Annotated in this window: 52 protein-coding genes and 1 pseudogene (1 of these 53 running past the window's edge); 32 read left to right on the plus strand and 21 right to left on the minus strand. The window is 41.7% G+C overall.

The features are described 5' to 3' along the window. Both AB5Z01_RS05670 and AB5Z01_RS05675 read left to right on the plus strand, forming a co-directional pair. A partial coding sequence (locus AB5Z01_RS05670; RefSeq protein ID WP_368365370.1) for a hypothetical protein occupies positions 1-807 on the plus strand: 807 nt, incomplete at its 5' end. A 17-nt stretch (positions 808-824) separates the two neighbouring features. Then, positions 825-1,463: an ABC transporter ATP-binding protein gene (locus tag AB5Z01_RS05675; RefSeq protein WP_368365371.1), complete on the plus strand. Its 639-nt coding sequence runs from the start codon at positions 825-827 to the stop codon at positions 1,461-1,463. A gap of 172 nt (positions 1,464-1,635) precedes the next feature. Here AB5Z01_RS05675 and AB5Z01_RS05680 read toward each other — a convergent pair whose 3' ends face one another. Both AB5Z01_RS05680 and AB5Z01_RS05685 read right to left on the minus strand, forming a co-directional pair. Continuing rightward, positions 1,636-1,845 (minus strand): hypothetical protein, encoded by a 210-nt coding sequence (locus AB5Z01_RS05680; protein WP_117863712.1) that lies wholly within the window; start codon positions 1,843-1,845, stop codon positions 1,636-1,638. A gap of 592 nt (positions 1,846-2,437) precedes the next feature. Then, positions 2,438-2,695, minus strand: a complete 258-nt coding sequence (locus AB5Z01_RS05685; protein WP_368365372.1) for an AAA family ATPase — start codon at positions 2,693-2,695, stop codon at positions 2,438-2,440. 196 nt (positions 2,696-2,891) lie between these two features. On the opposite strand from AB5Z01_RS05685, the pseudogene AB5Z01_RS05690 reads away from it, so the two are divergent. The 3 genes and pseudogenes from AB5Z01_RS05690 to AB5Z01_RS05700 all read left to right on the plus strand — a co-directional run. Beyond that, positions 2,892-3,305 (plus strand): annotated as a pseudogene (locus AB5Z01_RS05690) (DUF4143 domain-containing protein); the annotation flags it as partial. Between the two features lie 290 nt (positions 3,306-3,595). Beyond that, positions 3,596-4,762 (plus strand): ATP/GTP-binding protein, encoded by a 1,167-nt coding sequence (locus tag AB5Z01_RS05695; RefSeq protein ID WP_117863714.1) that lies wholly within the window; start codon positions 3,596-3,598, stop codon positions 4,760-4,762. Continuing rightward, complete coding sequence (locus AB5Z01_RS05700) at positions 4,759-4,881, plus strand: hypothetical protein (RefSeq protein ID WP_287214627.1); 123 nt, start codon at positions 4,759-4,761, stop codon at positions 4,879-4,881. Before AB5Z01_RS05695 ends, AB5Z01_RS05700 begins: the two co-directional genes overlap by 4 nt. A gap of 25 nt (positions 4,882-4,906) precedes the next feature. Here the strand turns inward: AB5Z01_RS05700 and AB5Z01_RS05705 are convergent, their stop codons facing one another. The 11 genes from AB5Z01_RS05705 to AB5Z01_RS05755 form a co-directional block, all read right to left on the minus strand. Continuing rightward, a complete protein-coding gene (locus tag AB5Z01_RS05705; protein WP_117863715.1) occupies positions 4,907-5,149 on the minus strand; it encodes a hypothetical protein in 243 nt (80 codons plus the stop codon). Positions 5,150-5,477: 328 nt separating this feature from the next. Then, complete coding sequence (locus AB5Z01_RS05710) at positions 5,478-5,747, minus strand: hypothetical protein (RefSeq protein WP_147338979.1); 270 nt, start codon at positions 5,745-5,747, stop codon at positions 5,478-5,480. A 4-nt stretch (positions 5,748-5,751) separates the two neighbouring features. Next, entirely contained in the window at positions 5,752-6,270 is a 519-nt protein-coding gene (locus tag AB5Z01_RS05715) for a hypothetical protein (RefSeq protein WP_368365373.1), read from the minus strand. 225 nt (positions 6,271-6,495) lie between these two features. Then, the gene (gene tsf / locus AB5Z01_RS05720; protein WP_117923872.1) at positions 6,496-7,416 is read right to left on the minus strand and encodes a translation elongation factor Ts; all 921 of its coding nucleotides are present in this window, start codon (positions 7,414-7,416) and stop codon (positions 6,496-6,498) included. A 75-nt stretch (positions 7,417-7,491) separates the two neighbouring features. After that, the gene (gene rpsB / locus AB5Z01_RS05725) at positions 7,492-8,235 is read right to left on the minus strand and encodes a 30S ribosomal protein S2 (RefSeq protein WP_117863717.1); all 744 of its coding nucleotides are present in this window, start codon (positions 8,233-8,235) and stop codon (positions 7,492-7,494) included. A gap of 175 nt (positions 8,236-8,410) precedes the next feature. Further along, positions 8,411-8,701 carry a YlmC/YmxH family sporulation protein gene (locus AB5Z01_RS05730; protein ID WP_038671581.1) on the minus strand — a complete coding sequence of 97 codons (291 nt, stop codon included), beginning with the start codon at positions 8,699-8,701 and terminating at the stop codon, positions 8,411-8,413. A gap of 64 nt (positions 8,702-8,765) precedes the next feature. Beyond that, positions 8,766-9,551, minus strand: coding sequence for a sporulation initiation factor Spo0A C-terminal domain-containing protein (locus AB5Z01_RS05735; protein WP_287214622.1), 786 nt, complete (start codon positions 9,549-9,551; stop codon positions 8,766-8,768). Between the two features lie 181 nt (positions 9,552-9,732). Further along, a complete protein-coding gene (gene sigG / locus AB5Z01_RS05740; protein WP_038671585.1) occupies positions 9,733-10,503 on the minus strand; it encodes an RNA polymerase sporulation sigma factor SigG in 771 nt (256 codons plus the stop codon). Between the two features lie 137 nt (positions 10,504-10,640). Beyond that, positions 10,641-10,850, minus strand: a complete 210-nt coding sequence (locus AB5Z01_RS05745; protein ID WP_038671587.1) for a hypothetical protein — start codon at positions 10,848-10,850, stop codon at positions 10,641-10,643. Positions 10,851-10,852: 2 nt separating this feature from the next. Continuing rightward, complete coding sequence (locus tag AB5Z01_RS05750; RefSeq protein ID WP_287214621.1) at positions 10,853-11,965, minus strand: phosphodiester glycosidase family protein; 1,113 nt, start codon at positions 11,963-11,965, stop codon at positions 10,853-10,855. Then, positions 11,955-13,001 (minus strand): bifunctional glycosyltransferase family 2/GtrA family protein, encoded by a 1,047-nt coding sequence (locus AB5Z01_RS05755; protein ID WP_287214619.1) that lies wholly within the window; start codon positions 12,999-13,001, stop codon positions 11,955-11,957. Before AB5Z01_RS05755 ends, AB5Z01_RS05750 begins: the two co-directional genes overlap by 11 nt. Before the next feature lie 217 nt (positions 13,002-13,218). Between AB5Z01_RS05755 and AB5Z01_RS05760 the strand changes: the two genes are divergently transcribed. Further along, entirely contained in the window at positions 13,219-13,995 is a 777-nt protein-coding gene (locus AB5Z01_RS05760; protein WP_117863720.1) for a LytTR family DNA-binding domain-containing protein, read from the plus strand. Positions 13,996-14,033: 38 nt separating this feature from the next. Here AB5Z01_RS05760 and sigE read toward each other — a convergent pair whose 3' ends face one another. The 8 genes from sigE to AB5Z01_RS05800 all read right to left on the minus strand — a co-directional run bounded on the left by sigE (position 14,034) and on the right by AB5Z01_RS05800 (position 20,825). Beyond that, positions 14,034-14,753 (minus strand): RNA polymerase sporulation sigma factor SigE, encoded by a 720-nt coding sequence (gene sigE / locus AB5Z01_RS05765; RefSeq protein WP_046440352.1) that lies wholly within the window; start codon positions 14,751-14,753, stop codon positions 14,034-14,036. A 16-nt stretch (positions 14,754-14,769) separates the two neighbouring features. Further along, on the minus strand, positions 14,770-15,600 hold the full coding sequence (locus tag AB5Z01_RS05770) for a sigma-E processing peptidase SpoIIGA (RefSeq protein WP_256319899.1): 831 nt from the start codon (positions 15,598-15,600) through the stop codon (positions 14,770-14,772). Positions 15,601-15,719: 119 nt separating this feature from the next. Further along, complete coding sequence (locus tag AB5Z01_RS05775; RefSeq protein ID WP_022287288.1) at positions 15,720-17,132, minus strand: aminopeptidase; 1,413 nt, start codon at positions 17,130-17,132, stop codon at positions 15,720-15,722. Positions 17,133-17,214: 82 nt separating this feature from the next. Beyond that, on the minus strand, positions 17,215-17,877 hold the full coding sequence (locus AB5Z01_RS05780) for a lytic transglycosylase domain-containing protein (RefSeq protein ID WP_022287287.1): 663 nt from the start codon (positions 17,875-17,877) through the stop codon (positions 17,215-17,217). Next, positions 17,867-18,469, minus strand: a complete 603-nt coding sequence (gene coaE, locus AB5Z01_RS05785; RefSeq protein WP_267301525.1) for a dephospho-CoA kinase — start codon at positions 18,467-18,469, stop codon at positions 17,867-17,869. Before coaE ends, AB5Z01_RS05780 begins: the two co-directional genes overlap by 11 nt. Next, complete coding sequence (locus AB5Z01_RS05790; protein ID WP_368365374.1) at positions 18,466-19,485, minus strand: L-threonylcarbamoyladenylate synthase; 1,020 nt, start codon at positions 19,483-19,485, stop codon at positions 18,466-18,468. The genes coaE and AB5Z01_RS05790 overlap by 4 nt, the downstream gene beginning before the upstream one ends. A 3-nt stretch (positions 19,486-19,488) precedes the next feature. After that, the gene (gene prfA, locus AB5Z01_RS05795) at positions 19,489-20,568 is read right to left on the minus strand and encodes a peptide chain release factor 1 (protein WP_368365375.1); all 1,080 of its coding nucleotides are present in this window, start codon (positions 20,566-20,568) and stop codon (positions 19,489-19,491) included. 68 nt (positions 20,569-20,636) lie between these two features. After that, positions 20,637-20,825, minus strand: a complete 189-nt coding sequence (locus AB5Z01_RS05800) for a DUF951 domain-containing protein (RefSeq protein ID WP_022287283.1) — start codon at positions 20,823-20,825, stop codon at positions 20,637-20,639. Positions 20,826-21,098: 273 nt separating this feature from the next. Between AB5Z01_RS05800 and AB5Z01_RS05805 the strand changes: the two genes are divergently transcribed. The 26 genes from AB5Z01_RS05805 to AB5Z01_RS05930 form a co-directional block, all read left to right on the plus strand. Next, positions 21,099-21,554, plus strand: a complete 456-nt coding sequence (locus AB5Z01_RS05805) for a MarR family winged helix-turn-helix transcriptional regulator (protein WP_022287282.1) — start codon at positions 21,099-21,101, stop codon at positions 21,552-21,554. 15 nt (positions 21,555-21,569) lie between these two features. Beyond that, the gene (locus AB5Z01_RS05810) at positions 21,570-23,327 is read left to right on the plus strand and encodes an ABC transporter ATP-binding protein (RefSeq protein ID WP_368365376.1); all 1,758 of its coding nucleotides are present in this window, start codon (positions 21,570-21,572) and stop codon (positions 23,325-23,327) included. Positions 23,328-23,343: 16 nt separating this feature from the next. Beyond that, positions 23,344-25,122: an ABC transporter ATP-binding protein gene (locus AB5Z01_RS05815; RefSeq protein WP_287214608.1), complete on the plus strand. Its 1,779-nt coding sequence runs from the start codon at positions 23,344-23,346 to the stop codon at positions 25,120-25,122. Between the two features lie 220 nt (positions 25,123-25,342). Then, entirely contained in the window at positions 25,343-26,617 is a 1,275-nt protein-coding gene (locus AB5Z01_RS05820) for a diaminopimelate decarboxylase (protein ID WP_038671606.1), read from the plus strand. A 197-nt stretch (positions 26,618-26,814) separates the two neighbouring features. Next, the gene (gatC, locus tag AB5Z01_RS05825) at positions 26,815-27,093 is read left to right on the plus strand and encodes an Asp-tRNA(Asn)/Glu-tRNA(Gln) amidotransferase subunit GatC (RefSeq protein ID WP_038671608.1); all 279 of its coding nucleotides are present in this window, start codon (positions 26,815-26,817) and stop codon (positions 27,091-27,093) included. Between the two features lie 40 nt (positions 27,094-27,133). After that, positions 27,134-28,567, plus strand: coding sequence for an Asp-tRNA(Asn)/Glu-tRNA(Gln) amidotransferase subunit GatA (gene gatA / locus AB5Z01_RS05830; RefSeq protein ID WP_117856442.1), 1,434 nt, complete (start codon positions 27,134-27,136; stop codon positions 28,565-28,567). Between the two features lie 14 nt (positions 28,568-28,581). Continuing rightward, on the plus strand, positions 28,582-31,455 hold the full coding sequence (gene gatB / locus AB5Z01_RS05835; RefSeq protein WP_353805444.1) for an Asp-tRNA(Asn)/Glu-tRNA(Gln) amidotransferase subunit GatB: 2,874 nt from the start codon (positions 28,582-28,584) through the stop codon (positions 31,453-31,455). Positions 31,456-31,661: 206 nt separating this feature from the next. Then, positions 31,662-32,909 (plus strand): glycoside hydrolase family 10 protein, encoded by a 1,248-nt coding sequence (locus tag AB5Z01_RS05840; RefSeq protein WP_368365377.1) that lies wholly within the window; start codon positions 31,662-31,664, stop codon positions 32,907-32,909. 204 nt (positions 32,910-33,113) lie between these two features. Continuing rightward, on the plus strand, positions 33,114-33,947 hold the full coding sequence (locus AB5Z01_RS05845; protein ID WP_046440370.1) for a sulfide/dihydroorotate dehydrogenase-like FAD/NAD-binding protein: 834 nt from the start codon (positions 33,114-33,116) through the stop codon (positions 33,945-33,947). Next, on the plus strand, positions 33,947-35,332 hold the full coding sequence (gene gltA / locus AB5Z01_RS05850; protein WP_038671613.1) for an NADPH-dependent glutamate synthase: 1,386 nt from the start codon (positions 33,947-33,949) through the stop codon (positions 35,330-35,332). Before AB5Z01_RS05845 ends, gltA begins: the two co-directional genes overlap by 1 nt. Before the next feature lie 94 nt (positions 35,333-35,426). Continuing rightward, entirely contained in the window at positions 35,427-35,759 is a 333-nt protein-coding gene (yajC, locus tag AB5Z01_RS05855; protein ID WP_022287272.1) for a preprotein translocase subunit YajC, read from the plus strand. A 106-nt stretch (positions 35,760-35,865) separates the two neighbouring features. Continuing rightward, positions 35,866-36,270: a TIGR04086 family membrane protein gene (locus AB5Z01_RS05860; protein ID WP_117897578.1), complete on the plus strand. Its 405-nt coding sequence runs from the start codon at positions 35,866-35,868 to the stop codon at positions 36,268-36,270. 98 nt (positions 36,271-36,368) lie between these two features. Then, a complete protein-coding gene (gene scfA, locus AB5Z01_RS05865; RefSeq protein WP_013498654.1) occupies positions 36,369-36,512 on the plus strand; it encodes a six-cysteine ranthipeptide SCIFF in 144 nt (47 codons plus the stop codon). Positions 36,513-36,630: 118 nt separating this feature from the next. Beyond that, entirely contained in the window at positions 36,631-38,004 is a 1,374-nt protein-coding gene (gene scfB / locus AB5Z01_RS05870) for a thioether cross-link-forming SCIFF peptide maturase (RefSeq protein WP_022287270.1), read from the plus strand. A 395-nt stretch (positions 38,005-38,399) separates the two neighbouring features. Further along, positions 38,400-39,422 carry a hypothetical protein gene (locus AB5Z01_RS05875; RefSeq protein ID WP_287214603.1) on the plus strand — a complete coding sequence of 341 codons (1,023 nt, stop codon included), beginning with the start codon at positions 38,400-38,402 and terminating at the stop codon, positions 39,420-39,422. A 165-nt stretch (positions 39,423-39,587) separates the two neighbouring features. Then, the gene (locus AB5Z01_RS05880; protein WP_117863732.1) at positions 39,588-40,334 is read left to right on the plus strand and encodes an EAL domain-containing protein; all 747 of its coding nucleotides are present in this window, start codon (positions 39,588-39,590) and stop codon (positions 40,332-40,334) included. Positions 40,335-40,352: 18 nt separating this feature from the next. Then, positions 40,353-41,087, plus strand: coding sequence for a hypothetical protein (locus AB5Z01_RS05885; RefSeq protein WP_287214601.1), 735 nt, complete (start codon positions 40,353-40,355; stop codon positions 41,085-41,087). Positions 41,088-41,131: 44 nt separating this feature from the next. Then, positions 41,132-41,791 carry a signal peptidase I gene (locus tag AB5Z01_RS05890; RefSeq protein ID WP_302413865.1) on the plus strand — a complete coding sequence of 220 codons (660 nt, stop codon included), beginning with the start codon at positions 41,132-41,134 and terminating at the stop codon, positions 41,789-41,791. Between the two features lie 21 nt (positions 41,792-41,812). After that, entirely contained in the window at positions 41,813-43,360 is a 1,548-nt protein-coding gene (locus AB5Z01_RS05895; protein WP_267301537.1) for a hypothetical protein, read from the plus strand. Positions 43,361-43,396: 36 nt separating this feature from the next. Further along, positions 43,397-45,511, plus strand: coding sequence for a DUF2357 domain-containing protein (locus tag AB5Z01_RS05900; protein WP_368365378.1), 2,115 nt, complete (start codon positions 43,397-43,399; stop codon positions 45,509-45,511). Positions 45,512-45,565: 54 nt separating this feature from the next. Further along, positions 45,566-46,216 carry a signal peptidase I gene (locus AB5Z01_RS05905; protein WP_288970632.1) on the plus strand — a complete coding sequence of 217 codons (651 nt, stop codon included), beginning with the start codon at positions 45,566-45,568 and terminating at the stop codon, positions 46,214-46,216. Next, positions 46,188-46,640 (plus strand): hypothetical protein, encoded by a 453-nt coding sequence (locus tag AB5Z01_RS05910; protein ID WP_368365379.1) that lies wholly within the window; start codon positions 46,188-46,190, stop codon positions 46,638-46,640. The genes AB5Z01_RS05905 and AB5Z01_RS05910 overlap by 29 nt, the downstream gene beginning before the upstream one ends. Before the next feature lie 18 nt (positions 46,641-46,658). After that, on the plus strand, positions 46,659-46,886 hold the full coding sequence (locus AB5Z01_RS05915) for a hypothetical protein (protein WP_022286677.1): 228 nt from the start codon (positions 46,659-46,661) through the stop codon (positions 46,884-46,886). Between the two features lie 14 nt (positions 46,887-46,900). Further along, positions 46,901-47,851 (plus strand): hypothetical protein, encoded by a 951-nt coding sequence (locus AB5Z01_RS05920; protein WP_368365380.1) that lies wholly within the window; start codon positions 46,901-46,903, stop codon positions 47,849-47,851. Between the two features lie 35 nt (positions 47,852-47,886). After that, on the plus strand, positions 47,887-57,603 hold the full coding sequence (locus AB5Z01_RS05925; RefSeq protein WP_368365381.1) for a hypothetical protein: 9,717 nt from the start codon (positions 47,887-47,889) through the stop codon (positions 57,601-57,603). Between the two features lie 26 nt (positions 57,604-57,629). Next, positions 57,630-57,671, plus strand: partial view of a hypothetical protein gene (locus AB5Z01_RS05930; RefSeq protein WP_287214588.1) — the 5' end (the start) only. 654 nt of this gene lie beyond the right edge of the window; the window shows 42 of its 696 coding nt (coding positions 1-42); the start codon lies at positions 57,630-57,632; the stop codon falls past the right edge of the window.

The following is a 57,671-nucleotide window of genomic DNA, read 5'->3' on the forward strand; positions in this document are numbered from 1 at the left end:
GACGCACGAATGATAATCCTAGGAGTGCTTCTTATCTTCATTTACAGCTTTGCTATCGAGCCTCTTAAATCAAACGCCAAGCTTATGGGCGAACCGCTGAATATCCTTGAGCCTTTTATCGCCATAGCAAATTCGGGTGCGATACTTCTTATCATACCGCTGGTTTTCCTCACACTTATCGCAGATTTTCCCAAGATAGACACCAACACAGTTTTCTACATAATGCGTGTGGGCAGGCTGAACTGGCTGTTCGGACAGCTTTTGAAGCTCATTTTTATGGCTTTATCTTATCTTGCAGTGATATTCTTGGGCGCAGTGCTCCCAATGCTCTCAGACGGCTTTTGGTACAACGGATGGAGCAACGTGGCGACAAAGTTCGCTTCACGCTTTCCTGAACATTCGGGCAATTTCGGCGTGCAGCTTCTCCCTGAAAATCTCTACAATCAGCTCACAGTATTTTCAGCCGCAGTGCAAAGCTACCTGCTCGTGTTCGCATACCTTATGATAATTGGGCTTATCCTGCTGAGCTTTTCACTTGTGAAACACAAAACTGTGGGTTTTGTCCTCTGCGGAGCGGTAATATCTTTAGGCACAGCGTTCTGCTCCATAAAGACCACGCTTATGTGGACAATGCCAATGGCGAACAGCATAATATGGCTGCACTACACAAAATATTTCCGTGAGCCTGTTATGTCAATGAGTTTTTCGGTCAGCTATCTTGCCATATTTATAGCGGTACTGCTGGCGTTCTGCTTTATCGCCATAAGAAAATTCAATTACGACAATGTTGCAGAGATAGCAAGTTAGGAAATTAGGGGGACGAAATGGATATCATCAATGTAAATGACGTATGCCTTACGCTTGGCAAAACGGAGATACTAAAGCACATAAATGTGTCCTTTGAGGAGGGCAAGATACACGGACTTATCGGCAGAAACGGCAGCGGAAAGACAATGCTTATGAAGTGCATATGTGGTTTTATCAAGCCCACGAGCGGTGAGATTATCGTTGACGGCAAGAAGGTCGGAAAGGACGTTGACTTCCCGAAAGATATGGGTATCATTATCGAAACGCCGGGGTTTATACCTTACTATTCGGGCTACAAGAACTTAAAGCTTCTTGCGGGGCTTAACAACAAGATCGGCAAAGATGAGATACGCAACAGCATGAAGCAGGTGGGGCTTGACCCTGACTTAAAGCGACACGTCCGCAAATACAGTCTAGGTATGCGGCAGCGTTTGGGACTTGCACAAGCCATTATGGAAAATCCGAAGATACTCATTCTCGACGAGCCGTTTAACGGTCTTGACAAGGACGGAGTAAAAGAAATGCGTGAGTACCTGCTTTCATACAAGGAGCAGGGCAAGACTATTCTCATATGCTCACACTCTGCGGAGGACATCTCCGTGCTGTGCAATACTGTACATGAAATGGATAAGGGCGTTATTGAGGGGGTAAGATGACATAGACTGAGTAAGTATGGATTCGTACAAACAGATATGATGACATAGACTGAGTAAGTATGGATTCGTACAAACAGTTATCAGGAGCCGATATTGATAGGTTAAAATTAGGACTGTTCTGAATAGAATAAGCTGCCACAGATTTTTCTGTAGCAGCTTATTTTTGTTTATGCTATTCCTTCTTGCGAAGATATCCATCATCATATTTCTTAGCTATATGCTGTGCAGCTTGCCAATCGTCCCATTTGTCTACAGCCTTATCCCAAAGTTTATCTATTTGCTTTGGCGGAACGTATTCCAAATTGCCATATATTATTTCCATTTCTCTTTTGGTATAATGTTGCGACCTGACTATATACCAAAAATCATCAAGATCGATCAAGTTTTACACCCTCTTTTTTTATTTAATGCAATACTATATTATATCATACTTTCTAAAAAAGTTTACATTTATCAACACGGAAGTTGAAACAGCCAAGCAAATCAAAAAAAACAATAAATAACGGAAATAAATAAAAATGATTTTTACATAATTCGACCGATATATAGATTAACTCGTTATAAGGTTTTGTACATCTAGTATGTTTTAGGCCACTGATTTTTGTGCATTTATAACGAATTTTTTTTAAAAACTGTTTTTGTAAGTCTGAAATTTGACTATGTTTTTAACTTACGTTATAATTAATTATAGAAAGAAAACAACAATTAGGTTATGGCCACCGCTATTTTATCTTCTTTGACTATAATGCCTTCATTATCTTTAGAAGAAGAGTATTACTTCAAATATTATCAGCAAGAAACATTATGATCTTTCTCAAAAGTATAGGATCTGAAACAACCTTTTTCTAAAATATCACGTATGACTACAGTTGAATATATTCCGTCAAGCAAGACAAGTGCCTTTTCCTGATCAAGCCCTACATCAGAAATACCGGGCATTCCTCCAAAGCGCAAATATGCTTCAAATACTTCATTTAGGTCGTATAAGACCCCATTTTTATCACGAAACTGCTTCTTTTTTTGTCTAATACACCTGCGATCTCTTCCAATCGCAAATCGTGAAAATACATAAATTCAGAAAATGACAAAGGGAGCATTTTTATTTCTACATATCTTCCTACTAAATAGGTAGCATATTCAGAGGAAAGCAAATAAGCATTAGATCCTGTTATATATATGTTATAATTTAATTCAACCCTAAACGAGTTCACAGCATCTTCCCATTGGGGCACACGTTGGATTTCATCAAAAAAAGATACATCCTTTGATTTGGATCTGGTAAAATTCTCTCTTTGACATATTTATAAAATGAGTCACCAGTCATTTTGCCAAATTCGTATTTTTCAAAGTCCATTTCAATTATTTGTTCATCTTTTATTCCGCTATTTCTTAAATGCTCTTCCATAAGTTTTATATGATAATGATACATTTAAGCTATATTTTGCCGATAGCGGTTTATTGGTAGCGATGCTTGATGGTGAAGCGCAAGATGATCTTCGAGCAAATAAAAACCTTGGAGTATACAAAGGAGCATTGTACGAGAATATTGTTGGAGAAGCATTTGTTAAAGCTGGGTGCGATCTTTTTTATTACAAACGGAAGGATTCGACCCTAGAGCAAGACTTTTTCCTGCGCACTGCTAACAATCTTGTCCCCATTGAAGTAAAATCTCAAAATGGAAAAATGAAATCAATGAGAACACTTATAGCCTCTGATAGGTATGAAGATATAAGTTTTGGTATAAAATTAAACAATGGAAATATAGGGCATGATAGCGATGTATATACCTTTCCATATTTCTGTTCTTTTCTCGTTAAGTCTTTTCTTAAACAAACATTTTGATTTATCACAAACAAAGTATAGACATTTTATGCGAAATGTGATATTCTTATATTATTTCCATTGTTAATATTGCACTTTGACAAATGTTGTCGAAACGAGCAAACATTCTGATTATCCCCAAAGAATGCCTGCTTTGTTTTTTTTGCAATGAGATTGATTTTTCTGTATAATGGGCATACTATAGATAATAAATGTTAAAGTTACACGAATGTAAAAACAAAATATTTGTTTTTACGATTGATTTTTTTAATCGATTGTATTATAATAATATTGAAAGGAGCTGATAATCGGTGATTAAAGTTTTAAAAATATCTGCCGAAGGCCTTCCACTATACGATGGTAAATGTGAAATCAACTTTATTAACACACAAAGAACAACCTCAGGTGATACCGAAGGAATGTTTAAGCTTTCTTCCTCAAACGCCAACAGGCTGTATACAAATAATATAGAAAGTTTTTTTGGAATCAATGCTTCCGGAAAGACCACAATTTTAAGGCTTATTTCTTTTGTTTTTTCTGTTTTAAACAACGAGCAAATAAATAATATAAAATACTGCGGAATACTTGGGGAAGGCAACGAGCAGAATGAGATTGTTTTTAACATTGTATTTGTAAATTGCAATACTGTAAATCTGCTACACACTGTTATTAAATATGCAGATGAACGCTATACAATAATAGAGGAATATATTAAATCCAGGAAGTTGCTCGCATCTGACAACAAAACAAACATTTTTGACTTTTCTTCGGCAACAACGATTATGAAAAGAAAAGATGATGAACAATACCTAGTAGACGATATGAGCATTATCGTAGGATACAAAAAAGCAGAAAAAACAACGATCGTATTTACTGATATGATTGAAATCACGAATATAAACAGACTCAAACTCTTAAAGGAATATCCTCTAAGTGTTCTATCTTATTTTGATCCCAAGATAGAATGTATAAATACCAAGGAAAACAACGGAAAAACGGTTATATATCTTAAGTTTCGAGGCGAAAAAGAGAGAATATTATATGATCTTGCGGAACTCAATACCTATTTATCTTCAGGAACAATAAAAGGAATAAATGTCTTTGGAAGAGCCATATCTCTTTTTGAAACTGGTGGATATCTTATAATCGATGACCTAGAGAATCACTTCAATCAGGAGATCGTATCAACGCTGATAAGATTCTTCACGAACAAAAAAGTAAATCCACATGGAGCAACCCTTATTTTCTCCACACATTACTCCGAACTTCTTGAACACATAAAAAGAAATGACTGCATTTATATTGTGGAAAACAAAGATAAAATCACAATAACTCCATTAAATGAACGAATACAGAGAAATGATGAAAATAAAGTGCAATCGTTTAAAAGTGGGCTCATAGGCAATACTGCTCCTTCATATGAAGCATATATCCAACTCAAAAAAAGTATCATAAATAAGGTGGAGACAAAGCCATGACAGAAGAAGTATATATAGCCTGCATCTGTGAAGGAGCTGCAGAAGATGCTATAATTGATATTTTACTTGATAATGATAAACTTATATTTTCAGGAAAAGCTTACATATGCGATATATGATGTTCCGTCAACGTCTATTACGTCGTTAACGTGGTTCTGAGCACCAAAGCTCGCTGTTAGCACTTGTTCTAACGTGGCATCTTATTCCTGCTGCTTCACATAAGTTGTATACGTTGAGTGCTGCTGTAACGCAGTTCTCGGTTGTGCCGTCCATTTTGGAAGCATAACTCAGAATGCTTTTTGTCTTGGTCAGCGTATCCTGATCTTTTATCTGTTCAATATATGCATTAGCTGCGTCGTCCAGATATTCGCTGTTTGATGCAAACATGGCAAACGTATTATTTGAAGTTATAATAAGAGAGGCAATAATGCCTGCTACTATCTTTTTAACAGATTGGCAAACTCAAAACAGAATACAAATATATTGAGCCCCAACAATATTTTTTCATATATAGACTAACCCTTCTGATGTTGTTCACACAGAAGGGCTTTTTCTTATAACCGTATCTATAGGTACGGTTATAACTCGGATACCTATTTGCTGATATACTTAGAGAAAAGCGGTACCCTCTTTCAGAGGATGCCGCTTCTTATCTTATTTTTCGTTCCAATACATTTTTAGATAGTTTTTCAGTTTCGCTACTAAAAAAGCTACACTACGCAAGATATTTTTTAGTGTGTTCTGTCTGCTTAAATAGAAGTCTGCCATCAGGCAATCTCTTGATATAAAGAACAAGAGGCATAGGTGTTTCGTCAAGCAATCCCAACCCTTTTCTAACGCTTTCACTATCGGGGTCAAAATACTGTAAAAACAGATCGTCTTTACCCCAGCATTGAGAAAGACTCTTTGCTTTTTCAAAGCTATATCCATTTTTGTCGCAAAAGTTTTTTATTTCCTGTGACCAGTCGTCAAATCTCTTACACATAGTATCACCCTTTCTCAAACGTGCGGAAATTTCCTTTGGAATCATAGATAACGCTACTGTTCTGTGAGAAGCATTTCAGTATCTCTTTATCACCTGTTGACGGCATCATAACGTTTATATCTATCCCGGGGTGCGTATGACCACTCCAACGATAGCCATGAGCTGCAAGTTTTTTAGCCTGTTCGATATCAAGATTTACCATTAAGGAATTACCACGAATTATGAGTCTATCCTTGCCCTTTGTGAACAATGCAAACTCATCTCCTGTGTGAGCAGTCAACGCCGAAAGATCAGCCATATTAACGCTTTTCTTATCGACTATTACTTTGCTGTCAAACTCAGAAAGCTTTTCGAGTAGATCCTTTTGGCGATTATTAAGCTCAATACCAAAAACAGCGTTTGGATTGCCCTTACCTGTATGTTTCTGCTCAATAGGCAATTCAATAGTTTTTTCTATTGAATTTATCATTATATTTTCAACTATCTTTCTATCATTATACCTCTTTTCAGAGGCTTCTGTCAAGTCTATTTTTCCTCTGTTGCTGACCTCAACAAAAGAAAAAGGTCAACAAAAAAGAGAGCATCTTATATTTAAGACACTCTCTACTGAAGACATATTAACTTGTACTTATATTATATCGCATAGTCGAATGACGCAGTATAATAAAAGTTGACAAGTTACAATCAAAAGCCCATAAAAAAAGTCCCTCGGCTCACCACCGAGGGACTTTCATTTATGTCAGAAAGATTACTTTGTCATTGCTGCAACTTCGTCAGCGAAGTTCTCTTCCTTCTTCTCTACGCCTTCGCCTCTCTCGAAACGAACGTACTCAACAACGTCGATCTTGCCGCCAAGCTTCTTAGCTACAGACTCAACGTACTTGCCAACAGATACCTTGTCATCCTTAACGAATGCCTGCTCAAGGAGGCAGTTCTCAGAATAGTATTTGCCGATCTTACCGTCGATGATCTTGTGCTTAACCTGCTCAGGCTTGTTAGCCATCTTAGGATCCTCAGCCATCTGAGCCAGCATGATCTCTCTCTCCTTGTCAAGAGCGTCAGCAGGAACAGACTCTCTGTTCAGGTATGCAGGATTCATAGCTGCAACCTGAAGTGCACAGTCCTTACCAGCAGCAAGGAGCTCAGCATTGTCAGCTGCAATGTCAGAATCAAGCTTTACCATAACGCCAATGCTGCCTGCACCGTGAACGTAAGGAACAAGAATGCCTTCCATTCTCTTGAATCTTCTGATTACCATGTTCTCTCTGATCTTGATGAACAGATCCTGAAGTGTCTCTTCAACTGTCTTGTCACCACCGCTGATCTTTGTTGCCTTAAGTGCGTCAACGTCAGCAGGGTTTGTCTCGATTACTGTATCAGCAACTGCTGCAACGAAAGCCTTGAACTCATCATTGTTAGCAGCAAAGTCTGTTTCGATGTTTACTTCAAGAACGCAGCCTACGTTGCCCTTAACTACAGCTGTGCAGATACCCTCTGCTGCAACTCTGCCGCTCTTCTTAGCCTGTGTAGCAAGTCCCTTTTCACGGAGAAGTGTTACTGCCTTTTCCATATCGCCGTCAGCTTCTACAAGAGCCTTCTTGCAGTCCATCATGCCAACGCCTGTTGCTGTCATAAGTTCTTTGATCTCTGCTACGGATACCTTACCCATTATTATTCCTCCTAGTGTTTTATATCGAAATAGGCAGACAAATATATTATAAATGCCTGCCTGAAATTTCAGCTATTATTCAGCAGCCTCGTCAGCCTCTTCAACCTTCTCTGCCTCTTCAGCGGACTCAGCGTCCTCACCCTGTCTGCCTTCGATTATAGCGTTAGCCATGCAACCAGCGATAAGCTTAACTGCTCTGATAGCGTCATCGTTACCTGGGATAACATAATCAACATCGTCAGGATCGCAGTTTGTGTCAACGATAGCTACTACAGGTATGCCAAGCTTCTTAGCCTCTGCTACAGCGATCTTTTCCTTTCTTGGGTCAACAACGAAAAGTGCGCCTGGAAGCTTCTTCATGTTCTTGATACCGCCCATGAACTTTTCAAGCTTTTCTATCTCAAGCTTCAGCTTAACAACTTCCTTCTTAGGGAGAAGGTCGAATGTGCCGTCCTCTTCCATTGTGTGGAGCTGCTCAAGTCTCTTGATTCTCTGCTGGATTGTCTTGTAGTTTGTCATCATACCGCCGAGCCATCTTGCATTTACATAATGTGCATTAGCTCTCAGTGCCTCTTCCTTGATAGAATCTCCAGCCTGCTTCTTTGTACCTACGAAAAGTACCTCTTCGCCATTAGCTGAGATGTCACGGATAAACATATAAGCTTCTTCAAGCTTCTTAACGGTCTTCTGAAGATCGATGATGTAAATTCCGTTTCTTTCTGTGAAAATGTATGGAGCCATTTTAGGGTTCCATCTTCTTGTCTGGTGACCAAAGTGTACACCAGCTTCAAGAAGCTGCTTCATTGATACTACTCCCATTGTAGTAACCTCCTGTTTGGTTTTAGATTTCTGCTTATGCAGATGTTTTTATCCTCCGGACGGCTTTACTTGCTTTCACCTGTCTTACGGCAGGACCAACGGCAAAAACCTGTCCGTGCGAATTGCTTTAATATTATATCATATTTTCTATTTCATTTCAAGAGCTTTCAACAATTTATTTTAACAAATTTTCGATTTTTACAGTTCTGCTCTTTGTGCATACTGCACTATCGTTGAATTTTACAAGTATGGTATCTTCGCCGATAAGCTCGATATCCGAGCATTTTATGATAATATCCTCATCTCTGCCCATGATACCGAAAGCTCTTGGTTTGCCATAGACGATCAGTGAAACTATATTCGCTCCCTGAGTATCCATTTCTATATCATCAACATAGCCTATTTTCAGTCCTGTTCGCATATTGACGACCTCTTTATTTCGTAAGCTTGAAAAACTACATATCATGAAACCTTCCCCTTTCAAAAAAAATGCATACCCTTTATAATAGGTATGCACTTTGGGGATCGTCCTATGTATGATCGTTTTTGTTTTTGTAATACATCTCCAACTGATCATTATACAAATGCTTTATATATAAAGCTATGGTGTTTATGTACATTGCATTTGTAGGCTTTGTTCCGTTAGTAAGGCAACTTTCAAAAAGCATTTGCTTATCCACAGGCTTCATTTTTTCCCAGCCTGAAACTATAGCACTTCTTGTTGAGCGTTCAATAGCCGCAGTATTTTTTCCGTATTGTTTTTCAATGTCCTTATAAAGTTCGCCTATTTGCACTTTATTACCGCTATATTTGAATATAATAAGGAATATCATGTAGTAGATATGGTCATATCCTGAATGCTTGCGGTTTATGCCCGTTGATGTTATGATCCTATGTATCTCCTTTGAAATATTCTGTTTAAGAATATCAGGATCAACAGGTATCCTTTTTAGCTTGTCAAGCATATAGTGGCATACGTTCTTAGCGTCGTATGGCATAAGTATGTGCAGAATATCATCATAATCGAGAAGAATACGGATCGTTTCTGTGTCATCATAGGTGTAGATGTTATATATTATGGGATGAATGTCATTTTCGTGAAGTATCTCACGAAAATGCAGAAGCTTTTTATATCCCAGCTTACAGCAGTCAATAACGATAACGTCAGGAGTATATTTTACAGCACCTATCTCAAGCTCTATTTCAGTATCACCGCATATATGGACCTTTGTACCATTGCGTTTCAGTTCCTCGGTCAACAGTTTATGCTGGCCGTCATATGACTCGGAAATAAGGATCGAATAATCAGTCAGCATACACTTCAACTCCCTTATGACGATTTAACATAATAACTCCTATATTATTATATCAAATTTTTTGACTACAAGCAACTTTAATGGCACATTATTAATCGAATTGTTTCAAAAAAGTGACCTTATTGTAATTGTATATAACAAAAATATTCATAAATGTCGATTTAACGTATTGCGACAGACGTTAGATACTTTTCTTGATGTGTTCCAATGCACCTTTTTCAAGCCGTGATACCTGTGCCTGAGAGATGCCAATATTTTTTGCTACCTCCACCTGAGTTTGTCCTTTGAAAAAGCGCAGGAATAGTATATTACGTTCACGAGGCTGAAGCTCGCTCATGGCTTGCTTCAATGAAAGCTCTTCAAGCCAGCTTTTATCGTCACAGGAGTCGCTCACCTGATCCAATACATAAAGAGCATCGCCGTTATCAGAATACACAGGCTCATAGAGTGAAACCGGGTCGGTTATGGCTTCAAGGGCAATGACCACCTGACTAGGCTTTTCGGTGATAGTGTCTGCTATCTGCTCAACAGTAGGCTCTTTCTGGTTTTCACATATGAGCTGTTCTTTCGCCTGCATTGCTTTATAAGCAAGGTCACGGAGAGAACGGCTCACCCTCATGGGTTGAAAATCACGAAGAAATCTTCTAAGCTCTCCTGCTATCATAGGCACAGCGTAGGTAGAAAACTTCACATCAAGAGAGGTATCGAAATTATCTATCGCCTTGATAAGCCCCACAACACCAACCTGAAAAAGGTCGTCAGGGGAGTCGCTTCGGCTCACAAACTTCTGCAAAACACTCAGCACGAGCCTGAGATTGCCGTTTATAAGCTCCTCACGGGCTTTCTTGTCACCTGAATGTGCTTTTTTCAAAAGCTCCAGCTTTTCCGATTCTTTCAGTGTTTTAAGCTCATTGGTGTTCACTCCGCTTATCTCAACTTTATTGTACTGCATCGCACGCTCCTGTTAAAAAGCAGCATTTTATGCTGCCGTGATAATATAATTATTACCTTTCGATCAGGAACTATACAGATATTTTTCAGGAAAATCTGACCATAAAAAATGCAGAGCCGTGTGACTCTGCATTAGTTCTATTCTTTTCTGTCGCTCTTGCGCTGATAGTAGACCGCTAGTATCGCTGTTATTATGGCTGATATGCAAAATGCCAGCAGAAGCTTGTTGGATATTTTTCTGTTTATGAAATTCATTGTAGGGTTGAGTATATCCAATATCCAGAATACAATGAACATTCCCGCAAGTATTATCGTGATATGTGGGAGAATTTTGCTTAGTCTTTTCATTTTTATCCTCCTATATAGATAATGTCGCTGAGGTCACGTCCACCGCCGTCAGGAGCGTTCACAATGCTTTTGTTGAAGTACATCATAGCGGACTTTCCACCGTCAAGATTGAACGCAGACATACAGCCCTCATCGCTCATGATAGCCGCAAGCTCGCTGAGAGTTGCGCCCTTTGAGTAGCCTTCGTTTCTGCCGTCAACTGTCACGAAAATATAGTGGCCTGCCGACACACAGCCGATAGCTGAACGTGGATTTGCACTGTTGAGATATTTTGTTGTGTTGAACGTTTCAAGAACGTTGCCACTTCCGTCAAGAAGCGCAGGACCAAAGTTCCAAGCCTGCCATGCACCTTTTGCTATAACAGCGTCGCTGTCATATTCAGACGGGGAGTAGGTCTGCATTGTGCCGTCTGTGAACAGTACGCACACGTCTGCGTCGTTGACATCATCACGGTATTTTATACCGTTTCTTATAACGATACTGCGTTCCGAATTACCATAGAAATCACCGTTTATGGCGAAAAGAGCTTTGTTTTCCACCGCCATACTGAATACTGAGTCCTTGATGTTCTTACCGAATTCTCCGTTTGCAAAGGCGGCTTTTATCTCGCTTGCGCTTGTGACATAAACATCAGCCACAAAATAGGTTATCTTGTTGCTGCTCTCGCCGATAGATTTTTTGTATACTGTCACCTGAGCATTGTCAGTTGAAGCCGAGCCAAGCTCCTCAGATGTTATGGCACCGTTTGTTATACTGCTTATAGCGTTCTGGTCTGAACGATAGTCGGCAGTGTCCTGATTGCCCCAGTTTCTGCGGTTCGTCTGCTCAGTACGCAGGGTAGTGGTAGCAGTTTCAGTTTGCGGAGCGGTGGTAACTGCAGGCTCGCTATCGTCCTGTGCTGTGCTTTCTTCCTGCGAGTTGTCAGCCGCATTTGGCAGGGTGAAGCTACCCTCTGCGGAGCTGTCAACTGTTGCGATCACTTCTCCCTTTACTCCTGAACTTTGCGGCATAACGTAGTCAAAAAGCATGAACACGCCTATCGCTGCCGCTGTAAGCACAACGTCCGTTATGATCATTGCCCAGATAGGCATTGGCTTTTTTGTCTTATCCGTCAATTTTTCTTTCCCTCTTTCTGAAAACGAAACTTTTTTGCGCCGCCCAGCTTATAAAGAAAAGCAGCACTTCTATAAGTATTTTGCTGATATATTTGTTGTGTATGAGATATTTCACACATAGCTCTAGCATTATTGTGTTTGCAGCTAGTATTAATGCGGCAAGCAGAAAGTATTTTGCGGCTGTCTTTGCAATGCCTTCCTTATTTTTAAAGACGAATTTTTTGTTCATCGAAAAGTTGAAAATGGAGCTTATCACTCTTGCACATATGTTAGAAAACGCTACGCTCCCGCTTATCATTGCGAAAATGCTGTAGCAAATATAGTCCACGCAGAAGCTAAGAAGTGATGAGCATGAGAATTTCAGTATATCCTTGTATATCCTCCATGAGTCTTTGATAGGATTAAAATGTGATGACTCGTTTTTGCCAAGGTAAACTGTTTCGATAGGCACTTCATAGAATCTTATGCCTTCTCTTGCACATTCAAGTAGCATATTCATCTCAAACTCATATCTGTCACCGTTTACCGACAGCATAAAAGGTATGAGCTTTGAGGAAAAGCCACGCAAGCCCGTCTGCGTGTCGCTTACCTTTACTCCTGCGGCAAATGAGAAAACGAATTTTGTGATGTTGTTGCCGAATTTGCTTCGCAGTGGTATCTTTCCCGAAAATCTGCGACAACCCATAATAAGCTTGTCAGGGGAGCTTTTCAGGGCTTCCGACACCCTTATTATATCCTCCACCTTGTGCTGTCCGTCTGCGTCTGCAATGACGATGCCCACAGTGTCGGCTTCATGTTCTTTTATGTATTCAAGTGCGGTTTTTATGCCACGCCCCTTGCCTTTGTTTACCTCATGGGTGAGAACTATGGCTTTTTTTGCGGCTTCGGCAAAAATCGGCAGCTTATCCTTGCCGCTGCCGTCATTAATGACAATTATATGAAAATCGGTCAATGAAGATATATCGTCAATAACAGCCAGCATTTTTTCATCAGGCTCATAAGCGGGTATCACCGCATAAAATCTATCTATCGCCAAGATATCTTCTCCTTTCATTTATCGTATGGTCTAAGTATATCACATATGCTTTAAAAATACAATAAAACTTCTGAAGAATTTATACATAGTTTATCTGTCGAAATTTTGCGAAAATGAAATTGTGTCAGTATTATTGACAAAATGATAAAAATGTCGTATAATAAAAGAAACAATAAAAAATGTACAAATTAATTCAGCAAACGGAGGATTTGATTTCATGGAATATAGAGTTCTTGAAACACGTTCAGCCGATATTCTCACTAAGTACTACAATAACGAGATAGACAGCTTTCTTAATGCCTGTCATGAAGACATTCTGTGGATAGGTCCTGCTGAGAAGCATGTGATACGCACCAGAAAGGCGCTTGTTGATGCTTTTTCGCAAGAAGAACACGAGCTTGAATTTGTGCTCAGCGACCTAAAGGTGTTTTCCATAGGTCTTACGGAATGTTCCTGCGAGGTCATAATGTTTTTCATTTTGGATACGATTTGGCCTGACAGCAGTGTTGGGAGAGCAGATCAAAGGATACAGTTTTCATGGGTGAGTGAGAACGGCGAGGAAAAAATAAAGCTTTGTCACATTTCCAATGCCATTAAATATGATGAACGTGACAGGATATATCCTGTACATTATGAAGAAATATACAAGAAAAATGTCTGTTCAGGTGAAAGGCGTACAAAGAGAGTGATAGTAAATGGCGTAGACAGGTCGCTTGTTTTTCTGGATAGGTCATGGATAGCTTATGTTGAAAGCAGTGGCAGTCACTGCGTCATATATACCATTGACGGCTCATTTGAATCAGTGCAGAGCCTTAAGGTGTTTGAAAGACGATATAGGGATATGTTTGTGCGCTGTCATGAAAATTATCTTGTAAATCCTGAATATGTAAGCCGTATAAGCCGTTACAGAATAGAGCTTACATATGGCAAGGTGATCCCTATTTCTGAGAAGAATTACACTGCTGTGAAAACAAAATTATCCCATATAACATAAAAACTGGTGAACATTTTGCGTGTTCGCCAGTTTTTTAATCAGCATATTTTTTCTAAATTTCGCCGTATGGATTTTATTATCCGCTTTTCAAGTCTTGATATGTAGGATTGGGATATACCGACTTCATCAGCGACCTGCTTTTGGGTCATTTCTTTTTTGCCTGAAAGCCCGAATCGCATTTTCATTATCTGCTTTTCACGAGGGCAGAGCTTTTCGATCTCCTCCAGAAGAAGCTGTTTCTCAACTTCGCTTTCTATGCCCTTGTTCACGGTGTCGTCATCGGTGCCTAGAATATCGGATAAAAGCAGTTCGTTGCCGTCCCAGTCAACATTCAGCGGTTCGTCTATGGATATTTCATTTTTATACTGATTTGATTTTCTAAGAAACATAAGTATCTCGTTTTCTATGCACCGTGAAGCATAGGTCGCAAGCTTGATGTTTTTATCAGGACAGAAGGTGTTCACCGCCTTTATCAGCCCTATAGAGCCTATTGAGATAAGATCCTCTATGCCTGTGCCTGTTGACTCAAACTTCTTTGCTATATATACCACAAGCCTGAGATTATGCACGATAAGCAGTTCTCGGGCTTTTTTCGGGTCTGTTTCAAGAAGCTCAAAGGCTTTTTTCTCTTCCTCTTTGTTTAGGGGCGGCGGTAACGAATCTGCACCATTTAGGTAATCTATAGTTTCGGGTCCGTCTGAAAACAAACGGCTCAAAAATCTGTTCAGCCCTAGAGCAAGTGTTTTAAGTGTGGTCATTTGTATTCCTCCTGTATTATCCCAGCAATGCGGGGTTGAATATAGCCCGTGATTTTCCGTTCAGCGAGGGCTTTATGCCCACATAGCATCTGACGTTGTGTACACGGTCTTTATCGTCGATTATCTTTACGCTCCCTGCGGCGGTTATGTGGATAATTCCCTCACCGCTGACAGTAGAGCAGGGGATAAGCCTGAAACCGCTTAGAGGGTCAGGCTCGTCACGGTCAAGGTCGTAGTGATAGAAAAGCCTGTCACAGCAGAAAACCACTACTGGCGTGCCTGTGAAGCTGTCGCAAAGCCTGTTCCCACTGTCGCATATGGCAGGAACTTTCACTATACAGCCACCATTTTCGTATATGGCTTCGTATTTTGCGACCCTGTTGAAACACCTGCGTGTGATGTTCTCATAAAGACAGAGCAGACCATATGCTATACCGCAGGCAAGGGCAAGCTTAAATAGAGAGATGTCAAAATACACAGTGAGGTTTCTGAAAAAAATCACCTTGCTCCCTGATATCTGCCAAAGGGTCACCACTATACCCGTGAAAACTGCGTCCACTGCACAGTATATGATAAAGTATCGAAGTAGTTGCCAAGGGTCTTTACACCCAAAGGCTATAAGCACTGTGAGTGCAGTGCAGGAAAGTTTTATCATCACGATAACAACGGCAGTGAAATATCCTCTGCTGTCTATAGCCATAACAAGCGACGAAAGTCCTCCTACTGAGCAAGCTGTCAACAGCCGCAGCGGACTTATGACCTTGTGACATATCCTGCCTGCCGCTTCCAGCATGATAAGCGTCATAATGGCGTTTGTCACAAGGAGTATATCTATGTAAATTTTCATGGCGTTCCTCCCTTTGATATTATGATAGCACTGCTTGGATGGAAAAATTGTCGCAATGGGGACAAAAAAAGATCCGCCTTCCCGAAATGGGAAAGCGGATATGCTTATTTGATATCAAATTAGTCAGCAAAGAAAACTGAGAAAGCCTTATATGCCATATAAGTGTCTATCTTCGAAGTTATCTCAAATGGTGCGTGCATTGAAAGCACTGGTACGCCAACGTCGATAACGTTCATGTCAAGGTTTGCGATATACTGTGCGACAGTTCCTCCACCGCCGCCGTCGACCTTGCCAAGCTCGCCTGTCTGCCAAACGATGTTGTGTTCGTCAAAGAGCTTTCTTACTCTGCCCACAAACTCAGCAGAAGCATCGGAAGTGCCTGACTTGCCTCTTGCGCCTGTGAATTTTGTGGCAACAACGCCGTAATTTATCTGTGATGAGTTTCTTATCTCGAACGGCTCTGAGAATGTTGGGTCATATGCCGCATTTACGTCTGCTGAAAGGCACTCGGAAGCAGAGATAACGTTTCTGCCCTCAAGTCCGTATACCTTTGCAAGGTCAGCAATGAAGTATGGCAGATATGAGCTGTTAAGTCCTGTGTTGCCGTCACTTCCTGTTTCTTCCTTGTCTGTGAGTATGGTCATGCAGGTCTTTTTAGGGTCTTTGCATTTGAGGATAGCCTGCAAAGCTGTGTATGCACAAACTCTGTCGTCCTGACCATAAGAGCCTACCATGCTTCTGTCAAAGCCAACGTCCTGTGCCTTGAATGCTGGAACAGCTTCAAGCTCTGCGGAAACGAAATCGTCCTCTACGATGCCGTATTTCTCGTTAAGGATAGCCATTATGTTGAGTTTTACCTTGTTTGAAACAGCGTCATCTCTGAATGGTCTTGAACCTATGAGCAGATTAAGCTCCTCGCCCTTGATGAGCTGTGGAGCAGGTCTTTTCATCTGAGCGTCTGCAAGGTGCGGCAGGATATCAGTTACGCAGAAAACAGGGTCGTCCTTGTCCTCGCCGATATTTACTGTAACGCTTTCACCGTCAGCCTTTATAACAACGCCATGAAGTGACATTGGAACAGTTGTCCACTGATATTTTTTTATGCCGCCGTAATAGTGTGTCTTGAACAGGCAAAGTTCCTTGTCCTCGTAAAGTGGGTTCTGCTTAAGGTCAAGACGTGGCGAGTCGATATGAGCGGCAGCAAGTCTGATACCCTTGTCAAGACCGTCCTTGCCCATAACTGTAAGTATGATAGCCTTTCCTCTGTTTACAAAATAGAACTTGTCGCCGGCGTCATACTTCTTGCCCTTTTCATAAGGCTTGAAGCCTGCTTTTTCAGCCTGAGCCACTGCCTCGATAACAGCCTCACGCTCTGTCTTTGCAGTGTTCAGAAAGCTTTTATAGCCCTCGCAGAACTTGTCTGCCTTTTTGAGCTTTTCTTCGCTAAGGCGAAGTCCACCGTTTTTCTTATCCGAAAGAAGCTTTTCTGCAAGCTTTTCGCCCTCGGACTTTTCTTTCTTCTTGTTATCCATTGTAAAGTCCTCCTTTTAATGTATTCTTATTGAAACTGCGTTACAATGGGCGGACACTGTTCGCCCCTGCGCATGGTTTTGCTTAACTGTTTTCTGTAATATCCCCATGACTGCTGAGTATATCCTTATAATTGTCATAGGCTTTGCGTATCTTGCGCACATAGTTTGAAGTCTGGTCATTTTCGTCAGGTATGTCGCTGACTTTGAAATTGTCAGGGTCAACAGTGCCGTTTTCTATCCAACTGTCAACAAGATTCATTCCGCAGTGATATGCCGCCGCTGTCAGCTCTACAGAGCCGTCATACTTTTCCATAAGATAGCTGAGATAATATGTGCCATATTGGATATTAAGTTCAGGGTCGAACATATCGTCATAGGTGTTGTCACGCTGATCGTCAAGTCGATATTTTATCCAATCGTATGCGTCCTCCATAAGCTGCATAAGACCTCTGGCACCCACTGATGAAACAGCGTCCTTATTAAAGCCGCTTTCCACTTTTATTACAGAGAACACAAGCACAGGGTCGCACTTGTACTTGGTGCTGTATCTTATTACATACTCCTCATAATCTGTAGGATATGAAAAAGAGTTCGGAATATCCTTTGCCTTGTTGATTATCTGCTCGTGATAAAGATATGTGAGCCAGCCTATACCGCAAAGCAGAAGTATGACTGCTATGAGTACGGGACCTTTTTTTATGTGCCTTTTCTTTTTACGCCTGCTGTTTTTTCCATTAGCCGCCATTATATCTTTCCTTTATTGTTTCTATGACCTCACAGGTCTTTTGGAATGTGTCATTCACAGAGCCGTTGTTTTCAATGACGAAATCGCTGTGAGCCTTGAAAAATTCCATAGTATGCTGAGAAGAAAAACGCTTTTTTGCAAGCTCCGCCGAAATGCCGTCCCTTTTGGTTATCCTTTCAAGCCTTATGCCAAAGTCTGCCACAACGCTTACGATAACACTGCAAAGCTTATCCGCACCTGCTTCAAAAAGGGTTGGTGCGTCAAGAAGAACAAACTCGCTCTCTGTGGCGTTTATCTTTTCGTCAATAAGCTTGTTTATAAAAGGGTATATGGTATCATTGAGCATTTGAAGCTTATTCTTATCTGAAAAAACTATCTCCCCGAGCTTTCGCCTGTCAAGGGCAAAGCCGTCGTCAAAACAGTCTGGGAAGATCTTTGCAAGTTCTTTACAGCATTCGTTCCCTGCCTGTGTGACTTCTCTTGCGACTATATCGCAGTTTATTATCTCAAAGCCATTTTCTCTGAAAGCGTCCGAAATAGTTGTCTTGCCTGCACCGCTTTGACCTGTAAGCCCTACTACTGTTTTTTTCACAGTTTCACCACCTGAAAACCTGCGGCTCTTAAAAGTCGGTTATACACTGCAAGCCCCACGCCGTCTTTGTTAGGACAGCGTGCATAGACTTTCTTTGCACCTATAATGTCAAGTTCTCTGAGAACGTCAAAAAGCTCTTTGGCTTGTTCCTCGTCATTTGCGCCATAGCAGATGTGGGGTATATCAAGCCCCTCGCAATCGCTGTCAGTGAACACCATAAGAGTGGTGTCATTGTCAGCGTGAGTTTTCACATATTCTCTGAAAGCCTCAAGACTGCTGTCAATGATAGTCACATCAGCCTTTGGGGCATAGTGCTTGTATTTCATACCAGGGGAGCGGACTTTTACATTCTCACCCAGCTTTTCCAAAACGCCCTTGTCGATAAGAACGTTCGGGGTGATCTCCATAAGATCCTCGGCTGAGATAAATCCCGGTCTGAGAAGTCTTATTCCGTCCTCGCCTTCAAAGCTTATAACAGTTGATTCAACACCCACTCCGCAAGCTCCGCCGTCTATTATGGCAGGTATCCTGCCGTGCATATCGTTAAGGACGTGCTGTGCTGTTGTAGGCGACGGGCTTCCTGAAAGGTTTGCCGACGGTGCGGCGATAGGGAAGCCGCAGGCTGAGATAAGCGCTCTTGCCACCTTATGTGACGGCATTCTTATGCCCACTGTGTCAAGTCCTCCGCTCGTTACCATTGGTATTTTTTCAGATTTTGGCATTATCATGGTGAGAGGTCCTGCCCAAAATTTTTCTGCGCACTTTACAGCAAGGGGCGGTATCTTATCCACAAGCCCCTCAAGCTGAGAAATGTCAGATATATGCACTATTAGAGGATTGTCGGCAGGTCTGCCCTTTGCTGCGAATATTTTTCTTACAGCCGCTTCATCAAAAGCGTTCGCCGCAAGACCATATACCGTTTCCGTCGGCATACCAACGACTTCACCCTGTGAGAGCAGCTTTGCGGCATATGCTATGCTGTCCTCGTCAGTGTCCAGTATTTTTGTGTCAAACATTTTTTATTCTTCTTCCTGACTTGCAAGCTTGGCAGCCTGATCGGCTGTTGCAAGTGCGTCGATTATTTCATCAAGTGCGCCGTTAAGCACCTGTTCAAGTCTGTAGATAGTAAGACCGATTCTGTGGTCGGAAATTCTTCCCTCAGGATAGTTGTAGGTTCTTATTCTCTCGGAGCGGTCGCCTGTTCCTACCTGTGAACGTCTGTTGTCTGCGATCTCCTTATTCTGTGCCTGAACTTTCTGGTCAAGCAGTCTTGAACGGAGAACTTTCAGAGCCTTTTCCTTGTTCTTGAACTGTGAACGCTCGTCCTGACACTCAACTACCATGCCTGTAGGCAGGTGAGTTATTCTGATAGCGGAAGATGTCTTGTTGATGTGCTGTCCGCCTGCTCCTGATGAACGGAAAACGTCTATTTTCAGGTCTTTTTCTTCATTCAGGTCAAGCTCCACCTCATCAGCCTCTGGAAGCACGGCAACTGTAACGGTAGATGTGTGTACTCTGCCCTGTGACTCAGTTTCAGGCACACGCTGAACCCTGTGTACTCCGCTTTCGTATTTAAGTCTTGAATAAGCTCCATCGCCTGACACGCTGAAAGTTATTTCCTTATAGCCGCCAAGCTCTGTTTCGTTGGCGTTCATGACTTCTATGGTCCAGCCCTTTGAAGCGGCATACATTGAATACATTCTATAAAGAGAGCCTGCAAACAGCGCAGCTTCCTCACCGCCTGCTCCGCCTCTTATCTCTATGATGACGTTACGCTCATCGTTAGGGTCTTTCGGCAGCAGGAGAAGCTTAAGCTCTTCTTCAAGCTTAGCCATATCTTCCTTGGAATCCTCAAGCTGCATCTGCACCATTTCCTTGAAGTCCTTATCCATTCCGCCTGCGTCAAGAAGTTCCAAAGCTTCATCATTGGCAGCCTTTGCCTTTTTGTATTCGCCGAACTTTTCAACTATCGGCGTAAGTGTCTTGTATTCTTTCATAAGGCTCGTATACAGTGAAGTGTTGTTTACAGTTTCAGGCTGCATGAGCTTTTCGTTTATTTCATTGAATTTATCTTCGAGTGCTTTGAGTTTTTCAAACATAGTTATATTCTCCTGTCGTTTTTATTTCATATCATACATTTGTTATATATCATAAATTGCGAGAATAGCTATGACTCAGCCTCTCTGATAATAGTTTTTACGTTCTTTTCGGCTTTGCTGCGTACTATCATGAACTCTCGTCCGCAGCCCTCGCAGCGCAGCTTGAAATCCATGCCTGAGCGCAGAACTATCATTCTGTTACTGCCGCAGGGGTGACTTTTCTTCATTACAAGAATATCGCCTTTTACAATATCCATTTTGCACCACTTTCCTTTCTTAAAAGGTGAAGCAGAGCGAATACTCTGCCCATACATCGTTATTATAACACATTTCTCCCTTTATTGCAATAGCGGAGAGGGCGGTTTTATTGCTGTACAAATATAATAGTCCATATATTTGATTTTTGTTGCATTATTACAAAAATGACATTGTAAGAAGCTGAATTTACAAAATGTTCATTGAATAGCATATGGGAAAGTGTTAATATTAGATTGTACAAAATTGAAATATCTAATATTGGAGGTTTGACAATGAACGATAATATGACAACAGCAACGCATATGTTCGATCATTCAAAGAAGCTTGCAGAAGCATATGAAAAAGTCATGCAGCCCCTTTGTAAAAAGCTCGATATGCCAAAGACGGCGCTTGACGTGCTCATGTTCCTTGCGAACAATCCTGAGTTCAACACAGCGGGTGATGTGTGTAGATATAGGAATATCAAGGCGGCACTTGTGTCTTTCCATGTAGAAAAGCTTGTGGAAGCAGGCTTTGTTGAAAGGCAGGCGGTAAAGGGCGACAGAAGAAAATGCCGTCTGGTCTGCACAGAAAAGGCTCAGCCTGTTATAAAAGAGGGCAGAGAGCTGCAGAAAAAGTTTGCACAAAAGCTTATCGCTGGCTTTTCGGACGATGACATGGCGCATTTCAGAAAATGCCTGCATATCGTTAGCGACAATATAGACAGCATTCTTAAAGAATGTTTGTAGAAGGAGGTAGCAACTATGATAAAACTGCTTAAAAAGATGGGCAAGCGTGAGGTGCTTATGGCTGTTCTCTGTGCACTTCTGGTGCTGGGACAGGTGTATTTTGACCTGACGCTGCCTGACTATATGACTGACCTGACCATGATGCTCAACACGGCAGGCAGTGAAACTTCCGATATCCTGAACGTCGGACTTAAAATGCTTGGCTGTACCCTTGCAAGTGCCGCTCTTGCTATCGTCTGCGGCTATCTTTCCGCAAAGACTGCCTCAGGATTCAGCTACACAATAAGAGAAAAGCTGTTCAACCATGTTATGGATATGGGCAGCGAGGAGATGCAGGACTTTTCCATACCGAGCCTTATAACAAGGACAACAAACGACATCACACAGATACAGATGATAATATCAATGGGCTTGCAGATGATAATAAAATCTCCTATCATGGCGGTTTGGGCTGTTATAAAGATACTTGGCAAGAGCTGGGAGCTTTCAGCGGTGACTGCGGCGTTCGTTGTGGTGATATGCGTATTCGTTCTTGCAGTTATGGCGACCTGCATACCGAGATTCCGTATCGTTCAGAAGCTAACTGATAAAATAAACCGTGTGGCAAGAGAAAATCTCACAGGCATAAACGTTGTCCATGCTTTCAATGCTGAGAAATATCAGAACGACAAGTTCGATGTTCCAAGCAAGGATATGATGAACACACAGCTTAAAAACCAGAGAATGTTCGCACTTATGATGCCAGTTATGAATATCGGAATGAATGGTCTGACCCTTGCTATCTACTGGCTTGGTGCAGTGCTTATCCAGCAGATAGCCCTGACGGCTGTTCAGGACAGGATAACGTTTTTCAGCAACGTTGTTGTTTTCAGCACATATGCCACATACGTTGTAATGTCATTTATGATGCTCGTTATGATATTCATGATGTTGCCTGCGGCTCAGGTCTCAGCAGAGCGTATCAACGAAGTGCTTGAGCGTGACGTGAACATAAAAGAGGGCAGCGTCAGCGAGGGAAGAGAGCAGGGTACTGTGGAATTTAAAAACGTTTCTTTCAGATATCCTCATGCCTCTGAGGACGAGCTGAGCAATATAAGCTTCAAGATAAACAAGGGTCAGACCCTTGCCATAATCGGTGCAACAGGAAGCGGCAAGACAACGCTTATAAGCCTTATACCAAGATTTTATGACGCAACAGAGGGCGAAGTCCTTGTGGACGGCGTGAACGTTAAGGACTATAAGTTTGACACCCTTTATGACAAGCTTGGATATGTCACACAGAAAGCTGTGCTTTTTGCAGGCAGTATAAGAGAAAACGTATTTTTCGGCGAAAGCGATGCACCTGAAACAGACGATGAGCTTAAAAACGCTATCGAGCTTTCTCAGGCGGAGGAGTTTGTGGATAAGCTTCCTGACGGCACAGAGCATATGATATCTCAAATGGGCAGAAACGTTTCAGGCGGACAGAAGCAGCGTTTGTCTATTGCAAGAGCGCTTTCAAGAAAGCCTGAGATACTTGTATTTGATGATTCTTTCTCAGCCCTTGATTACAAGACAGACGCAAAGCTCAGAGAGGGTCTTAACGAGAAGCTTGGGGACACAACTAAGATAATCGTTGCACAGAGAATAAGCACTATACGTCATGCAGACAAGATAATAGTCCTTGACCGTGGCGAAGCCGTGGGCATGGGTACTCATGAGGAGCTTATGAAAAACTGCAACGTATACAAAGAGATAGCACTTTCACAGCTAAGTGCGGCAGAGCTTGCATAGAAAGGGGGACTTCACAATGAGAAAATACGAAAAGGCTAGTAAGGGCGAAATGGCGTCCGCTATGAAAAAAATAATAGAGTATATGAAAGGCAGTGTAGGTATCGTTGCCGTGGCATTGGTTCTTGCGGCGCTTGGTGCGGTGCTGACTATCATAGGACCTGACAAGGTGGGCGAGATAACCGACCTTATAGCAGACGGACTTATGACAGGCATTGACCTTAAAGCGGTGGCAAGGGTAGGAATTTTCCTTGGAGCGATATATATTTCAAGCTCGCTTTTTACCTTTATTCAGCAGTATATAATGGCGACAGTCACCCTGAAAATGTCATACAGAATGAGAAGCGACCTTTCAAGAAAGATAAACTGCGTTCCACAGAAGTATTTCAACTCACATTCACAGGGTGATATACTCAGCCGTATCACAAATGATGTATCAACTTTACAACAGGGTCTTACAAACAGTCTTCCGACCATAATCAGTGCAGCGGCACAGTTTGTGGGCTGTCTTATAATGATGTTCGTTACAGAATGGCGACTTGCACTCATCTCACTGTTCATCACATTCTTCGGACTTTTCCTGATAGTTTTCATAATGTCAAAGTCCCAGAGATACTTCCTTGACAGACAGGAAAGCCTTGGTAAGCTCAACGGCTATGTTGAGGAGATGTATTCAGGTCACGAGGTAGTAAGGATATCCCGTGGAGCAGATAATGTAAAGAAACATTTTGGCGGACTTAACGAAGCTGTATACAACGCAAACTGGAAGTCACAGTTTCTGTCAGGCATAATGCAGCCGCTTATGAACGTTATCGGCAATCTTGCATACGTTGCAGTATGCGTTTTCGGCTCAATGCTCGCCCTTAACGGCACTATCACATTCGGCGTAATAATATCGTTCATTCTTTATGTAAGACTTTTCACATCACCTCTTGGTCAGATAGCTCAGGGCATGACAAATATGCAGACAGCTTCCGCCTCAGCTCAGAGAATATTTGACTTTATCGAAAGCGAGGAACTTTCAGACGAGAGCGGAAAGAGCAGTGAAGTTCCTGATGTAAAGGGCAACGTAAGCTTTGAAAATGTTCGTTTCAGCTATCCTGATACTCATGACAAGGTGATAATAAAGAACTTCTCCGCAGAGGTAAAGGCAGGTCAGAAGGTGGCTATCGTTGGACCGACTGGTGCAGGCAAGACCACAATGGTAAATCTGCTTATGAGATTTTTTGAGATAAACAGTGGAAGTATCTCCATAGACGGCACTCCTATCTCACAGCTCAGCCGTGAAACTGTCCACAATATGTTCAGCATGGTTTTGCAGGACACATGGCTTTTTGAGGGCACTGTGAGAGAAAACCTTGTTTACAACATGGAGGGCATAAGCGACGAGTCCCTTGAAAGAGTGTGCAAAGCCTGCGGTCTTGATAAGTTCGTTCACACGCTCCCTGAGGGCTTTGATACAGTGCTTTCTGAAAGCGTGGCAATATCCGCAGGACAGAAACAGCTTCTCACTATCGCAAGGGCAATGCTCCAGAATGCGCCTATGCTCATACTTGATGAAGCAACATCTTCTGTCGATACGAGAACGGAGCTTCTTATCCAAAGGGCAATGGATAAGCTCACAAAGGGCAGAACGAGCTTTGTTATCGCACACAGACTTTCGACTATCAAAAACGCAGACCTGATACTTGTTATGCGTGACGGCGACGTTATCGAAAGCGGAAACCATGAAACCCTTATGGCAAAGGGTGGATTTTATGCCGAGCTTTATAACAGCCAGTTTGATCAGGCTTCATAAAGCAGGCTTTTATATGCAAAGCACACGGCTTTTACGGCTGTGTGCTTTGTGCTTTTTTTACTAAAATGGGTGTGACAGTGGTGTGGCTGTATTGAAAAATGACAATAAAGCGTATTTTATTTCTTAAAATCAGATATTTCACTTGACTAATCCGTATTAAAATGGTATGATAAATATGTATTTTTATAAAATATATTATTTGCAGAAGGATTGATATATAATGAAAACACCATTTATAACCAAGGAAAAGGCTGAGGAGATAATCAAGCAGTATCCTACACCTTTTCATATCTACGACGAAAAGGGTATCAGACAGAGAGCAAGAGATCTTTACAAGGCATTTAGCTGGAACAAAGGCTTTAAAGAGTATTTCGCTGTAAAGGCTACCCCTAACCCATTCATTTTGAAAATACTCAAGGAAGAGGGCTGCGGCGTTGACTGTTCTTCTCTTACTGAGCTTATGATGAGCGACTGCTGCGGATTCAGCGGAAGCGACATCATGTTTTCTTCAAACGTAACTCCAAAGGCGGATTTTCTCAAGGCAAGAGAGCTTGGCGCTTATATCAACCTTGACGATTTCACTCACATAGATTATCTTGACGACCTTTGCGGTATTCCTGAAACTATCTGCTGCCGTTTCAATCCGGGCGGACATTTCGAGATAGAAACTCAGATAATGGACAACCCTGGCGAGGCTAAGTACGGCTTCACAAGAGAGCAGCTTTTTGAGGGTTTCAAGGTACTTCAGCAGAAAGGCGCAAAGCATTTCGGACTTCACGCTTTCCTTGCTTCAAACACTGTTTCAAACGCTTATTATCCAAAGCTTGCAAGAATACTTTTTGAGCTTGCTGTTGAGCTTCATGAAAAGACGGGTGCAGACATCAAGTTCGTAAACCTTTCAGGCGGTGTTGGCATAGCATATGAGCCTGACAAGCCACAGAACGATATCTTCGCTATCGGCGAGGGCGTTCGCAAGGCATTTGAGGATATAATGGTTCCTGCTGGTCTTGGTGACGTTGCTATCTTCACAGAGCTTGGCAGATATATGCTTGCTCCGTTCGGTCATCTCGTTGCTACCTGCACACATCATAAGCATACTTATAAGGAGTATGTTGGTCTTGACGCTTGTGCCTGCAACCTTATGCGTCCTGCTATGTACGGTTCATATCATCACATTACAGTTCTTGGCAAGGAGAACGCTCCATGCGACCACAAGTATGACGTAACTGGTGGTCTTTGCGAGAACAACGATAAGTTTGCGATCGACAGAATGTTGCCTGAGATAGACACAGGCGACATCATCGTTATCCACGACACAGGCGCACACGGCTTCTCGATGGGCTACAACTACAACGGAAAGCTCCGCTCAGCTGAGATACTTCTCCATGAGGACGGCTCATTCGATATGATAAGACGTGCCGAAACTCCAGCTGACTATTTCGCAACATTTGATTTCACTGATATTTTCGATAAATATACAAAGAATAATAAGTAATGGTGCTTAGATCCACAGGGAATTTCTCTGTGGGTCTTGCTGTTTTTTGGCGTTTGGCGAGCAAATATTAAAAAAATCGGAATTTATGTGATTTTTGCTTGCAAAATAGTATGAGATGTAGTATAATATTAAATTGAATTGGTGTATTTTTGCACCTAAGGCGTTGCCTTAATATTAAGAAAGGTCAGGGATTATATATGGATTTGAACATGGTCAAGTATCTGGCAGAGCTTAGCAAGCTGGAATATTCCGATAAAGAGCTTGCAGCCACAGCCGAGCAGATGACTGATATTATTGATCTTATGGATACCGTAAAGGAAATCGACATTACCTATGACGATCTCAAGGACAATCATGATGTTTACCTCAACGATCTGAGAAAAGACGAGGTCATCGAATCTATGCCTACTTCAAAGGTCCTTTCAAATGCAGTGAATACAAACAACTGCTTTGTAGTGCCTAAGGTCGTAGAGTAAATTTAACAGGAAGGTAGTGTGAAATTTGGACGTTTCTTCAATGAAAATCCGTGATATGCGTAAGGCTCTTGACAGTAAGGAAATTTCCGCTAAAGAGCTTGCACAGACATATTTTGAGAGAATAAAGAAATATGACGATAAGGTAAAGAGCTTTATCACTGTTACTGAGGAAAAGGCTCTGGAACAGGCTGAAAAGGCTCAGGGCGTTATCGATAAGGGCGAAGCAAAGGCTCTCACAGGAATACCTGTGGCAGTAAAGGACAATATTTGTACAGAGGGCGTAAAGACCACCTGTGCGTCAAAAATGCTTGAAAACTTTGTTCCGCCTTATAATGCGACTGTTATGGAAAAGCTCGACGCTGAGAATATCGTAATGCTCGGCAAGACTTCCATGGACGAGTTCGCAATGGGAGGCTCTACACAGACCTCCGCTTTTGCAAAGACAAAGAATCCTTATGATCTTGACCGTGTACCTGGCGGCTCATCAGGCGGATCTGCTGCGGCTGTCGCTGCGGGACTTGCACCTGTTGCTCTTGGTACTGATACAGGCGGATCTATCAGACAGCCTGCTGCTTTCTGCGGCGTAACAGGTATCAAGCCAACATACAGCAGAGTTTCAAGATTTGGTCTTGTGGCTTTCGCTTCATCTCTTGACCAGATAGGCTCTATCGGTCTTGACGCTCATGACTGTGCTATACTCCTTAACGAGATATGCGGTTATGACTTCCATGATGGCACAAGCTCAAAGCTTGAAGTGCCTGACTTCACCGCAAAGATAGGCGAGTCAATGAAGGGCATGAAGATAGCACTCCCTAAGGAGTTCTATGCAGAGGGCATCAATGATGAGGTAAAGGCTGCCGTTTTAAAGGCTGCTGAGGAATATAAGGCAATGGGCGCTGAGCTTATCGAGTGTTCAATGCCGTCGCTTAAGTATGCTGTTCCTTGTTATTATCTTCTTGCCTGCGCTGAGGCTGCATCTAACCTGTCAAGATATGACGGTATCAAGTATGGTCACAGAACGCTCACAGCCGACAGCTATGAGGAGCTTATAATCAAGTCACGTTCAGAGGGCTTCGGCGAGGAAGTAAAGAGAAGAATACTTCTTGGAAACTACTGCCTGTCAAGCGGATATTATGACGCTTACTACAGAAAAGCAATGGCTCTCAGACAGCTTATAAGAAAAGAATACAACGATATATTCGAGAAGTGCGACGTTATTCTTACGCCGACAACTCCTGCTGTTGCATACAGCCCTGAGATGACTTCCGACCCTGTTCAGATGTATCAGGCTGATATATGCACAGTTACAGTAAATATCGCAGGTCTGCCTGCAATATCAACTCCTTGCGGCTATGACAGCAAGGGTATGCCTATCGGTATGTCTGTTATAGGCAGAAAGTTCGACGAGGCAACTATCATCAAGACTGCCGACGCATACGAAAAGGGCTTCAAGCCTGTTGCGCCAAAGCTTTAAGGGAGGTAAGACAAATGGAAAAATGGAGAACGGTCATCGGCCTTGAGATCCACGCCGAGCTGCTTACCAAAACTAAGATCTTTTGTAATTGCTCCGCTGAGTTCGGCGGTGCGCCAAATACAAGATGCTGCCCTGTATGTACAGGTATGCCTGGTACTCTGCCTATCATCAATCAGCAGGCTGTAGAGTATGCTGTAAAGGCAGGATATGCGCTTAACTGCGGTATCAACAAGTTTTCAGTATTCGACAGAAAGAACTACTTCTATCCTGACCTGCCAAAGGCATATCAGATATCACAGCTTTACAGACCTATCGTAGGTCCTGGATATGTGCCTATCGAGGTGAACGGTCAGAAGAAGAACATCAGAATAAACCATATCCACCTTGAGGAAGACGCCGGTAAGCTCGTTCATGACGCTTTCAACGGAATCTCAATGGCTGACTATAACAGATGCGGTATCCCGCTTATCGAGATAGTTACTGAGCCTGATATAGCGTCAGCAGAAGAAGCTATGGCTTTCGTTGAGCAGATATCTCTGCTTTTACAGTATGCAGGCGTTTGCGACTGTAAAATGGAGCAGGGCTCACTGAGATGTGACGTTAATATCTCTCTTATGCGTCCTGACGCTACTGAGTTCGGCACTCGTGCGGAGATAAAGAACATCAACTCTATCAAGTCTGTTGGCAGAGCTATCAAGTATGAGGAAAAAAGACAGGCGCTTCTTCTTGAAGCAGGCAAAAAGGTCGTTCAGGAAACAAGACGTTACAACGCAAACAGAGATAAGACAACTTCAATGCGTACAAAGGAAAACGCTAACGATTATCGTTATTTCCCAGAGCCTGATATTCTTCAGGTAAACCTTACAGACGCTCAGCTTGATGAGATAAAGGCTAAGCTGCCTGAAATGCCAAGCAGCAGATTCAAGAGATACACTGAGGAATACGGTATTTCTGAGATAGACGCAAAAACGCTTATCCAAACAAAGATAATCTCAGATTTCTTTGAGAATGCACTTAAGAGATATAACAATCCTAAGAGCGTGGCTGTGTTCATTCTCGGCGAGTTTATGAGAAGAGTAAATCTGGGTGAGATAGATATAAACAACATCAGCTTTACTCCTGAGGAGTTCGCTGAGCTGGTTGAAATGGCTGACACTGAAAAGGTATCAAAGAACGACGCTAAGACCGTGTTCAGAGCAATGGTAGAAGAGGGCGGCAAGCCTATGGACATTGCAAAGAGCAAGGGTATGATAATCACTGTAGATACTGCAAAGGTCGAGGCAGGCGTTGACGAGATACTCGCCGCAAATGCCGCACAGGTAGAGCAGTATAAGAACGGTGAAACAAAGGTATTCGGCTTTATCATGGGTCAGTGTACAAAGGCTCTCAAGGGCGTTGCAACACCTAAGATAATCAAGGAAATTCTTGAAAGCAAGCTGAAAGCTGCCGCTGCAAGTGCCGCTGCTGACAATGAGAAGAAAGAGGACGTAAAGGACAACGTTATCGACACTTCAAAGCTCACAAAGTATGAGAACGCTGATAAGTATGTACCTGAAAATGACGGCAAAATGCTTATGATAGATACGGCTGACGTAAAGAAAGAGTTTATGATTGCTGACGCTAAGGCTAACATGGGCAAGGAAGTTGAGTTCTCAGGCTGTGTTCATAGAATAAAGAACATGGGCAGCATTGCGTTTATCGTAGTAAGAACTTCGAGAGACGTTATACAGACAGTTTACTCTGCCGATAATTGCAAGGATTCTATCGAGGGTCTGAGAGAAGGCTTCTTTGTAAATGTAAAGGGTATCGTTAAGGAAAATCCTAAGGACTTCAACGGCCTTGAAATAGAACTTGATTCTATCAAGCTTATCTCAACGAACGCCGCTGAGCTTCCTTTGAAGATATCACAGGGCAGACTTAACTGCACAATAGAAGTAAATCTTGACAACCGTGCAGCTTCACTGAGAAACCCTTATGAGAGAGCTATATTCAAGCTCCAGGAGGGTCTTGTTCAGGGTATGCACAAGTTCATGCAGGCAAACAACTTCACTGAGATACACTCGCCAAAGATTGTTGCTCAGGGTGCAGAGGGCGGCGCTAACATTTTCCGCCTTGACTATTTCGGTAAGTCTGCGTTCCTTAACCAGTCACCGCAGTTCTATAAGCAAATGGCTGTGGCATTCTTTGACAGAGTTTATGAGATAGCACCTGTATACAGAGCTGAAAAGCACGCTACTTCACGTCATATCAACGAGTATATCGGTCTTGATTTTGAAATGGGCTATATCGACAGTATGTATGACGTTATGAAAATGGAGATAGCAATGCTCAAGTCCATTTTCGAGTATATCAAGGAGAACTATCAGAACGAGTTGAAGATACTTGACGCTGACGTTCCTGAGATAAAGGAAGTTCCGTCTATCAAGTTTGCTGACGCTATCGAACTGCTGAGAGGCGGCGAGGGAAGCGGCAAGAAGTTCGATCTTGACCCTGAGGACGAGGTAAACCTCGGCAAGTATGCAAAGGAGAAGTACGATTCAGACTTTATCTTCGTTACACACTTCCCATCATCGAAGCCTCCGTTCTATGCAATGAACTCTAGGGAAGACCCAAGAGAAGCATACAAGTTCGATCTGTTGTTCAGAGGACTTGAGATAACCTCAGGCGGTCAGAGAATACACGATTATAACGAGCAGGTAGAGAAGATGAAGGCTCAGGGACTTGACCCTGATGATTTCAAGAACTATCTTGAGGCTCACAAGTATGGTCTGCCACCTCACGGTGGACTTGGTATCGGTCTTGAAAGACTTCTCATGAAGCTTCTTAACAAGAACAACATCAGGGAAACATCACTGTTCCCAAGAGATATCAACAGACTTCTTCCATAGTCTGCAAATATGTTTATCAAAGAACGGGCAGGTTTGTCCGTTCTTTTTTTGTATGGGCGACCTGAGGTCGTCGGCATATCGAATGTTCGTTTTATGTGATTTTGCGATAAGGCAAAAGTCGGTACGTCGGGGCTGTATAAAAGCAGAATATTTGTCCAATAAGAATAGTATAATTCATTGATTACTTATTCGGAGGACTGATATTCTTGAAAAAAATTCTTACTTTACTTATTTGTTTTTTGACCCTTTGCTCCTGCGGAGGTGAGGTAAATTCCCAGAGGGACAGGCTTGTGACTATGGAAAAAGCTTCGGTGATACCTGTGTGCGGAGAGAAAAACTACACTGATGTGGAAACGTCACACAAGCTTAATTATACTGTGCAGAAAGCTATATGGATATCCTATATTGACCTTGCTGATATGCTCACCGGGAAAAGTACCGAGGAGTTTCGTGAGAACTTTTCGCAGGCGTGCGACAACGCTTTGAGCATAGGTTGTAATACGCTGTATGTTCACGTCAGACCTTTCGGGGACGCTATATATGATTCGGAACTTTATCCTGCATCAAGATATATAACAGGCGTGGCAGGTGAGCAGAGTGACTTCGACCCGCTTGATATAATGATACAGACTGCACATGATAAGGGGCTTTCTTTTCACGCATGGATAAACCCTCTCAGGTGTGAGAATGAGGAATGTTTTCAGAATTATGACGATAGCTTTCTTCTGAAAAAGTGGTATGACGAGGGCGACGGCTACCTGGAACAGGTTGATGACGACAGCCATTTGTGGCTCGATCCTGCTTATGATGAGGTAAGACAGCTTATAGCAGAGGGTGCGGCGGAGCTTGCAGAAAATTATGATATTGACGGCTTACACTTTGACGATTATTTTTATCCCACAACGGCTGAGGACTTTGACGCACAGTGCTTTGCGGCTCAGACGGAGTTTGACGATCTGGCAAAATGGCGGCTGAACAATATCTCCCTTATGGTTGGGGAGATATACAGTGCGGTAAAAGCAGTGGATAAGGATATTCTGGTGGGAGTTTCACCTCAGGGAAATATGGAAAATAACTATGAGTATATGTACGCTGATGTGAAAAAGTGGTGCAGTGAGGAGGGGTATATAGACTATATCTGTCCGCAGATATACTTCGGTTATGAAAATTCTGTCAAGCCTTATGAGGATACCCTACAGCAATGGGCTGATATCTGCACAACTGATGTTACGCTGGTGGCAGGTCTGGGGGTATATAAGATAGACAGCGAGAGTGAATTTTCTGAAAATATCGGCATTATCGGCAGGCAGATAAATGATGCTGTAGTTAGTTATAACTACGCAGGAGCGGCGGTATACGGCTATGCAAGCTTGTTTGGTGGCAGTGATAGAGGTGTTCAGGAGCAGGAGTGTATCGAAATTGCTTTTGATAAACTTGATACATCTGTAAAATGATATGTGATATATAAATTATGGTATGTTAAATGTAAACAAATTGTGATATATTATTATAAAATTTATGGAAGTAAACAAAAAACTATTGAAATTTCTTTTTAAATATAGTATAATGTTATATGCTGTAAGGCGATAATAGAAAGTGTTTTTGTATTATTTGCCTAAAACAATATTATTTTGCTAATTATTCAGGGAGGGATTTTAGTGTACAAAATCGTAACAAGAAGACAGCTCAATGACGCTGTTGTTCTTATGGAGATCGACGCACCTTACATTGCCGCTAAGGCTGAGGCTGGTCAGTTCATCATCTACAGAGTTGATGAGAAGGGCGAGCGTGTTCCGCTCACTATCGCTGACTATGACAGAGAAAAGGGCACGATCACAATTATTTTCCAGGTGGTAGGTGCATCTACAACTGAGCTTGCAAGACTTAATGAGGGCGACTATATCCATGACGTTGTTGGTCCTCTCGGCGTTGCTACAGAGTATGACGAGGGTATCAAGAGAGTTGCAGTAGTAGGCGGAGGCGTTGGTTGTGCTATCGCTTATCCACAGGCTAAGAAGCTCCACAGCATGGGCGTTGAAGTTGACCTTATCGCAGGCTTCAGGAGCAAGGATATCGTTATTCTTGAAGATGAAATGGGCAAGGCTTCTTCACATCTTCATATCTGTACAGACGACGGTTCATACGGCTATCACGGATTTGTTACAAACAAGCTTCAGGAGCTTATTGACGGTGGTGCTAAGTTTGACGAGGTTATCGCTATCGGACCAGTTCCAATGATGAAGTTCGTTTGCAAGGTAACAAAGCCTTATGATATCAAGACTCTCGTTTCACTCAACCCTATCATGATCGACGGCACAGGAATGTGCGGCGGATGTCGTGTAACTGTTGACGGCAAGATCAAGTATGCTTGCGTTGACGGTCCTGACTTTGACGGTCAGAAGGTAGATTTCGACGAGCTTATGAGAAGAAACTCAACTTATAAGGAGCAGGAAAAGGCTCACTTGTGCAGACTTACTGGAGGTGTAAGATAATGGCTAATATGAGTTTGACAAAGACTCCTATCGCAGAGCAGGAGCCAAAGGTAAGAGCTAGAAACTTCAAGGAAGTTACTTTGGGTTACACCCCTGAGCAGGCTATAGAAGAAGCTCAGAGATGTCTTAACTGCAAGCACAAGCCTTGTATGACAGGATGTCCTGTAAGCGTTAGGATTCCTGAGTTTATCGCAAAGGTAGCAGAGGGCAAGTTTGAAGAAGCTTATGCCATCATCAAAACAACAAACGCTCTGCCGGCTGTTTGCGGACGTGTATGTCCACAGGAACATCAGTGCGAGGGCAAGTGTGTAAGAGGTATCAAGGGTGAGCCTGTTGGTATAGGCAGACTTGAGAGATTCTGTGCAGACTATATGATGGACAAGGCAGTTGCCGTAGAAAAGGCTGAACCAAACGGTCACAAGGTAGCTGTTGTCGGCGGTGGACCTTCAAGCCTTACAGTTGCAGGCGACCTTGCTAAGCTTGGTTATGACGTAACTATCTACGAGGCATTCCATACAGCAGGCGGCGTTCTTATGTATGGTATCCCTGAGTTCAGACTTCCAAAGGCTATCGTTCAGCACGAGATAGACAATCTGACAAACATGGGCGTACATATCATGACAAACATGGTTATCGGCAGAGTTCTTTCTATCGACGAGCTTATGGGCATGGGCTATGAAGCTGTATTCGTAGGTTCAGGCGCAGGTCTTCCAAGATTCATGGGTATCGAGGGCGAAGGTCTTGTAGGCGTTTACTCTGCTAACGAGTACCTTACAAGAATCAACCTTATGAAGGCATACAAGGACGATTATGAGACTCCTATCATGAAGTCTAAGAACGTAGCTGTAGTAGGTGGCGGTAACGTTGCTATGGACGCTGCTCGTTCTGCAATGAGACTTGGCGCTGAGCACGTTTATATCGTATACAGACGTTCAATGGACGAGCTTCCTGCAAGAAAGGAAGAAGTTCATCACGCTCAGGAAGAGGGCATCGAGTTCCTCGTTCTTAACAACCCTGTTAAGATAGTTGGCGACGAGAACGGTCATGTAAACGGCATGGAGTGCATCAAAATGGAGCTGGGCGAGCCTGACGCAAGCGGCAGAAGACGTCCTATCCCTATCGAGGGTTCAAACTTCATTCTTGACGTTGATACAGCTATCATGTCTATCGGTACATCACCTAACCCACTTATCAGAAGTACAACTCCTGGTCTTGAAACAAACGATCACGGCTGTCTTATCGTTGACGAGAACGAGTCAACAACTAAGGAAGGCGTTTACGCAGGCGGTGACGCTGTTACAGGCGCTGCTACTGTTATCCTCGCTATGGGTGCAGGCAAAAAGGCTGCTGCCGCTATCGACGAGTATATCAAGAACAAGAAATAATTTCTTGTAAATGAAAATTATTTGTTAAAAGGCTTGAAGTTTGTGCAAATATCTGATATACTAATATAGTATTATTAGATTTGGAGGTCTTTTGATGAATTTGTCAGCAATTATTTCAGTTTTGGCTGCTGAGCAGAGTTCACCTGCATCACTTGCCATGACTTTTATCCCACTGGTACTCATAATCGTGTTCTTCTATTTCTTTATTATCCGTCCGCAGAAAAAGCAGGATAAGAAAGACGCTGAAATGAGAGATAACCTTGAGATCGGTGACGAGGTCGTTACAAACGGCGGAATCGTTGGTATCGTGTTCTCTATCAAGGACGACACTGTTGTTATCGAAACAGGCGGCGACAGAAGTAAGATCCGTGTTAAAAAGTGGGCTATCGCTAAGAACGAAACAATTCATGACGGTGACGCAAAGTAAATATCGCTTTTAAGGGACGGGTAGTTTTATCCGTCCCTTTTTGTGTTCTTATTGTCCGTGGCTTTGAATATAATTTCTTTAGGATATTCAGTGTGGGGGTGCGGATATGAAAAACAACAGACTTTTCGGGGGCAGAAAGCTTTCTGTGCTGTCATCTACGGCAATTTCTGCCTGCGTGGGGTGCGGTGCGATATTTGTTGCTGTGCTTGCTTTTGCGTATGTTATCACTAAGATAGATGCCACCGATCTTATGCTGTCGGTGATGTCAACAGCGGCACTTGGTATCGGGGCGTATGCAGGGGGATATGTCTGCGGAAAAAGGCAACGTAGAAACGGTCTGCTGTCAGGTGTGCTGTGCGGAGTGTTCATTTTTCTTATCATTGTCATTCTCAGTGCACTGTTTTCAAAAGCAGCCGAAAGCTTTTCCGTGCCTGCAAAGCTTGTGCTTACCCTTGTGTGTGCAGGCGTAGGCGGAGTTGTAGGGGTAAATTCTAAAAGCAGTCGTTTTTGATAAGGATAAATATTTATACTGCATTAACTATTCGTTCATAAAACATGGTGGGATATGTGGTATAATTAGTGTAAATCAATTATTGGAGGTAAAATCCTATGAAACATATCAAGACGATCAATAAGGCTAATCTCAAGAAGACTGCTGCTAAGGGTGGCTGCGGCAAGTGTCAGGCATCATGTCAGTCAGCTTGCAAGACCTCCTGCACAGTTGCTAACCAGAAGTGCGAGAGAGAAGCTTAATATTCCGATCTTTCTGAGGCGTGCGAGCGTACACACGCCTTGCTAAAGGGACATTTTTATGTCCCTTTATTTTTGTATAAATTTGTATATGAATATAAATGCGAAAGGTGATTTTTAAATGATACACAAGTTTAAGCTTGGCGGCTTTAATGCACTGCTTGACGTGAACAGTGGCGGAGTACATATTATAGACGATCTGACATATGATTTGTTAGACAATGTTGAGCCGCCTTTTGAGGAGAAATGTCCTGAGGACGTTGTAAGAAAGCTGTCAAAGATGTATGACAGCAAGGATATCGAGGATTGTTATGAGGAGATAGTTTCTCTTTACAATGACAAGATATTGTTCAGCGAGGACGATTACGAGAAGTATGCCCTGTCTGCTGTGGCTTCACCTATCAAGGCGATGTGTCTGCATATCGCTCATGACTGTAACCTGAGATGTAAATATTGCTTTGCTTCAACAGGCGATTTCGGTCAGGGCAGAATGCTCATGGACTATGAAACAGGCAAGCGTGCTATAGATTTTCTTATAGAGCGTTCAGGAGACAGAAAATTTCTTGAGGTGGACTTTTTCGGCGGTGAGCCGTCACTGAATTTCGGTACGGTGGAAAAGCTTGTTGAGTATGCACGTTCACAGGAGGAGCCTCACAATAAAAAGTTCAGATTTACTGTTACCACAAATGGTGTACACCTCACTGACGAGATGATAGACTTCATCAACAAGGAAATGTACAACGTTGTTCTGTCTATCGACGGAAGAAAAGAAGTCAATGACAGAATGAGAGTGCGTGTTGACGGTTCAGGAAGCTATGACAGGATCATCCCTAATTTTAAGAAGCTTGTTGAGAAACGTCCTAAGAACAAGGATTGGTATGTAAGAGGCACTTACACAAAGTATAATCTTGACTTCTCAAATGATGTAATGCACCTTTATGATCTGGGATTCGACCAGATATCTGTTGAGCCTGTTATGGCTGACCCTAGCGAGCCTTATGCTATCACTGAGGCTGACCTGCCGAGGATCTTCAAGGAGTATGAGATACTTTCTGAGAAGATACAGAAGATAAGGGACGAGGGCAAGTTCATAAACTTCTTCCACTTTATGATAGACCTCGACCAAGGTCCTTGTGCGATAAAGAGACTTAGGGGCTGTGGAAGCGGTAACGAGTATGTTTCTGTTACTCCTGACGGCGATATTTATCCATGTCATCAGTTCGTTGGTATCACCGAGTTTAAAATGGGCAATCTCTATGACGGCACATTCAACGAGGAAATGAAAGATATGTTTGCTCACGCACACGTTTACAACAAGCCAGAGTGCAAAAAGTGCTGGGCAAAGTTCTATTGCAGTGGCGGTTGCAATGCAAACAACTACATTTACGCAGGTGATATCCACAATGCGCATAAGCTGTCATGTCAGATACAGAAGAAGCGTCTTGAATGTGCTATCATGATGAAGGCTGTTAAAATGCTCGACAGCGCAGAATGAATATAAATATTTTGTAAATTTCACGCATGGTAGCTTTTATGTACATTTATAAACTTAATATGTACAAAAACGTTTGAAGTTTAACAAAAAAATTATTGAATAATCGGTTTAAAAAGCACGGAATAACAAATGACGTTATTCCGTGCTTTCTGCTGTTATTACATAGTATGATAATGTCGAAAAATAGCAAAATGTGTCTGTCATATTAATAAGTATTAAGATAAATATAATGTATACTAAGCTGGTAGCTTATTGACAAAGTGGGTCGAATTTAGTATAAGATTGACATAAACAAAAGGTGCTTGGCGGTCATGTTACCGCAAATCGGCTATAACGAGCGCCCTCTGTATCGGACAGGATAAACCGACAAATTATTATGAAAAGGACGAAGAGATATGAAAACTAATGAAAAGAAGAATACTTCTGCTAAGAAGAAACTTATACCTGCAGTTGCAATGCTCACAACTTCCGCTGTAATGCTTTCTACTGCTACTTACGCTTGGTTTACGATGAGCAGAGAAGTTGAAGTAACAGGAATTAAGCTTACTGCTACAACTCCACAGACAATAGAAGTTTCACTTGGTAAGGCTACGGCAGGTGCTACAATTACGAGCAAAACTGAGGCAACTGAACCTGGCGATGATGAAAAATTGTGGTCAAACAAGGCAGCTACAAGCTCTGTATATGCAAGCTTTGGTAAGCTTATCCCTGCTTCATCAACGGACGGAACAAATCTCTATTATACAACAAAAGCTAAGGAGAATGGTAAGTCTGTTGATATAACAGGTGCGAATGCTTTTACACAGGCTACTGAAAATAACAATGCTGGTTGGACATTCCAAACTGCTGGAGCTTCTTCTGAAACAGAAAGCAATCTTACTGCAGATACAAAAGGTGAGGGTTACTATCTAGATATCCCTGTTTGGTTTAGAACTACAAATGTTGAAGATGTAAAGCTTGGTGTTGATGTTACTGTTGAAGACCCTAATAAGGATAATGATGACACTAAGGGTGACTTGTATAAAGCAACTCGTGTGGCTATATTGAATGAGGATAGAAGTGCTGCTAATGGTGGAGTTTTCCTTGGCGCAGAAACTGATGTAGACACAGGATATTATAAGAAAAAAGCAGTTAGGGCTAATACAGGAACAAGCGAAAATGATTATTATGGCACTGTAACAGTTGCAAAGGAAGTAACTGCAAATACAGCAGGACAGGTTACAAATAGTGATTCAACTGAGGTTGCAAATGTAACTGGAGTTGGCACTGGAAAGACAGGTTACAGCACTCCTGCTAAGTATTATATCCGTGTATGGCTTGAGGGTGAAGATGTAAACTGCTGGAATGTAAATGCTGGACAGAGCTTTAACGTAGATTTGAAATTCTATGACCTTTCAAACACAGGCACAGGTGTTTAATCCATAACAATAAAACAAAAAAGACGCCGAAGAAATTCGGCGTTTTTTGGTAAATGGGCATAAAAAATAATTTTCCATATTTGGGGAAATCTCCCGATTTTTCTTTGCTTTTTGTCGAAATTATGCTATAATGATATATTTGAACAGGAAAGGAAGTGACTTGCTTTGAACGGTAATTCAACAGTTGACGGCGTTCGTGCCGTGGAGCTTTTCTATAGACCTATAAAAAATACCGACAGTGGCAGGGTCACTTTTTTGCAGTCGCAAACAAGGCTCAATTCTCCTGCTATGGGTACGCTCATGCCTGCGGATTATCTCCCTGTGGCTCAGCTTTCCGACCGATGTGTTAGCATTTTCAAGCTTGCTTTCGTTCAGCTTTTGCAGGCTTTGGGCAAGTTTCACGAAAGGGAAGTTGACGTTGATTGGGCAAGCGTGTTCATGCCTGCAAGATTTTTAAGGCAGACGGAAGCTCCGAGAGTTGTGGCAGATTATTGCGATAAGTTCGGCGTGAAGTATGAGCGTGTCTGCTTTGAGTTGTTGCCTGATGTGCTTGATGAAGCTGACAGCACAGCGGCAGATAACGTGGCTCTTATGAGAAGACAGGGCTTTCATTTTCTGCTTACAGGCTTCGGCACTGAGGGCTTTAAAATGCTTAAGACTGCTGAGTTCAAGGTAGATAATATCATGCTTGACGGCTCAGTGGCTCAGGTTCTTGGTAAGAGCGACAGGTATGATACCTGCGTGAACTCTCTGCTGAATTTCGTTTTTGACCTTAATGCTGAGGTCATAGCTGACGGAATTACTGATGATAAGCAGGTGAAACAGCTCAGCGGTATGCAGTGCCTTTACTATTCGGGAGAAAATGCAGGAAAATATATTGCGGAAAGATACGTTCGCAATAGAAATGAGTAATAAACGGGTGATACGGTTTTGGACGGTAAAAATATAGATAAAAATACAAGAGTAGTCGATACCCTTGCACTTCGCAGGACCGCCAAGGAAGCTAAAAGCTATGTGGTATTGATGAGATTGCTTAAAATACTTGCCATTATACTTATCGCTATCGTGGCGGCGGCTTATGCGGTGTCTTATTTTTACGACAAGTATGGTAGCTTTACAGTTAAGATAAGTAAGTATGATATGATAAATCAGGGGCTTACTCTTTCGGAAACTCCTGACTATACCACGAGCAATTCAAGGCTCAATGCGGATATCCTCTATGATATGACAAATATCAGTGGCGAAGATCTCCCTGATAATATCGACAAGATAAACGGCAGCCATAATGGCGAGGGGTATATAGCTTATACTTTCTATCTCATAAATTCCGGTAAAGACACACTTAGCTATGACAGCGAAATGACTATCGAGAACGTCACGAACGGTGTTGATGAAGCTATCAGAGTGGAGCTTTTCGTGAATGGCGAGAAAACCGTTTATGGTAAAACAAAGTCTGACGGCAGCGGTAAGGAAAGCGATTGTGATAAGGAGTTCGCCTCCTCTACTGAGGTCATGAAGGACCGACGTGAAAAGCTTGGTCCTGGTGAGAAAGACAAGTATACAGTAGTCATATGGCTTGAGGGAAATGACCCTGATTGTGTTGACAAAATAATCGGTGGCACAATGAAGCTTGGTATGAATTTCAAGATCGTTGAAACAACTTAAAGAATTAGAAGGGAGGAAGCCTCGGGTTTCCGAGGTTTTGAATTATGAAAAAAGCTTTGAAGATCGTTTTTAATGTTATCGCATGGGTGGTGCTTATCTTTGCACTGCTTATAACAATTCTCGTGTTCTCGTCTGATAAGAATAATGGTACGGCAAGTCTGCTGGGATATGTCCCGCTCACAGTTGAATCTGACTCAATGAAGCCAACTTTCAAAAAAGGCGACCTTATTATCTCAAAGGAAATAGACGATATCAATTCTCTGAAAAAGGGCGACGTTATCACTTTCTGGACTCTTATAAAGGGCCAAAAGGTGAAGAATACCCACCGTATCGCAGAGGTACTCAATGATAACGGCTCTGTAGGCTTTATCACACGAGGCGATGCTAATAACGTAGATGATACATACACTGTTTATGCAGGTGATATAATCGGTCAGTGGAAAGGTGCGAAAATAGGCGGTTTCGGCAAGGTAATGGATTTTCTCAGAACAAAAACGGGATTTTTCATTTGCATACTTTTGCCGATAGCACTGTTTTTCCTCTTTGAGCTTTATAAGCTTATCGCAACCATAATCGAGATAAAGCGTCCTGCTATCACAGAGAGCGATGAGGAAGAAATAAAAAGACGTGCAGTTGAGGAATACCTTGCACAGCAGAAGAAAAAGGAAGATGAAAATGCACAGCAGGAGAAAAATGACAAATAACTGCTGCTTGGGTGATACATTATGAATGGATTTCTGAAATGGTTTTTTGTTTTCATGTCGTCAATGCTTGCAGGCTTTGGGCAGATCTTCAAGGGTCTGTGGAACGGCATAAAACAGATCTTCAATATAAAAAACTACATAAGGATATTCAAGACCTACTCGGCAGACTTTGGTGCGCTGGGCTGGGTACTTTCTGTGCTTGCAATTATCGTTGTTGTGGCTATCTTTGTGCTTATTATTTTTATGATAGTTCTTGCTGTGAGAAAGTACATAAGATTCAGACACTCTATCGTCAGCAACGAGGATCTTATCGAAGAAATATCTGACCTGCAGCGTCAGGTGGTCAAAATGACCAAGGAAAAAGATGAGATCATGGCAATGAAGGTGGCTCAGCTTGGCGTATATGATAACACCGCTCTTGCAGAGGGCGAGCAGATGCCTGCACAGGGCGAAGTTCAAACCATTGTGGACGGCGTTGTTCAGACTGCCGACTGCCGTTTTTCAAAGCTTATCGAGGTGGACAATTTCTACAAGACATACGAGCCGCCTGCTTACAATAATGACATCACCCTTAGCGGTATCTGCGAAGCATACAGAAACTTTGCCTGCTCAAGAATGCACCTTTATTATGACATAAAAACTATCCGACTTTTCATTGCTGGCATGGCTTCAACAAAGCTCATTATCCTGCAAGGTATCTCTGGTACAGGTAAAACATCATTGCCGTATTCATTCGGTAAGTTCTTGCAGAAAGATACCACTATTGCTTCTGTTCAGCCGTCATGGCGTGACAGAACTGAGCTTTTTGGCTATTTCAACGAGTTCACGAAGAACTTTAATGAAACAGAAGTCCTCAAAAGAATTTATTCTTCTGAATACAATGACGATGTAAACTTCATACTCCTCGACGAGATGAACATTGCGAGAGTGGAATATTACTTTGCAGAAATGCTCTCGATTCTTGAAATGCCTGATCCTGCCGAGTGGGAGCTTGATCTTGTTCCTAATGTGTGGAGTACTGACCCTGTTCGCCTTGATAAGGGCAAGCTGCGTATTCCGCAGAACATTTGGTATATCGGTACTGCCAACAACGACGATTCCACGTTCACTATCTCAGATAAGGTATACGATCGTGCACAGCCTATCAATCTTGACGCAAAGGGAGTTGCCTTTGACGCACCTGACACGCCGCCTATGAATTTAAGCTTTGAACATCTTGATACACTCTTCAAGGAAGCTTTTCAAATGTATCCCGTTTCACAGGACAGTCTGAAAAAGATCCAGCAGCTTGACCTGTGGGTAATTGAAAAGCTGAGAGTGGCTTTCGGTAACCGTATACTTAAACAGATGAACTTGTTTGTTCCTGTATATGTTGCCTGCGGTGGCGAGGAGCTTGACGGCATTGACTATGTGCTTGCCACAAAGATATTCAGAAAATTTGAGTCGCTTAATTTGGCAATGCTAAGAGAAGAGCTGAAAGAGCTTTGCACCTATATGCTGAAGCTTTTTGGCAGAAACACCATGAAAGAATCTATCGCATATCTTGAAAGATTGCAGAAACTGTACTAAAATTTGTACTCATAAACTTTGAGAGGAGGGACGGGCATGAGCGAATACAACGAACAGCGTGCGGCTTTTGACAAAGCTGTAAAGACGTTTGACGGCAATAACAGCTTTGCGGCAGCCCGTGCCTTGCTTCTTTCAGGCGAAAAAACTGTATCTTTTAATCGTAAGATAATCGAGAAGAATATAGATTCGTCCTGGCTCACAGAGATAGAAAAAGCTCTGCCACATCTTGATACGGTAATAAGAAATCCCAGAAACACCATTAAAGAAGTGGAAGAGATCGTGCCTATCGCTATGTCAAGGAAGATAACGGTAGAGTCCATAAAACATCTGGGACAGCACACCGATCTTATTCAGGATATCGACAAAAAGACCGGAAAGATAACTCCGTCAAAGATACTCAACATTCATAAAGAGGAAACTCTCGATACATATGAAAATAGATTTGTAAATACCCTTATCGACAGGCTATACATTTTTATAAATATAAGATACAATAAGCTTGTCCAGACCGCAGAGGCGCAGGAGGCTTATTCTTTTAATTACGATACCGTGGCTGACAGCGGCGACGGCAGAAAGGTCAACATTAGTTTTAAGATAGAAACTGTTGACAGTCTTGTCGGCGGCAGCAAGGATACTGACGTTTGGGCAAGGCTTGAAAGGGTCAAAAAGGCTATCGAGGGCTATAAAGGCTCAGTGCTTTGTACCACTCTTGGCAACGCTTTTATCAGACCGCCTGTTATGAGAACAAACGCTATAACTAAAAATGTGGACCTTATGGCGTGTCTTACCCTTTGGCAGTTTATCGAAAGCTACGATAAGGCAGGCTACGAGGTCAACGTTTCTGATACTGCACAAAGACCTGATGATTCTTATATCGAGGATATATATGGTCTGACCGCGATGAACTATATGCTTTTCCGCTCCTATACCCATGGGGCAGACAAGTCGGAGGAGCTTAAAACCATAAAGAGCAAGACCCTCGCACCAAAGGTTGTCAGGCGTTTTGATAAGCAGACGTCTGATAAATATGATGTCATAGTTGGCGAGGGTGAACAAAGTAGTGCAGGTAAGACAGATATGGGTATGACTGCCGAAGAGGCAGGGAACCTTACGGCAGAGCTTGACCGTATAGTTGAGATAGAAAAGCAGTTTCTCAAAGACGAGGAAGACCGTAAGAGGGCTGAGGAGCTTGCGGCTGCAGAAGCTGAAAGAAAGCGTGCCGAGCAGGAGGAACTGGAGCGTCAGCGGCGTGAGGAAGAAGAGCGCATAAGGCTGGAGCATGAGGAAGCTGAACGCAGAAGATTGGAGCTTATCCAAAAACAGCAGGCGGAGCAGGCTGCAAGAGAAAAGGCGGAGCGTGAGGAACGTGAACGCCGTGAAAAAGAGGAAGAGATCAAGCATATCGCAAGACGCAAAAGGCAAATGGAAGAGCGCCAACGCCGTGAAGAGGAGCAGCGTGTCCGTGAGGAAAGAGCTAGGATCCGAGAGGAGAAAAAGCTCGTCCGCAGCAGCCTTGGATCTGCTATGGATCAGCAGATCAGCACGAATGAAGAAGCCGTGTCTTCAAGCTTTGTGTCAGAGTATGAGTCCCCTGAGATCGCTGCAAAAAAGGCGAAAGAAGCACAACAGCAGCGTGAGCAGGAACGTCGTGAGCGTGAACGTGCTGAGCGTCTTAAAGCTGAACGTGAAAGCTTTGAAAATAAAAATATCAATGAGATATTTAAAGAATATTCCAAAAATCCATACTACATGGCAAAACGTGGCATAACATATGTTCTGGCTCACGCATTTGGGATCATACCTGTTGTGACGGATAATCCGGACTATATCAGAATGCTCAAAGTCAAGAAGGAAAAAGAACTGGCTGAGGCAGAGAGAAAACGTGCAGAGCGTGAAATTGAGATTATCTATGAAAAATATGCTCCGTATCTGAAATATTATGTAAAGAGGCGTATCAAAAACAGGCAGTTTAAAAAGAGAAAACGTCTTGAGCGAAAGAACAGACCGCCAAGACCATATATTCCGCCACAGCGCACCGCTGAGGAGCAGAAAGCTATCGACACTGAAATGAAACGACTCTATAAGGAGTATCATGTTTCAGCAGTTGGCAGAATGGCAAGGCATTTGAAAGAGAAATATAGAAAACAATAACACGGAGGGAGAGTCGTTATCATCGGCAAGGCGTTGAGGATAGTAAAAATAGCTTTGACAATACTTGGCTCTGCTGTGTTTGCGGCACTGCTGAGTGTGACGGTGTACATAATGGTCTGCGGCTGTATCGGCAAAACAGCAAGCATTTTTGGTTACAGCGTACTGAAGGTCGTGAGCGGAAGTATGGAGCCGTCTATACATGAGGGTGACTATATTTACATCAAAAGGACGGATACTGACAGCTTAAAGGCAGGGGATATCATTTCGTTCTACTCTCAAGATGATAGTATTAAAGGCGAGATAAATACTCACAGGATATCTGAGGTTTTGAGCGACGGCACTTTTGTTACTAAAGGCGATGCTAACAAAATAGAGGACAGCGTGACGGTGCAAAAAGTCAGCATTATTGGAAAATACTATGGAAAGCTCAGATTTTTCAAGTGGCTTGGGTCATTTGCATCAACCAAGAAGCTCCTCATACTGTTTGTGATAATCCCAACAGTTTGCATGGCGGTGTATGAGGTAAAAACTATCGCTGAGATAAAAATATATTCAAACCGTGAGGAAGCCTTGAAAGCGGCTGAGAAAGAAAAGGAAAAGCTTATGCGTGAGGCTGTTGAAAAAGAAGTTCAGCGGCTGAAAATGCAGGAAAACGAGAAAAAGGAGGCGAACAGCTTTGAATCAGGAAAAGATAATGAAGGCTAAAATGATAACGGCTATCGTTATTTGTATTGCGGCAATTGCAGGGCTGTTCGTTTTTATCGGGCTTTATATGGACAAGTCCGAGAAAGTCAGAAAGACTTACATCGCTAAGTATATGGAAAATCTGTCTGCCGCTTCTGAGGAGATAGACACTTATCTTGAAAGCGGCAAGGATCTTCCAACGAGATATAACATGATACTTTCGGATATGGGTGCGGCAAGGTCGCTGGTATTTCTTATCGACGATTACACTGATGAGCAGAAAGCAATAAACGAACTGCATTACTGCTTTGTTAAATATCCTGAGCAGATGCAGGGCAAGCTTGAGGACGTAAAAAAAGCACTTGACCATATCACCGAAAATCTTGACAAAGGCTATAGGGAAGTCAACGAGATAGTTGATTCGGTTGATAAAATGGGAAATTAATGCAAGGAGGACAATAACGTGAGCAGTAAAGGGCAGCTTAAAAGAGAAATAAAGAAATGCAGACTTACTATCGAGGAGATAGAGCGTAAGAGATCACGTTCACAATCAGCACTTGTTCAGGCAATTCTTTTGCAGGAAGAGCCTAACGAAATGGACGTTGAGTGGTTCAACAAATACACAGGCGAGATAACCGCTTGCAGAAACCACATGATAGAATTGCAGAAAGAGCTTGACTCGATGAAATAATGGAGGTCGCCAAAGTGGCTGAGCATAAAGTGATAGAGAAAGCAGACAGCGAGGAAGAAAAGAAGAAACGCAAACTGCTTATTATAAAAATAATACCAGTTGCAGTGCTGGCATTTATACTTATTGCGGTCAGTCTGGCTTGGTTTACCATTGATAAAGCCCTTGATCTTGATTCATTTGGAATGAAAAGCGTAGATTCGCCATTTGAACTGAAAACAGTAGTCAGTGCCAATGTGCTTAAAGCTGAGATACTTGACAGCAATGACTACTCTAAGGTGTCTGATGGAAGCAACATCACTTCTGACGAGAACAAAAAGATCTACTGGCTTCTTGATGAAGAAAGCGGTATGACGAATGGTATTAATCCTGGTAGTCATGGAAAGCTTACTTTTTATGTTGTCCCGAACCAGTCGGGAGAAATGGAGATACAGTTCAAGTTGAGTATCACAGGGTATGCAGAGAATAAAAACGAAGACGCTGTTTCTTATGAAAAGGTTACTGAAGAAGAAGTAACTAGATTTATGAATGGACATATCATGTTTTTTGAGAAATATGATGAGAACAATCACACATATTCCGATTTTCTTCATGATGAAACATTCACAAGGACGTTTAAAGATTGTAAAGTAAACGTTCCGCAGGAAGTGAACGTATATTGGGTGTGGCCGAACACGCTTGGTCAGATACTAATGAAAAGCACAGATGAAAATCTGACAGAGAAAAATGTGCTGTTTGATGATGGCAGTAAAGAACGTTTGAATTGTGCGGAATATATAAAGGGTAATTTAAGCTTGTTCTTGTCAGGTGATGTAGATAAAGAACAAAATAAAACAGTTATTGAGAAAATACTTAATGGTGATAAATACAGCACAGCACAGTTATCATCACTAAGCTCCATGTATAATGACGCTGACGAAAAGATAGGTACAAAGGTGCAATATATCCTTGTTGAACTAAACGTATAGATAAGAATATTAACTTTGCACGGAGGCAGTTGAAAGTGAAAGCTAATAGAAATCAGAAAATTAATAGAATATGCCGCAAGCTTTACAGCAAGTATCGCAAGAATGTTATTTCTTTAGTTACCGCTGCCGTATTGCTTGTCACGAGTATGCCGCTTGCAGACATTTCAGGTGTTGTGTCTAAAATGGTATCAACTGTCACCAACGCTATTACGGCTATGGCGGAAGATACATATACTGACATAACTAACGATATCAAAAATGGCGTTTTTACGATACAGAATGCAGACGATTTTAAAAAGCTTCTCAATGCAGACCCTTCTGTTTATCAGAATATCACTGTATTGTTTTCAAACAACCAATCTCAGTTTAAGGCTTCTGATTTTACAGGAATAGAAAAAGGACTTGGCAATGAAGAATATCCTTTCATGGGAACAGTCAAAGCAAATGAGGGTTCAGCTATTAATCTTCCTATTAATTTTGCTCTGTTTGAATATCTTAGTGACAGTGCAAATTTAGATACTATTATTTTTGCTAGACCGGAAGAAAAAAATTCAGCTTTGCTTGCTGAGAATGTTGTACACGGTGATGTGGCTTCAGCTAATAAGTGGAAAATAAAAGCTGATCCTGTAGATGATTCAGGTGCAAGAAATTATAAATCCTTCACGTCTGTTATAGGCAATATGAAAAATGGAGCAACGGTCGGTCTAAATATCACTCTAAGTAATGGTGCCAAGGTGGAAGTATCAGGTGGGGATAATGCAGGTCTTGCTTGTGGCACTATGGACGAAAACGCAAGCCTCGCTGTAAGCTTGTCAAGCAGTTTGCTTGACGTTTCCGGTAAATCGAACGCAGGTGTATTTGTCGGAAAAATGAGCGCTGGTGCAACACTGAACATTGACAAGTGTGATGCCTTGACAGATGTAAATGTATCCGCAAACAACGCAGGCGGACTTGTGGGCAGTGCAGAGAATGCAGAAATAAATGTCGGCGAAGGTGTCACCCTTACCATGACCGGAAGCGTTACAGGCTCTGTAACTGCGGGCGGTCTTTTCGGCTCTTATACATATAGTAAAGCCGACAGTAAAGAATTTGATATTTCAAAATTCAGCGGTGTTAAAATGACCCTTGATTGTTCATCAGGAGATACCGCTGACAGTGCGGCTGTTGGCTCTGTTTTCGGACTGCTGATAAACAGCGCAGATAGTGCAAAAATTAGTATCACGGGCACCGCTAATGATATTATTACTTCAAACTTCAAGGGCACTGTCAGGGCAGGCTTTTATGGTGGTATTGTCGGAAGATATTCTGCCAATGCTCTTAGCTCTGAACTAGCACTAAGTGATATCATTGTAAATGTGACTGGCTCATGCAATGCCCTTGATTTTGGCGGCCTTATTGGTAAGATAGGTGATAACAGCAAGGCTTATGTAAGCGTCAAGAATACCACTATAAGTATTAATAATCCCACATCATCACAAAATAATTATGGCGGACTTGTGGGCTATGCAGATCAGGCTTTTATTGATGTTGGCGGCAAAGTCACAGTTACGGCAAATGATGTTTCTGCAAACCAGAGCGTAGGTGGTATTGTTGGCAAATTTAATAAAAATGGCGTTGTAAGGCTTGGCGGTGAAACAAACCTTTCAGGCTTTTATCCTAAAGACCCTAACAAAAACGGATGTCAGATAGTAGGAAATAGAGGCAATGCTTTGATCTATAGCTTAAAAGGCTGGTCATTTACAAGGACATCTTCAAAAGTCATAGACGATATGGATTGGGGCGGAGTGCTTCGCCTTAACAATTCCGATCTGCTTGAGAGTGCTGACGGTGTTCTGTCTTTTGATGGATCGGGGCATACTGTTACAATAAATGGATTTCCTAATAATAATATAACCATAAGCGATAGGGCAGATTTTGCCCGTGCGGCTTTGATAATGCAGCATGATAGCAATGATTTTGTTAAGTATAGCGGTGTTAGCAGGGCAGATATGCTTGCGGCAAATATCAGCCTTAGTGCAGATGTTGATATAAGCGACACAGGTCTAACCGGCTTTATGCGTGATAATGGTGAGGGTACATTCACAGGCACTCTGAATGGCAATAGTCATAAACTTACCATGACAGTGGGAACAGATAATGATAAGATAGTTTTCCATACTCACAACGGACTTTTTGCAAAGACAAGCGGTGCAAAAATAAGTAATTTAACGCTTGTTTCAAACTTTAATATTGTCGGTGACAATGCTTCTGGCGGTGATGCTTGTTATATTGGTTCTGTGTCTGCATACAACAGCGGAGCTTTGACTATTGACAGCGTGACCGCTGATGTGACAGCATCTCCAAGTGGTGCGTATACTAATTTTGTCGGAGGTCTGGTTGGATATGTTGCTGACGCCACAAGTGAAGTTTCGTTCACTAATTCTGCTGTAACAGCAAATCTTACATACAATAATAGCACAACAAAGGTAGATTGTACTTGTCTTGGCGGAGTTATCGGAATGGTAGGCGCTGTTACATCAAAGCCTACAACTGGTATTAAGTTTGATAATGTCACTGTTGGCGGAAATATAACTGACAAACACACAGGAAGTAACTCTAGAGTTGGCGGACTTATTGCAGAGGTCGGTGCTAAGGATAATTCAGCTTCTGTTGTACCTAATAAGATATCTATCACCAATGTTAATATTAATGCTTTAACAATAAATTCTAGTGGTAAATCAAATAGCGGTGGATTTTTAGGGCATAACTGGTATAGAGTAGAAATTGATCTGAATAGTTTGAATGTAAACAATTCAAGATTAACAGTGAACAATGGCACAGAACTGGGCGGTCTTGTACTTTCCACAACAGGTTATTGGAGAATAAAAGAGGTTAGCTTTGACGGTGTGACAGTGAAAGCAACAAAATGTATAAATTTCGGCATGCTTGCCTCAACTCTTTTTGGTAGAGATTATGACTCTTATGGCTTTGACTATTTTAAAGGTGAAAATGTCAATAATTACAGAAGCTCACGAGATGCAACTTATTTTGAACTTACTGAACCTAATGGATATAAGATCTTACAAAATACTACGATAAATATAAGCCCAAGCTATTCGTATTTTGATGAGATAGCTCGTTGTAGTATTTATTATTCTTCTTCAGCTAGTTTTATGTCTAATCGTCAAGCCATAATTTCAATTCCTGCTGTTACAGCGGACGGAGAGCGTTTGCTGTATATGGACGGAAAGAACTGCAATACCTATCAAAATCAAACAACAAATAATGGTGCTGTGTGGAAAAATAATTCTTGGGCAAGATATTATTATAACCTTGATGTATATAAAAACGGTAAAGCCACCACAGGCGGAGCTAAGGCTGTTGAGTGGAGTGCAAAGCTTTTTGCGGCAAATAATATAAAAGCATATATTAATAGTACAAATATAGATTTTCCAACAGATCCAGAAATAGATTTGACAGGATATTCATTTTATCCAGTTGATACAAATGGTTGTAATATAAAATCAAATTCAACTATTACTTTTGAAAATAATGGCTTTAATCAGTCTGAAATGGTATCAAGCAGTAATAGTGACAATTATGCCCGTACAACTGACGGCATAGATGGAACAAATTTAACTAATGACCATAATCAACATTATATGATGCAATGCGGACTTTTCAGAAATGAAAATGGAGCTGTTACCATAAGCGGCAAACTGACCTTTAAGGGAAATATCGGTAAGGTGAATGGTGGTTCAGGTGCATTGGTTTGCGGCTCGGTTGCTGACGACACCAATACTACAAAAAAATCTGTCAAAATTACTGGCAGTATCGTTCTTGATGATCTGTATGTGAATGACGGTGAAACAATAAGCGACTATGCCCCTTTGCTTATAAATAAGATAGGCAACATGACAGAGATCACTATACAGAATGTGTCACAGAAAAAACACAGTATGACTGCTGAAGAATATTACAAAGGCGGTCAGAATTATGCTGCAACAAGCCTTATAGGCAATGTAGGAAGCGAAAAGGGGCAAAATATATCTCTGACTTTCTCAAATATCAAGCTTGACGCAAGTAATGAAAATTCAATTTTCAAAAATGCTACTTTGCTTGAAAGCTTTCAGCATTCTGACGGAGCAGGCTCTTCTGCAATATACAACTATAAATGGGACGACGATTGGGGTACAGACTCAGCTGGCAATATTAAGCATAATGTAACCTACGGAAAAGAAGTGTCTGACACCATAAAGAATAGTGTAGATAATGCGAGCAGGCAGAATAAGTATCATGGCGATTGGAGTAGAGATGACAGGTATACTTCCCCTGTCAAAAATAACGCAACAGAGGAATATAGCTTTACAAGTTACAAGCCATATGTTGCTAAATCGTATGATACCGCCCAAAACTATGATGAGATAGACGTAAACCTTGAGCGACCATATCTTGACGAGGGTTGCGGAACATACTCTGATCCATATATCCTTGACGCTTCTACACTGGCAGAGGTCGCACGAGTTATCAGTACAGCCGCACCTACAAATGGCTGGGAAGTAAACTATAATGCATATGTTTCTGCCGATAAATCGACTGTTAATGCTAATAGTGCTTTTTGCAAAGGCACAAATCATAAAACTTATACTTATGATGGAGCAGGCAATTTCGTAAGCGGAAAGGAAACAGTTTCAAAAGATAACATGATCAAATATCTTTGCGAGGCTTATTACAAGATAAATGATGATATAGTTCTTGGCAGTTCTTTTGCAGGTCTTGGCGGAACATCAAACAGTTACGTTTTCAGGGGCGTTATTGTTGGACAGAAGAAATCCGACGGAACATATCCAACTATCACCAATAATTCTGCAAGCCCTCTCATCAGGTTCAGCAGCGGAAGTGTTGTAAAAGATATCAATATAAAATATACCAAAGAAGTAACGCTTTCAAAAAACAATAATTATAAATTAAACTATAGTACCGGAAAGACGGAGTATTATGGCGGTGTTATGGGCGTTGTGTTCGGTGGAGATAATATCATTGATAATGTCAAGGTAACAAATCCTAATATAACATTTGCAAATAACGATAACAGCAAACAACATCTCATTACTGCAGGCGGATATGTTGGTGCCATAGTTTACGGCGGCGTTATTTTCAGAAATATGGACAACGTTGCCAAAGATAGTGCGCTTACAACCAGCAATACTGAGGCAGTGGGTGAAGACGTATATACCAATCTTTTTATCAATCCATATATAGGCAGAGTTGTAAACGGCTTTGCTATCGAAGAGGGAACAACGTTTGGTAAGTCAACTAACCTTAACAATGGCAGGAAAAATTATCTCATCACGCAGTTTAATAGTGAGCTAAGTGATGATGAGAAATTAAATGTTATTGCCGGCACGACCAATACCATTGAAGTGCCTAATGCACAGGCGTTGTTTATGCTGTCTATCATATCACAGTCCGGTATGGGATATACAGACCGTAATAAAAATACTTGCGGCTATGGTCATTATACTTTTACTCGAAATGCAGACTATTCAAAAGTTGGCACAGCTACATTGACTTCTGATGATAAAGATTACAAAACTGCGATCTCAGATTATCAAAGACTTGAAAAGGCTACAAGCAGGGAATATGAAAAGAAAAATTCTGTAATGCTAAAAAAATATACAAAGCCAAGTGAAAAAGGTCTTTATGAAGCAAAGTGGGCACACGAATTAAATAAGAACTTTACTGTTAAACTCACAGGAAATGGAACCTATGACCTCGCCGGAACCGGTTTTCGTGGTATAAATCAGTTGTTTGATGCAACAAATAGTAACTTGGGCGACATTAAATGTGATTATACTTTGTCTTTGACAGCTATCCAGGGAAATGATAAGACTATAAAGCTCGATACAGATATAAAAGCCTATGCTGTGAAAATAACAGACAACAAGAGCGGTACCACTATTGAAATCCAAGATATGGATAACTATAAATATCGTACCGCATTTGCCTCCGTAAAAGGAGTTGGGTTGATAAACTGTTCAACGTATGCTTTAACTGTAAATAACCTTAAGCTTTCCGGCAAGATCAGCGTTAAGACGTATAACAACGATGGACAATCGTATGTTAATGAAGACCTTTCTACAGGTGGTATTGTTGGCGGAGTACAGAGTTCTTGCACGTTTAGCGGAATAACATTGACCGATCTTGAAATATATGGCGCATATACTGTGGGAGGACTTATAGGAAAGTCAACAAATGATATCAATATAAGTAACGTTAAGTCTGAAAACAGTGGCGTTTATGTGTATGGCGGATTTGAAACAGGCGGTCTTGTGGGAAATTCTCAGAAAGGCAACGAATTCTCTGTTAAGGATTCTAAGATAAAAATTAATAAAGTTGAATTTGCTAATCTTGATAAAGGCACAAAAACTTGGTTTGGCGTAGGTGGAATCGCAGGTTCTGCAAATATCAAAACGACAATAAGCAATGTTCAGCTTACAGCCTATAATAAAGATAGCTTTATCGGTTCAAAAAAAGACAATAAACCCCTTGCAACCCAGACAATGAACGAGGGCGGTCTTATAGGACTGTCTAACGGAGCATGCACAATAACAAAAACAAGCGTCAGCGTCGATGTTTATGGAAGTAATGCCGGTGGATTCGTTGGAATAAACAAAAACCAGTTGTCTATCAATGACTGTTACTATGGAGGAACATCTGAAACATCAGATTGCGGTGTTTATGGCTATACAAGTTCAGGCGGAATGGTCGGCACACAGAATGCGGCTGTGACCGTATCAAAGTCTGCTGTAAAAAATGCAACGATAGGTATACCGGCTGCTAAAAATGGTGATGCAGGTATCGGAGGTTATGTTGGTATAAAAGCTAATGGTGATCTGAAGATAACTGATTGTGAAGTCAACAATGTTACTCTGTCAGCAGAAGATAAGTCCAATGGTGCAGGTGTAGGCGGCGTGATCGGTCATAATGACCGTGGAAGCACATATGCTTATGATATTCTCATAAATAAATTAGGCTATGTAAGAGGCAACAACAGCGTATCTGTTTCTAACTTGATAGGTTGGAACTATGATAAAAATCTATCATCTAAATTTATTGGAGTATCGGTAAATAACACGGATTGTTTACCTGATATACAGTATAATAATTCAGAAGCACCTACCAACTTTTCCGCAGTTCATGCTGACTATAACGGCGATCAGAATAATACTCAAAATATCGGCGAGGGAAGCGGCACGCACGTTGATATCTATTCGCCTTATGTCAATATAAATCCAAGCGTTCCTGTCGGCGGTAAGACTTTCGCAGGCGATCTTGTTGGCGGAAATATGCAGACTATCATCAGTGACGCTGCTTCTTATACGAATGGCACAGCCAAAAAATCCTATGGCATAAACAGTACCATAAAGACATATGCAGAGGATCTGGCTAATTCAAAGCTTACAACATTCGGCAAAGCTTCTGAGCTTAACGTTGAGCAGCTGAATGATCTTCCAGTTTTGCTTATAGATGATAACTCATCGTTGAATATCACACAAATGCTCGCAAAGTATATCTCAGTTCTGACAAATTGTGATGTTTGCGACAGCAGTTCAAATAAGCTGAAAACAACAGATCTTATGAATGTAAGCACAGCGACTTATGTGTATGATAACGATGTTTTGAAAAAATCAGACAAAAGCACTCTTACGTTTAACAGCAAGACAGGATATTTCAAGGTCACAGACGGTCAGTATGACAATGACGGCACAAACAGATTTACTGTCATTACTCTTGATTATATCGACCCAACGGGAAGTGGCAAAACTGCTCTTAGACTTCATGTTCCTGTTTTTGTAAGAAAGGTGCTTGATTTCAGCTTTCAATCTTACGTTATCTCAGGCACAGACTTTAACCATTCTCACTATACGGATAAAACAAAGCTTGCTTTTGAGAGCTTTGATGCACCTGTTACTACTTATTTTAAGTATTCCTATTACAAATCTGCTAACGAATGGGAAAAAATGCTCAATAACGGTGATAGTCTGCTTTGGAGCTTTGATAAAAAGCTTTATCTTATTGGTGATAATGCCACTGACAGTGGTGTGCTTACCGATGATACAAAGCTAACTCTTGTTGATGCAAATAACAATGACAAGACTTATCATTCTACCGCAAGTGATGCTAAGTTTAATAAAACAACCGGTGAGCTTGACTTGACAAATATAAGTGGCTTTAAACCGGTTACAATGAATGATGTACTGTTAAGATATGCGTCGGTAACAGCTAAAGAATCATCTGACGGAACACTTGTTGAGGCAGATGATGAAGCTACAGCTACTGTTAAAACAAGCGACGGCAAGTATTATAGACCTGCTGGGGAGGCTGAAACAGGCACTTATAAGATAACTGTTTCAGCGAATAGTGATACACCAAAAAATGATAATGACGAAATGATAATAAGCGAGAACTATTATCTCACTATCAATATTCCGGAAACGGGAAGCACAAAAAAAGTCATCAAGAACTTTGTGAATTATTATAGCGGTAATAAGCCAAGAAAGCTCAATGGCAATATTCCTACAAACCTTGTCCAAGTGACAAATAATGACACTGGCGCATATGTTATTGCAAACTTTTTTACACAGCTAGTAAGTGTGACGGCTCATGACCCAGAGGAGATAACAGCGTCAAATAATTTTGTCCGTGCGACAATGACGTCAAAGATAAGCATTGATCCGAGCCTTAGAGATACATTTAATGGCTATAAGAGTGACGATTTCAATATGTATCAGGCGTTTAAATTCTCTATGAAGAACTTTGGTGAAAACGATGCAGGAGCTAATGCAAAGATCATTGCAGGAACTTCGGTGAATGTTGATTACAGCATTTTAAACAGTTCAGACACAGAGTTATCAAATGCAAAAATAAGCAAGACTGAGACACTTTCAGAAGCTAAAGACAGCTATATGCTGATGTATCCCGATTCGGTCTACGATTATATCAATAGTGACACAAATGGTTCTATAACTGTCAAGGCTGATATCAGCTTAACTTATGGTACTGCAGGGATCATAGATCAGTTTCCTGAGCGTAAGGATGGGGATACCAAAACCGGTATAGGAGTAAATGCGTCGTCATATGTTGCATATAGCCAGAACAATATTGAGAACAGCTCTATCTCTGCAAGTGGAGATATGCCTGCCAGACGCTACTATAGAAAGGCAATGACGGTGGCACAGCTAAACTATAACGTTGCAGAGTCAACGGTTCTTGAGTCGAAGGATTCACCATTTTCTCAGCTTGGTATCAATGCCAAAGATATGACTACAGAAGAAATGGCAATAACAGCAAATGCTATCTATGATCTGTCTGCTTTGAGCCGATCAACAAAGGACAGTGGCAAAAAAATACAGTATACAATGAGGTTGTATGTTAAGGACAATAGTGGCGATTATAAGCAGACAAACGATATTAGCAAATATCTCGGTAGCTTTACTTTGGAAAACGCCACATCAAGCAGTGGTCTGAATGGCAAGGAGTGCGTTTTTACCACTGACTATAATGGCGAAGAACAAAACACAGCCGTTACGAAATTTACAGTAAAAACAGGCAAGGCTTTTGAGGAGCAGGGACTTACCTATGCGAACTACAGAGTTGAGCTTACCGCGGTATTGCTTAATGACAACAACTCAGTTGTTAATGGAACTACCTCAAGCGACTATGTTGTTTATACAAACGCAAAAATAGAAACAGGCTTTATAAATTCATAATAAGCAGGCATTTTCAGGAGAAAATTATGACAAAAAGCATTTTTGGAAAATTCAGAAAATTAGAAAAA

This window comes from Ruminococcus sp. RTP21359st1_H3_RTP21359_211015, from assembly GCF_040909065.1.
In the GTDB taxonomy this organism is placed as follows: Bacteria; Bacillota; Clostridia; order Oscillospirales; family Ruminococcaceae; genus Hominimerdicola; species Hominimerdicola aceti.

What these genes read in the sequence shown, in the direction of transcription:
- sigG (WP_038671585.1), bottom strand. Translation starts at nt 10,503, where the DNA reads ATGCAGTACAATAAAGTTGAGATAAGCGGAGTGAACACCAATGAGCTT.
- sigE (WP_046440352.1), bottom strand. Translation starts at nt 14,753, where the DNA reads ATGACCACACTTAAAACACTTGCTCTAGGGCTGAACAGATTTTTGAGC.
- AB5Z01_RS05895 (WP_267301537.1), top strand. Translation starts at nt 41,813, where the DNA reads ATGAATGGATTTCTGAAATGGTTTTTTGTTTTCATGTCGTCAATGCTT.
- AB5Z01_RS05860 (WP_117897578.1), top strand. Translation starts at nt 35,866, where the DNA reads ATGAAAAACAACAGACTTTTCGGGGGCAGAAAGCTTTCTGTGCTGTCA.
- AB5Z01_RS05735 (WP_287214622.1), bottom strand. Translation starts at nt 9,551, where the DNA reads ATGCTGACTGATTATTCGATCCTTATTTCCGAGTCATATGACGGCCAG.
- AB5Z01_RS05730 (WP_038671581.1), bottom strand. Translation starts at nt 8,701, where the DNA reads ATGATATGTAGTTTTTCAAGCTTACGAAATAAAGAGGTCGTCAATATG.
- rpsB (WP_117863717.1), bottom strand. Translation starts at nt 8,235, where the DNA reads ATGGGAGTAGTATCAATGAAGCAGCTTCTTGAAGCTGGTGTACACTTT.
- AB5Z01_RS05745 (WP_038671587.1), bottom strand. Translation starts at nt 10,850, where the DNA reads ATGAAAAGACTAAGCAAAATTCTCCCACATATCACGATAATACTTGCG.
- AB5Z01_RS05875 (WP_287214603.1), top strand. Translation starts at nt 38,400, where the DNA reads ATGAAAACTAATGAAAAGAAGAATACTTCTGCTAAGAAGAAACTTATA.
- AB5Z01_RS05810 (WP_368365376.1), top strand. Translation starts at nt 21,570, where the DNA reads ATGATAAAACTGCTTAAAAAGATGGGCAAGCGTGAGGTGCTTATGGCT.
- AB5Z01_RS05815 (WP_287214608.1), top strand. Translation starts at nt 23,344, where the DNA reads ATGAGAAAATACGAAAAGGCTAGTAAGGGCGAAATGGCGTCCGCTATG.
- yajC (WP_022287272.1), top strand. Translation starts at nt 35,427, where the DNA reads ATGAATTTGTCAGCAATTATTTCAGTTTTGGCTGCTGAGCAGAGTTCA.
- AB5Z01_RS05760 (WP_117863720.1), top strand. Translation starts at nt 13,219, where the DNA reads ATGGAATATAGAGTTCTTGAAACACGTTCAGCCGATATTCTCACTAAG.
- AB5Z01_RS05790 (WP_368365374.1), bottom strand. Translation starts at nt 19,485, where the DNA reads ATGTTTGACACAAAAATACTGGACACTGACGAGGACAGCATAGCATAT.
- AB5Z01_RS05900 (WP_368365378.1), top strand. Translation starts at nt 43,397, where the DNA reads ATGAGCGAATACAACGAACAGCGTGCGGCTTTTGACAAAGCTGTAAAG.
- AB5Z01_RS05780 (WP_022287287.1), bottom strand. Translation starts at nt 17,877, where the DNA reads ATGGCGGCTAATGGAAAAAACAGCAGGCGTAAAAAGAAAAGGCACATA.
- AB5Z01_RS05775 (WP_022287288.1), bottom strand. Translation starts at nt 17,132, where the DNA reads ATGGATAACAAGAAGAAAGAAAAGTCCGAGGGCGAAAAGCTTGCAGAA.
- AB5Z01_RS05820 (WP_038671606.1), top strand. Translation starts at nt 25,343, where the DNA reads ATGAAAACACCATTTATAACCAAGGAAAAGGCTGAGGAGATAATCAAG.
- AB5Z01_RS05770 (WP_256319899.1), bottom strand. Translation starts at nt 15,600, where the DNA reads ATGAAAATTTACATAGATATACTCCTTGTGACAAACGCCATTATGACG.
- prfA (WP_368365375.1), bottom strand. Translation starts at nt 20,568, where the DNA reads ATGTTTGAAAAACTCAAAGCACTCGAAGATAAATTCAATGAAATAAAC.
- gatC (WP_038671608.1), top strand. Translation starts at nt 26,815, where the DNA reads ATGGATTTGAACATGGTCAAGTATCTGGCAGAGCTTAGCAAGCTGGAA.
- AB5Z01_RS05700 (WP_287214627.1), top strand. Translation starts at nt 4,759, where the DNA reads ATGACAGAAGAAGTATATATAGCCTGCATCTGTGAAGGAGCTGCAGAA.
- AB5Z01_RS05710 (WP_147338979.1), bottom strand. Translation starts at nt 5,747, where the DNA reads ATGTGTAAGAGATTTGACGACTGGTCACAGGAAATAAAAAACTTTTGC.
- gatB (WP_353805444.1), top strand. Translation starts at nt 28,582, where the DNA reads ATGGAAAAATGGAGAACGGTCATCGGCCTTGAGATCCACGCCGAGCTG.
- AB5Z01_RS05805 (WP_022287282.1), top strand. Translation starts at nt 21,099, where the DNA reads ATGAACGATAATATGACAACAGCAACGCATATGTTCGATCATTCAAAG.
- scfB (WP_022287270.1), top strand. Translation starts at nt 36,631, where the DNA reads ATGATACACAAGTTTAAGCTTGGCGGCTTTAATGCACTGCTTGACGTG.
- scfA (WP_013498654.1), top strand. Translation starts at nt 36,369, where the DNA reads ATGAAACATATCAAGACGATCAATAAGGCTAATCTCAAGAAGACTGCT.
- gatA (WP_117856442.1), top strand. Translation starts at nt 27,134, where the DNA reads ATGAAAATCCGTGATATGCGTAAGGCTCTTGACAGTAAGGAAATTTCC.
- AB5Z01_RS05890 (WP_302413865.1), top strand. Translation starts at nt 41,132, where the DNA reads ATGAAAAAAGCTTTGAAGATCGTTTTTAATGTTATCGCATGGGTGGTG.
- tsf (WP_117923872.1), bottom strand. Translation starts at nt 7,416, where the DNA reads ATGGGTAAGGTATCCGTAGCAGAGATCAAAGAACTTATGACAGCAACA.
- gltA (WP_038671613.1), top strand. Translation starts at nt 33,947, where the DNA reads ATGGCTAATATGAGTTTGACAAAGACTCCTATCGCAGAGCAGGAGCCA.
- AB5Z01_RS05705 (WP_117863715.1), bottom strand. Translation starts at nt 5,149, where the DNA reads ATGTTTGCATCAAACAGCGAATATCTGGACGACGCAGCTAATGCATAT.
- AB5Z01_RS05800 (WP_022287283.1), bottom strand. Translation starts at nt 20,825, where the DNA reads ATGGATATTGTAAAAGGCGATATTCTTGTAATGAAGAAAAGTCACCCC.
- AB5Z01_RS05675 (WP_368365371.1), top strand. Translation starts at nt 825, where the DNA reads ATGGATATCATCAATGTAAATGACGTATGCCTTACGCTTGGCAAAACG.